The sequence below is a fragment of the Modestobacter excelsi genome (assembly GCF_005930495.1).
In the GTDB taxonomy this organism is placed as follows: domain Bacteria; phylum Actinomycetota; class Actinomycetes; order Mycobacteriales; family Geodermatophilaceae; genus Modestobacter; species Modestobacter excelsi.
Map to the genome: position 1 here is coordinate 1 of NZ_SJEX01000041.1, position 42,969 is coordinate 42,969.

At 74.6% G+C, this 42,969-nt stretch carries 44 protein-coding genes, 2 pseudogenes and 1 riboswitch; of the genes and pseudogenes, 28 read left to right on the forward strand and 18 right to left on the reverse strand.

Going from position 1 to position 42,969, the window contains the following annotated elements:
- Positions 1 to 49: 49 nt before the first annotated feature.
- Positions 50 to 580 (forward strand): GNAT family N-acetyltransferase, encoded by a 531-nt coding sequence (locus FHL80_RS14160; protein ID WP_138734043.1) that lies wholly within the window; start codon positions 50 to 52, stop codon positions 578 to 580.
- A 787-nt stretch (positions 581 to 1,367) separates the two neighbouring features.
- Positions 1,368 to 1,898: pseudogene (locus tag FHL80_RS27090) on the forward strand (DUF222 domain-containing protein); the annotation flags it as partial.
- Between the two features lie 771 nt (positions 1,899 to 2,669).
- On the opposite strand, the gene FHL80_RS14170 reads toward FHL80_RS27090, so the two are convergent.
- Positions 2,670 to 3,470, reverse strand: a complete 801-nt coding sequence (locus FHL80_RS14170) for a DUF1684 domain-containing protein (RefSeq protein ID WP_138734044.1) — start codon at positions 3,468 to 3,470, stop codon at positions 2,670 to 2,672.
- 153 nt (positions 3,471 to 3,623) lie between these two features.
- Between FHL80_RS14170 and FHL80_RS14180 the strand changes: the two genes are divergently transcribed.
- Both FHL80_RS14180 and FHL80_RS14185 read left to right on the forward strand, forming a co-directional pair.
- A complete protein-coding gene (locus FHL80_RS14180; protein ID WP_138734078.1) occupies positions 3,624 to 4,133 on the forward strand; it encodes an NADPH-dependent FMN reductase in 510 nt (169 codons plus the stop codon).
- 4 nt (positions 4,134 to 4,137) lie between these two features.
- Positions 4,138 to 4,467, forward strand: coding sequence for a putative quinol monooxygenase (locus tag FHL80_RS14185; protein WP_138734045.1), 330 nt, complete (start codon positions 4,138 to 4,140; stop codon positions 4,465 to 4,467).
- Positions 4,468 to 4,476: 9 nt separating this feature from the next.
- On the opposite strand, the gene FHL80_RS14190 is transcribed toward FHL80_RS14185, so the two are convergent.
- A complete protein-coding gene (locus FHL80_RS14190; RefSeq protein WP_138734046.1) occupies positions 4,477 to 6,273 on the reverse strand; it encodes an FAD-dependent oxidoreductase in 1,797 nt (598 codons plus the stop codon).
- Between the two features lie 135 nt (positions 6,274 to 6,408).
- Between FHL80_RS14190 and pdxY the strand changes: the two genes are divergently transcribed.
- The 5 genes from pdxY to mgrA are packed head-to-tail and all read left to right on the forward strand — an operon-like array spanning position 6,409 to position 11,154.
- Positions 6,409 to 7,266 (forward strand): pyridoxal kinase PdxY, encoded by an 858-nt coding sequence (pdxY, locus tag FHL80_RS14195; RefSeq protein ID WP_216870725.1) that lies wholly within the window; start codon positions 6,409 to 6,411, stop codon positions 7,264 to 7,266.
- A complete protein-coding gene (locus FHL80_RS14200; protein WP_138734047.1) occupies positions 7,263 to 7,745 on the forward strand; it encodes a heme-degrading domain-containing protein in 483 nt (160 codons plus the stop codon). The genes pdxY and FHL80_RS14200 overlap by 4 nt, the downstream gene beginning before the upstream one ends.
- Complete coding sequence (locus tag FHL80_RS14205; RefSeq protein ID WP_138734048.1) at positions 7,742 to 8,584, forward strand: pentapeptide repeat-containing protein; 843 nt, start codon at positions 7,742 to 7,744, stop codon at positions 8,582 to 8,584. Before FHL80_RS14200 ends, FHL80_RS14205 begins: the two co-directional genes overlap by 4 nt.
- A 20-nt stretch (positions 8,585 to 8,604) precedes the next feature.
- A complete protein-coding gene (locus FHL80_RS14210) occupies positions 8,605 to 10,095 on the forward strand; it encodes an APC family permease (protein ID WP_138734049.1) in 1,491 nt (496 codons plus the stop codon).
- Between the two features lie 21 nt (positions 10,096 to 10,116).
- Entirely contained in the window at positions 10,117 to 11,154 is a 1,038-nt protein-coding gene (gene mgrA / locus FHL80_RS14215) for an L-glyceraldehyde 3-phosphate reductase (RefSeq protein WP_138734050.1), read from the forward strand.
- Between the two features lie 45 nt (positions 11,155 to 11,199).
- Here mgrA and FHL80_RS14220 read toward each other — a convergent pair whose 3' ends face one another.
- A complete protein-coding gene (locus tag FHL80_RS14220; RefSeq protein ID WP_138734051.1) occupies positions 11,200 to 12,624 on the reverse strand; it encodes an NADP-dependent succinic semialdehyde dehydrogenase in 1,425 nt (474 codons plus the stop codon).
- 199 nt (positions 12,625 to 12,823) lie between these two features.
- Here FHL80_RS14220 and FHL80_RS25570 point away from each other — a divergent pair, with 199 nt between their 5' ends.
- From FHL80_RS25570 to FHL80_RS14235, 3 genes are read left to right on the forward strand one after another with little or no spacing between them, the layout of a single operon-like run.
- A complete protein-coding gene (locus tag FHL80_RS25570) occupies positions 12,824 to 12,970 on the forward strand; it encodes a twin-arginine translocation signal domain-containing protein (RefSeq protein WP_216870726.1) in 147 nt (48 codons plus the stop codon).
- Between the two features lie 57 nt (positions 12,971 to 13,027).
- Positions 13,028 to 14,548 (forward strand): succinyl-CoA:acetate CoA-transferase ScpC, encoded by a 1,521-nt coding sequence (gene scpC / locus FHL80_RS14230; RefSeq protein ID WP_138734053.1) that lies wholly within the window; start codon positions 13,028 to 13,030, stop codon positions 14,546 to 14,548.
- A gap of 52 nt (positions 14,549 to 14,600) precedes the next feature.
- On the forward strand, positions 14,601 to 15,683 hold the full coding sequence (locus tag FHL80_RS14235) for a CapA family protein (RefSeq protein WP_138734054.1): 1,083 nt from the start codon (positions 14,601 to 14,603) through the stop codon (positions 15,681 to 15,683).
- Between the two features lie 56 nt (positions 15,684 to 15,739).
- Here the strand turns inward: FHL80_RS14235 and FHL80_RS14240 are convergent, their stop codons facing one another.
- Positions 15,740 to 16,702: an NADPH:quinone oxidoreductase family protein gene (locus FHL80_RS14240; RefSeq protein ID WP_138734055.1), complete on the reverse strand. Its 963-nt coding sequence runs from the start codon at positions 16,700 to 16,702 to the stop codon at positions 15,740 to 15,742.
- A gap of 156 nt (positions 16,703 to 16,858) precedes the next feature.
- Between FHL80_RS14240 and FHL80_RS14245 the strand changes: the two genes are divergently transcribed.
- Positions 16,859 to 17,698, forward strand: coding sequence for a hypothetical protein (locus FHL80_RS14245; protein ID WP_138734056.1), 840 nt, complete (start codon positions 16,859 to 16,861; stop codon positions 17,696 to 17,698).
- Positions 17,699 to 17,713: 15 nt separating this feature from the next.
- Here the strand turns inward: FHL80_RS14245 and FHL80_RS14250 are convergent, their stop codons facing one another.
- From FHL80_RS14250 to FHL80_RS14260, 3 genes are all read right to left on the reverse strand, one after another.
- Positions 17,714 to 18,805: an SDR family oxidoreductase gene (locus FHL80_RS14250; protein ID WP_216870727.1), complete on the reverse strand. Its 1,092-nt coding sequence runs from the start codon at positions 18,803 to 18,805 to the stop codon at positions 17,714 to 17,716.
- 468 nt (positions 18,806 to 19,273) lie between these two features.
- Positions 19,274 to 19,624 carry a TFIIB-type zinc ribbon-containing protein gene (locus FHL80_RS14255; protein ID WP_138734057.1) on the reverse strand — a complete coding sequence of 117 codons (351 nt, stop codon included), beginning with the start codon at positions 19,622 to 19,624 and terminating at the stop codon, positions 19,274 to 19,276.
- A gap of 45 nt (positions 19,625 to 19,669) precedes the next feature.
- Positions 19,670 to 20,005 (reverse strand): hypothetical protein, encoded by a 336-nt coding sequence (locus FHL80_RS14260; RefSeq protein ID WP_138734058.1) that lies wholly within the window; start codon positions 20,003 to 20,005, stop codon positions 19,670 to 19,672.
- 103 nt (positions 20,006 to 20,108) lie between these two features.
- On the opposite strand from FHL80_RS14260, the gene FHL80_RS14265 reads away from it, so the two are divergent.
- Positions 20,109 to 21,200 (forward strand): DUF3616 domain-containing protein, encoded by a 1,092-nt coding sequence (locus FHL80_RS14265; RefSeq protein WP_138734059.1) that lies wholly within the window; start codon positions 20,109 to 20,111, stop codon positions 21,198 to 21,200.
- 1 nt (position 21,201) lies between these two features.
- On the opposite strand, the gene FHL80_RS14270 is transcribed toward FHL80_RS14265, so the two are convergent.
- Both FHL80_RS14270 and FHL80_RS14275 read right to left on the reverse strand, forming a co-directional pair.
- Positions 21,202 to 22,116, reverse strand: coding sequence for a hypothetical protein (locus FHL80_RS14270; protein ID WP_246078679.1), 915 nt, complete (start codon positions 22,114 to 22,116; stop codon positions 21,202 to 21,204).
- 153 nt (positions 22,117 to 22,269) lie between these two features.
- The gene (locus FHL80_RS14275; RefSeq protein WP_216870728.1) at positions 22,270 to 22,455 is read right to left on the reverse strand and encodes a hypothetical protein; all 186 of its coding nucleotides are present in this window, start codon (positions 22,453 to 22,455) and stop codon (positions 22,270 to 22,272) included.
- A gap of 214 nt (positions 22,456 to 22,669) precedes the next feature.
- On the opposite strand from FHL80_RS14275, the gene FHL80_RS14280 reads away from it, so the two are divergent.
- Complete coding sequence (locus FHL80_RS14280; protein WP_138734060.1) at positions 22,670 to 23,845, forward strand: acyl-CoA dehydrogenase family protein; 1,176 nt, start codon at positions 22,670 to 22,672, stop codon at positions 23,843 to 23,845.
- Positions 23,846 to 23,852: 7 nt separating this feature from the next.
- Positions 23,853 to 25,004, forward strand: a complete 1,152-nt coding sequence (locus tag FHL80_RS14285) for an acyl-CoA dehydrogenase family protein (protein WP_138734061.1) — start codon at positions 23,853 to 23,855, stop codon at positions 25,002 to 25,004.
- Between the two features lie 76 nt (positions 25,005 to 25,080).
- On the opposite strand, the gene FHL80_RS14290 is transcribed toward FHL80_RS14285, so the two are convergent.
- Positions 25,081 to 25,770, reverse strand: a complete 690-nt coding sequence (locus FHL80_RS14290) for a TIGR04222 domain-containing membrane protein (RefSeq protein WP_216870729.1) — start codon at positions 25,768 to 25,770, stop codon at positions 25,081 to 25,083.
- Between the two features lie 118 nt (positions 25,771 to 25,888).
- On the opposite strand from FHL80_RS14290, the gene FHL80_RS14295 reads away from it, so the two are divergent.
- The 8 genes from FHL80_RS14295 to FHL80_RS14330 all read left to right on the forward strand — a co-directional run bounded on the left by FHL80_RS14295 (position 25,889) and on the right by FHL80_RS14330 (position 32,628).
- The gene (locus tag FHL80_RS14295) at positions 25,889 to 26,812 is read left to right on the forward strand and encodes a helix-turn-helix domain-containing protein (protein WP_246078680.1); all 924 of its coding nucleotides are present in this window, start codon (positions 25,889 to 25,891) and stop codon (positions 26,810 to 26,812) included.
- A 43-nt stretch (positions 26,813 to 26,855) separates the two neighbouring features.
- Positions 26,856 to 27,998: an LLM class flavin-dependent oxidoreductase gene (locus FHL80_RS14300; RefSeq protein ID WP_138734063.1), complete on the forward strand. Its 1,143-nt coding sequence runs from the start codon at positions 26,856 to 26,858 to the stop codon at positions 27,996 to 27,998.
- Entirely contained in the window at positions 27,995 to 28,612 is a 618-nt protein-coding gene (locus FHL80_RS14305; protein WP_138734064.1) for an FMN reductase, read from the forward strand. The genes FHL80_RS14300 and FHL80_RS14305 overlap by 4 nt, the downstream gene beginning before the upstream one ends.
- Before the next feature lie 23 nt (positions 28,613 to 28,635).
- Entirely contained in the window at positions 28,636 to 29,499 is an 864-nt protein-coding gene (locus FHL80_RS14310; protein WP_138734065.1) for an alpha/beta fold hydrolase, read from the forward strand.
- 75 nt (positions 29,500 to 29,574) lie between these two features.
- Positions 29,575 to 30,051, forward strand: coding sequence for a cupredoxin domain-containing protein (locus FHL80_RS14315; protein ID WP_216870730.1), 477 nt, complete (start codon positions 29,575 to 29,577; stop codon positions 30,049 to 30,051).
- A gap of 465 nt (positions 30,052 to 30,516) precedes the next feature.
- Complete coding sequence (locus FHL80_RS14320) at positions 30,517 to 31,026, forward strand: sigma-70 family RNA polymerase sigma factor (protein WP_138734067.1); 510 nt, start codon at positions 30,517 to 30,519, stop codon at positions 31,024 to 31,026.
- Complete coding sequence (locus FHL80_RS14325; RefSeq protein WP_138734068.1) at positions 31,023 to 31,694, forward strand: anti-sigma factor family protein; 672 nt, start codon at positions 31,023 to 31,025, stop codon at positions 31,692 to 31,694. The genes FHL80_RS14320 and FHL80_RS14325 overlap by 4 nt, the downstream gene beginning before the upstream one ends.
- 40 nt (positions 31,695 to 31,734) lie before the next feature.
- Positions 31,735 to 32,628 (forward strand): maleylpyruvate isomerase family mycothiol-dependent enzyme, encoded by an 894-nt coding sequence (locus FHL80_RS14330; protein WP_246078681.1) that lies wholly within the window; start codon positions 31,735 to 31,737, stop codon positions 32,626 to 32,628.
- A 39-nt stretch (positions 32,629 to 32,667) separates the two neighbouring features.
- Here FHL80_RS14330 and FHL80_RS14335 read toward each other — a convergent pair whose 3' ends face one another.
- From FHL80_RS14335 to FHL80_RS26920, 6 genes and pseudogenes are all read right to left on the reverse strand, one after another.
- Positions 32,668 to 33,807: a serine hydrolase domain-containing protein gene (locus FHL80_RS14335; protein WP_138734069.1), complete on the reverse strand. Its 1,140-nt coding sequence runs from the start codon at positions 33,805 to 33,807 to the stop codon at positions 32,668 to 32,670.
- Positions 33,808 to 33,876: 69 nt separating this feature from the next.
- Positions 33,877 to 34,476: a YceI family protein gene (locus tag FHL80_RS14340; RefSeq protein ID WP_138734070.1), complete on the reverse strand. Its 600-nt coding sequence runs from the start codon at positions 34,474 to 34,476 to the stop codon at positions 33,877 to 33,879.
- A 183-nt stretch (positions 34,477 to 34,659) separates the two neighbouring features.
- Positions 34,660 to 35,616, reverse strand: a complete 957-nt coding sequence (locus tag FHL80_RS14345; protein ID WP_246078682.1) for an aggregation-promoting factor C-terminal-like domain-containing protein — start codon at positions 35,614 to 35,616, stop codon at positions 34,660 to 34,662.
- 16 nt (positions 35,617 to 35,632) lie between these two features.
- A riboswitch (cyclic di-AMP (ydaO/yuaA leader) is annotated at positions 35,633 to 35,783 on the reverse strand.
- Between the two features lie 175 nt (positions 35,784 to 35,958).
- Complete coding sequence (locus FHL80_RS14350; protein WP_138734071.1) at positions 35,959 to 36,597, reverse strand: class I SAM-dependent methyltransferase; 639 nt, start codon at positions 36,595 to 36,597, stop codon at positions 35,959 to 35,961.
- A 2-nt stretch (positions 36,598 to 36,599) separates the two neighbouring features.
- Entirely contained in the window at positions 36,600 to 37,139 is a 540-nt protein-coding gene (locus FHL80_RS14355) for a universal stress protein (RefSeq protein WP_138734072.1), read from the reverse strand.
- A 220-nt stretch (positions 37,140 to 37,359) separates the two neighbouring features.
- Positions 37,360 to 37,857: pseudogene (locus tag FHL80_RS26920) on the reverse strand (hypothetical protein); the annotation flags it as partial.
- Between FHL80_RS26920 and FHL80_RS14360 the strand changes: the two are divergent.
- From FHL80_RS14360 to FHL80_RS14370, 4 genes are read left to right on the forward strand one after another with little or no spacing between them, the layout of a single operon-like run.
- A complete protein-coding gene (locus FHL80_RS14360; RefSeq protein WP_138734073.1) occupies positions 37,766 to 38,155 on the forward strand; it encodes a cupin domain-containing protein in 390 nt (129 codons plus the stop codon). The pseudogene FHL80_RS26920 and the gene FHL80_RS14360 sit on opposite strands and share 92 nt — an antisense overlap.
- 33 nt (positions 38,156 to 38,188) lie before the next feature.
- Positions 38,189 to 39,100: a Dyp-type peroxidase gene (locus tag FHL80_RS14365; RefSeq protein ID WP_138734074.1), complete on the forward strand. Its 912-nt coding sequence runs from the start codon at positions 38,189 to 38,191 to the stop codon at positions 39,098 to 39,100.
- A 3-nt stretch (positions 39,101 to 39,103) separates the two neighbouring features.
- On the forward strand, positions 39,104 to 39,253 hold the full coding sequence (locus FHL80_RS25575; RefSeq protein WP_216870731.1) for a transposase: 150 nt from the start codon (positions 39,104 to 39,106) through the stop codon (positions 39,251 to 39,253).
- A 31-nt stretch (positions 39,254 to 39,284) separates the two neighbouring features.
- Positions 39,285 to 41,021 (forward strand): pyruvate dehydrogenase, encoded by a 1,737-nt coding sequence (locus tag FHL80_RS14370; protein WP_138734075.1) that lies wholly within the window; start codon positions 39,285 to 39,287, stop codon positions 41,019 to 41,021.
- Positions 41,022 to 41,042: 21 nt separating this feature from the next.
- Here the strand turns inward: FHL80_RS14370 and FHL80_RS14375 are convergent, their stop codons facing one another.
- Complete coding sequence (locus FHL80_RS14375) at positions 41,043 to 41,336, reverse strand: hypothetical protein (RefSeq protein WP_138734076.1); 294 nt, start codon at positions 41,334 to 41,336, stop codon at positions 41,043 to 41,045.
- Between the two features lie 68 nt (positions 41,337 to 41,404).
- A partial coding sequence (locus FHL80_RS14380) for an HNH endonuclease signature motif containing protein (RefSeq protein ID WP_216870732.1) occupies positions 41,405 to 42,969 on the reverse strand: 1,565 nt, incomplete at its 5' end.

Consider the following 42,969-nt stretch of genomic DNA (forward strand, 5'->3'; position numbering starts at 1 on the left):
CCCGCGCCCTGCCCGTACGCGCACCCCTCCGCGCAGGAGTCCTTCTCGCATGTCCGCGTCCCTGTCCTCGCACGCCTTCGACGTGGTGCGCGTGCACCCCGACGACCCGCTGGCCGCACCGCTGTTCGCCGACCTCGCCGTCGAGTACGACACCCGCTACGGCGACCTGTTCGGCGGTGCGTCGGAGGAGCTGACCCGCTACCCGGCCGAGGCGTTCCTGCCCCCGGACGGCGAGTTCCTGCTGCTGGTCGAGGACGACGTCGCGGTCGCCGGCGGCGCCTTCATGCGGCACTCCTCCGGCTCCGCCGAGGTCAAGCGGATGTGGACCGCCTCCTCGCACCGCCGCCGCGGGCTGGCCCGCCGGGTGCTCGCCCTGCTGGAGGAGCGGGCCGCCGCGGCCGGCTACCGCCGGATGCACCTGACCACCGGCCCGCGGCAGCCCGAGGCGCGCGACCTCTACCTCGCCGCCGGCTGGAAGCCGCTGTTCGACCCGGCGGTGCCTCGCCCCACCGACACCGAGACGCTGCGCGCCCTGCCGGTCGACCAGCGCCTCTACGCCTTCGAGAGAGAACTGCCGTGACCGCGCTCGCGACCCAGCCCTCCCCCACCCCGACGACCCGTACGAGCAGCTGACGGTCGACGCGGTCCAGGCGGGACTGCCGCACGCCTTCGACCACGGCAGCTACGCCGCCACCCTCTTCCGGTAGGGCCTCTCCGACGAGGCCGCCGACGAGCCGGTGGTCAACCCGCAGGTGGCGTCCTGACACCGCTCGACCCCGGCTCCCACCTGACCGTGGTGGACTGTCCACAGGTGGCATCTGCGCTGGTCAGCGCGCCACTGTTCCGGTGTTCTCGAACACGTGTTCGACGTCGATGCGGTCGCCGGGTGGCCTCGCGATCCGGCCTTCACGGCGGCCGTGGCCCGGATGCTCACCCATCCCTCGGCGGCTCGGTTGCTGGCGGCCGGCGCCCGCGTCCAGGACATGTGCGGCGAACCCGGCTGGTCGCTGATCGGGGACCACGAGGCCACCCCGACCGACGAGGCGCCGAGTGGCACATCGTCCGTCCCCGGGCCGGACGAGCTCTTCGCGCCGTGGGGTGCTTCGCTCGAGGCCGGCGGGCTGCTCCTGGACATGCTCCGCGACGAGCAGCGGGCCATCGGGGCCGCTGAGGCCCGGCGGGCTCGCTGGATCGTCGACTTCTGCCGGTCCCGCCCGTCGTCGAACGACCGGCCCGACACCGAGATCGGTGCCGCCGCCGCAGCCACCCGCGCGGCCCGACCCCCGGTCCTGGCCACCGTCAGCGAGTGGGCCGTCGACGAGGTGGCCACCGCCCTGTCCGTCACCTCCGCGAGGGCGCAGGCGTGGATGGTCCAGTCGCTGCAGCTGGTCGACCTGCTGCCCGCCACGCTCGACGCCCTGGCCGCCGGTGAGCTGACCTGGGAGCACGCCACCGCCCTCTGCCAGGTGGTCGCTCCCCTCGACGACGAGCACCGGGCCGAGGCGGAGGCGCGGGTGCTGGCCCGGCTCGGGCACAAGACCCCCACCCAGCTGCGCACCGCCGCGCACCGGGTGGTGCAGCGACTCGACGGTCAGGCCATCGGCCGCCGGGTCCAGACCGCCCTGCGCGAGCGCGGTGTCCAGCTCCACCCCACCGGTGACGGACTGGGCACGCTGTGCCTGACCGACCTGCCGCTGCCCGTCCTCCGCGCGGTGCAGGACGCCCTGCGGCAGTACGCCGACGCCGCACAGGCACCCGGGGACCAACGCACCCGGCAGCAGCGCATGGCCGACTGCCTCGTCGACCTGGTGCTGCGGCCCGGCGCCCACGGGCTCGCCCCGGTCCAGGCTCAGCTGACCATCATCGCCACCGTGCGCACCCTGCTCGGCGGCGACGACCCCGGCGAGATCGCGGGTGAGGTCGTCCCCGCCGGGACCGTCCGCGCCCTCGCCCGCGCGCTCGGCCTGCTGCCCGCTCACGCAGTGGACGCGGTCACGGCGGTCGACGACCCGTCCGGCACCGCACGTCCCGCCGACGCCGAGCGCACCGGGGACCCGCACGATGCCCAGCCGACCGCCGAGCCGACCGCCGAGCCGACCGAGGCAGCCCACGCCGCGAGGGCCGTGGCCGCCGGACTCACCGGCCTGCTCGACGCCCGCACGCTCAGCGGCACCGCACTCGCCCACCGGCCGCACATCGCCGTGGTCGACGAGCTCACCGGCCAGCTGCTCGCGTTGACCGATGCCGCCGGACTCCGCGCCGGCCAGGCACTCGGGCTGCCCTCACCGACCCACCGCTACGCACCCACCGACGCCCTGCGCCGCCACGTCCAGCTCCGCGACCGCCGCTGCCGGTTCCCCGGCTGCCGTCGCCCCGGGCGGGGCTGCGACCAGCACCACCTCACCCGCTGGCCGCTCGGCGACACCTCGGCCGAGAACCTCTGCTGCCTGTGCCGCCACCATCACCGGCTCGTCCACCAGGCACCCGGCTGGCAGCTGCACGCCCTGGCCGACGGCGCCCTGCGCTTCACCACCCCGACCGGCCAGGTGCTCGTCACCCACCCCGGAGGTCTCGCCGACGACGACCCAATGCCCGGACGCAGCGACGGGCCGCCACCCCGGGGTGGATCCCCCGGCCGACGACCCGCCACCGTTCTGATGACGGCTCGCTCAGCCGACCGGCTTCTTCTCCCCCGCCTCGACGGCGATCGGCAGGTGGTTCCCCTCCGGCGGCAGCGGGCAGGTCGCGAACTCCGTGTAGGCGCAGGGCAGGTTGGTGGCCCGGTTGAAGTCCAGGACCACGGTGCCTTCGGCGTCCGGCGGGTCGACCTTCAGCGACCGGTTGGCCGCGTAGGTGGTGACGCCCGAGGTCTCGTCGGTGAACAGCACGAACAGGCTGCCCGCGGTCGCACCGTTGAAGGCGGTCAGCGACAGCGACTGCCCGTCGAGCTCGAACTCGATCCGTCCCGGGGCGTCGTACACGTGCTGCAGCCCCTCGACGACCGCGCCGACGGTGGTCGGCCGCGGCTCGTCGAACGGCAGGTAGCGCCCGGTCACCGTCCAGCGCGGGTCCGCCGGGTAGGCCGGCGTCCCCAGGTGGCCCTGCAGCACCGGGTTGTCCGGGTGCCGCGGCCGGACGACGTCCGAGCCCCCGCGCCGCGCGACCTCGATCACCGCCTCGCCGGAGCCCACGGTCACCCCGCCGCGCTCCGGGATGACGCCGAAGGCGTGCTCACCGCGCACCGGCGCCCCGTCGACGACGAGCTCCTCACCGTCGGCGAGCCGGACCACCGGGCCGCCGTCGCCGGTCCACCACTCCCCCGGCGCGTCCGGGAACCGCTGGGGCTCCCCGGTCAGCCAGTGCAGCCCGGTGATCGCCAGGAACCCGTGCGGGTCGGCGCGCACCCGCTCGTGCTCGGCGTGCCACCGCTCCCACTGCTGCGCGAACGTGTCGGTCTCGACGACGGTCATGGTCAGGCCACCTCTCTGAGCCGGCCGGTGGCGACGTCGACGACGAAGCCCCGGACGCTGTCCTCGTTCGGGATGTACGGGCTCCCCAGGATGCGCCTGCGGGCAGACGACGCGTCTGCCGTCGAACTGCATCGACATGGTGGGATCCGCGGCGTGAGCACCATCGCCGTCGTCGGCAACCCCAAGCCCCGCTCGCGCACCCGGTCGGCCGCCGAGCTCGTCGTGGAGCGGCTGACCGGCGCCCCGCCGGACCGGGTCGTCGACGTCATCGACCTCGGCGCCGGTCTGCTGGGCTGGGGCGACCCGGACGTCGCCGACGCGGTGACCGCGCTGCGGGAGGCCGAGGTCGCCGTCGTCGCCAGCCCGACCTACAAGGCGACCTACACCGGGCTGCTCAAGTTGTTCCTCGACCAGGTCGGCACCGGTGACCTCGCCGGGGTGGTCGCCGTCCCGTTGATGCTCGGTGGCGGCCCGGGGCACGCGCTGGCGCCGGACCTGCTGCTCAAGCCGGTGCTGGTCGAGCTCGGCGCCACCACCCCGACGAAGGGCCTGTACCTCATCGACAAGGCGTGGGACTCCCCCGGCCCGCTGGACGAGTGGCTCAGAGCGGCCGGGCCGCAGGTCGCCGCCGCCCGCACCGCCGGGCGCCCGACCCTAGGCTGAGCCGGTGATCCTCATCGTCGTGAAGTGGCCCGTCCGTCCCGAGTTCGACGACCGGTGGCCGGAGCTGGTCCGCGAGTTCACCGAGGCCGTCCGGACCGAGCCGGGCAACGTCTTCTTCGAGTGGTCCCGCAGCGTCGAGGAGCCGCACACCTGGGTCCTCGTCGAGGGCTTCCGGGACGCCGAGGCCGGCTCCGTGCACACCGCCTCCGACCACTTCACCAAGGCGATCGGCGAGATGCCGGACTGGGTCTCGGCGACCCCGTCGATCATGTACGTCGACTCCCCCGACCTCTCCGGCTGGGGCCCGATGGGCGAGGTCCAGCCCCGCGGCTGACCGCTCGGCTCAGCGGCGGTCCAGGACGGCGCCGAGGACGTCGGCCAACCAGGTCCGGGCCTCCGCCGCCGAGGCCGGGGCGCCGGCGTGCCGGCCTGCGACGTAGAGGTCCGGGCGCACCAGGAGCACCCCGGCGTCACCGATCTCCCGCAGCTCGGCCCAGCTGCCGTAGGGGTCCTCGATCGGTTCGCCTGGCCCGATCGAGACCGGCGTGATCGTCAGTCCCCACGTCGACGCGAGCTCGGCGGCCGCCGCCAGCCAGGCCGCACCACCGATCCCGGTGACCACGGTGAAGGAGCCGCGGCCGGCCAGGTCCAGGGTGGACACCCGGTGCCCGGCCCGGGTCACCCAGGTGTGCGGCAGCTTGGCACCGGGCCAGGTCGTCGGCTGGGCGTACAGCGTCGGGTCGCGGCGGTACTCCGGCATCGGGGTGCCGTCGGGCACCACCGCCGAGGACGCGTACCGCTGGTTGTGCTCGACGCCGTGCGCGGCGAACTCGTGCGCCTTGTAGGCGATGGCCTCGCGCAGTGCGGCGCGCACCGCCTCCCCCTCGGGCCCCGGGGCCTTGCGCAGCGCCAGCGCCGCCTCGAGCTTGTCGACGTCGGTCGTGTCGGAGAGGTCCAGTGCGGTGAGGATCCGGCCGGTGTCGGCGATGCTCTGGTTGGCCCGCTCCACGATCTGCCGGGCGATCGGCGCCCGCTCGGCGTCGTAGCTGTCCAGCAGCGCCGGACCGGCAGTGCCGGCGACGACGTGCGCCAGCTTCCACGCCAGGTTGTAGGCGTCCTGGATCGACGTGTTCGAGCCCAGCCCGTTGGTCGGCGGGTGCCGGTGCACCGCATCGCCGGCGCAGAACACCCGACCGCGGGCGATCGTGGTGGCGAAGTGGTGGTTCACCGTCCACGGCGAGGCCGACCGCACCCGCATCTCGAAGTCCTCGGTGCCGACCAGGGCCACGGCCAGCTCGCGGACCACCTCGTCGGTGAACGTCGGCGGGCCGGCAGCCACCTCGTAGCCCCACATGAGCATCCACTCGGTCCAGGGCTTGATCATCCGCAGCACGCCCAGGCCGACGCCCTCCCGCTCGGCACCCGGCTGGAGCATCCAGTAGAGGACCGACGGGCGGTGGGCCACCAGGTGGGTCAGATCGGCCTCGAAGACGATGCTCATCGCCCCGGCCACCGCGCCGGGGCCCTCGAACGGCAGGTCCAGGTCGGCGGCGACCGCGCTCCGCGCACCGTCGGCGCCGATCAGGTACCGGGAGCGGATCGTGTGCTCCGCACCGGTCAGCCGGTCGCGGACGCTGGTGGTGACCCCTTCGTCGTCCTGCACGTGGCTCAGGTACTCGGTGTCGAACCGGATCCGGGCACCGCGCTCCTGGGCGGCCTGCACCATGACCGGCTCGGTGATGGTCTGCGGGGCGTCGAGCATCGTGCACGGGCTCTGCAGCTCGTAGTCGGCGTGCCGCACGGTGTCGGTGCCCCAGGAGGGGATCCGGCCCAGCTCCTCACCGGCAAGGCTGGTGCAGAACGTGGTGTTGCCCATCGACTCCCAGGGCGTGGCCAGCGCCATCAGCGTCTCCTCCACGCCCATGTCGCGCAGCGCCTCCATCGTGCGCTGGTTGGTGATGTGCGCCCGAGGGGTGTCGGAGAGCCGTCCGTACTTCGTGATCAGCAGGGTGCGGGTGCCGTACGTGGCGAGGAACAGCGCTGCGGACGCACCGGCCGGACCGGAGCCGACCACCAGGACGTCGGTGTCCAAGGTCGCGGAGGAGGCAGGAGGGGAGGCGGGGAGCTCGGCTGCGCTCATGGGGTCCTCGTCGTGGGCCGTGCGCAGGTCCGCACCGCGGGCGCCCAGGAGTACCCGCGCGGGCACAGCTGTGTCAACCGTCACACCCGGGGACTCGTCGGACGGCGCCGTCGGACGGTGTGGAACGGTTCCGCCATGGTGAACGTCCTCTCCATCCAGTCGCACGTGGCCTACGGGCACGCCGGCAACGCCTCGGCGGTCTTCCCGCTGCAGCGGCTGGGGGTCGAGGTCTGGCCGGTGCACACCGTGCAGTTCTCCAACCACACCGGCTACGGCGCGTGGACCGGCCGGGTCTTCGACGGGCAGGCCGTCGAGGAGGTCGTGCAGGGCATCGAGGACCGCGGCGTGCTGGGCAGCTGTGACGCCGTCCTGTCCGGGTACCTGGGCTCGGCCGACATCGGGCACGCCGTCCTCGGCTCGGTGGGCAAGGTGCGCGCGGCCAACCCGGCCGCGGTGTGGTGCTGCGACCCGGTGATCGGCGACGTCGGGCGGGGGGTGTTCGTCCGACCCGGCATCCCGGAGTTCCTCCGCGAGGTCGCCGTCCCCGCCGCGGACATCGTGACGCCGAACCACTTCGAGCTCGACCTGCTGTCCCAGCACGAGACCCGCTCGCTCGCCGCGGTGGAGGACGCCGTCGCCGCGGTCCAGGCGCTGGGCCCGCGGGTGGTGCTCACCACCTCGCTGGTCACCGAGGACACCCCCGACGACGCCGTCGACCTGCTCGCGTCCGAGGGCGGCCGGCACTTCCGGGTGCGCACCCCGCGGCTGGACGTGTCGGTCAACGGCGCCGGCGACGCGATCGCCGCGCTGTTCCTGGCGCACTGGCTGGCCACCCGCTCCGCCGGCGAGGCGCTCGGCCGGGCCGCCGCGTCGGTCTTCGGGCTGCTGCGGCTGACCGCGGAGGCGTCGTCCCGCGAGATCCTGCTGGTCGCCGCGCAGGACGAGTACGTCACCCCCACCCGCACCTTCGACGTCACCGAGGTCCGACCATGACCGACTTCCCGGCTCTCGCCGAGCTCGCCGCCGAGGAGGCGGAGCTGCAGCTGACCAGGTTCACCAACGACGACGCCTGGGCCCTCGGCTCCGCCCTGGTCGCCCGCGGGCAGGCCGAGCAGCTGCCCATCGCGATCGAGGTGTCCCGGCACTCCCACCAGCTCTTCCACGCCGCGCTGACCGGGGCGACGCCGGACAACGACCAGTGGATCGCCCGCAAGGCCCGCACGGTGCACCGGTTCGGGCACAGCTCGCTGGCCGTGGGCCAGCGCTTCCGCGAGATGGGGACGACGTTCGAGGACGGGTCCGGGCTCGACCCGGAGCTGTACGCGGCGCACGGTGGCGGCTTCCCGCTGCTGGTCCGCGACGTCGGCCCGGTCGGTGTCGTCGTGGTGTCCGGGCTGCCGCAGGTGGAGGACCACCGGATGGTCGTCGCCGCCCTCCGCGAGCTCATCGCCGCTCCCCCCGGCCGGCGATGACGGGTCTGGCCGACACCCGCGGCGACCTGGCGGCCGACTGCGGCCGCTGCGTCGGGCTCTGCTGCGTCGTGCCGGCCTTCAGCGCCTCCGCCGACTTCGCCGTCGACAAGCCGGCCGGGACGCCGTGCCTGCACCTGCTGGCGGACTCCCGCTGCGGCGTGCACGACCAGCTCCGCGAGCGCGGCTTCCCCGGCTGCGTCGTCTTCGACTGCCTCGGTGCCGGCCAGCGGGTCACCCAGGACGTCTTCGGCGGCGCCGACTGGCGCGACGACCCGGCGAGGGCGTCGGCGATGGCCGTCGTCTTCCCGGTGATGCGGCAGCTGACCGAGCTGCTCTGGCACCTGCGCGAGGCGCGCACCCTCGTGGGACCGGGCCCGCTGCGCGCCGAGGTCGAGCAGCGGCTGGCCGGCGTCGAGGCGCTCGCCGCCGGCAGCGCTGACGAGCTGGCCGCGCTGGACGCCGGGGCCCACCGCCGCGTGGTGGGCGACCTGCTGGGCCGGGTGAGCGAGGCCGCCCGCCGGGACGTCCCCGGCCGGGCCCGCGACCGCCGCGACGCCGACCTGATGGGGGCGCCGCTGCGGGGCGCCGACCTGCACGGCGCGAGCCTGCGCGGGGCGTACCTGATCGGCGCCGACCTGCGGGGGGCGGACCTGCGGCGGACCGATCTGCTCGGCGCCGACCTGCGGGCCGCCGACCTGCGCGGCGCGGACCTGGCCGGGGCCTTCTTCCTCACCCAGCCGCAGCTGACCGCCGCCGTCGGCGACGACACCACGGGGGTGCCGGCGGCGCTGTCCCGGCCGGCTCGGTGGGCTCCGCCCCCCGCCGGGCGGCGGCGGTGATCGGGACCTAACGGGTTCCGGTGCAGCTGTTCCGGACGAAGTCGCTCGAGGCCATCCAGTCCGACGTCGGCGGGGAGGACGACCGCGGCGGCGGGGACGTCGGCCACCTGCGCAAGCGGCTGACCGCCCGGCACCTGATCGGGTTCGGCATCGGCGTGGTGATCGGCACCGGCATCTTCACCCTGACCGGCATCCAGGCCCGCAACACCGCCGGCCCGGCCGTCGTCATCTCCTTCGCGATCGCCGGCGTCGTCGCGCTGCTGGCGGCGCTCTGCTACTCCGAGCTCGCCTCCAGCGTGCCGACCGCGGGCAGCGCCTACTCCTACGCCTACGCCACCACCGGCGAGCTGCTGGCCTGGATCATCGGCTGGGACCTGTTCCTGGAGTTCGCCTTCGGCGCGGCCGTGGTCGCCCGCGGCTGGTCGGCCTACATCGGCAACCTGCTCGACCTGCCGCCCTCGCTGTTCGGGGAGGGGGCGACGGTCAACGTCGGCGCGGCGTTCATCGTCGTCGTGCTGACCGTGGTCGCCGTCCTGGGCATCCGGGAGTCGGCCCGGGTCACCACCGTGCTCGTGGTCGTCAAGGTGGCGATCTGCGTGTTCGTCGTCGTCGCCGGCATCTGGTTCGTCAAGGGCGCCAACCTCACCCCGTTCATCCCGGCGGGCGCGCCCTCGGAGGGGGCCGACGGCCTCACCCGGCCGCTCATCTCGGTCATCGCCGGGCTGGAGCCCGCCACGTTCGGCATCGGCGGGGTGCTCACCGCCGCCGCCGTCGTCTTCTTCGCCTACACCGGCTTCGAGGCGGTCGCCAACATGTCGGAGGAGACCCGCAAGCCCTCCCGCGACATCCCGCTCGGCCTGCTCGGCACGCTCGGCGTGGCCACCGCGCTCTACATCGGCGTGGCCTTCGTCGTGGTCGGGATGGTGGAGTACACCGACATCGACGAGGGCGCCCCGATCGCGGACGCGTTCGACCAGGTGGGGCTGGGCTGGGCGTCGTCGCTGATCTCCATCGCCGCCGTCGCCGGGCTGACCTCGGTCATCCTGGTCGACCTGATCACCGTCAGCCGGATCGGCTTCGCGATGGGCCGGGACGGTCTGCTGCCACCGGGCATCGCCAAGGTCAGCCCGCGCACCGGCACCCCGGTGCGGATGACCCTGGCCTACGCCGCCCTCGTGCTGCTCATGGCGACGTTCGTCCCGCTGGAGAGCCTGGCGAACCTGGTCAGCATCGGCACCCTGTTCGCCTTCGTGCTGGTGTTCGCCGCCGTCCCGGTGCTGCGCCGCACCCGCCCGGACCTGCCCCGGCCGTTCAGGGTCCCCTTCTCCCCCGTCGTCCCGGTGGTCTCCGCGCTCGCCTGCCTCTACCTCATGCTCAACCTCGAGGTGGAGACCTGGCTGCGGTTCCTCGCCTGGATGGTGCTCGGCCTGCTCGTCTACGCCTTCTACGGCTACCGGCACTCCCGGATCGGCTCCGCCGACCGGGTCGAGGCCGCGGGCCGGAGCGACTGAGCCACCCGGCAGGATCAGCACATGTCCTACAGCGCAGACAGCACCCGCTACGACTCGATGCCGTACCGGCGCACCGGCCGGAGCGGCCTCGACCTGCCCGCCGTGAGCCTGGGCCTCTGGCACAACTTCGGGGACGACGTCCCCGTCGACCGTCAGCGGGACATCCTCCGCCGGGCCTTCGACCTGGGCGTGACGCACTTCGACCTGGCCAACAACTACGGCCCGCCGTACGGCTCCGCGGAGACCAACTTCGGCCGGCACCTGGCCGCCGACCTCCGGCCCTACCGCGACGAGCTGGTCATCTCCTCCAAGGCCGGCTGGGACATGTGGCCCGGCCCCTACGGCCAGGGCGGCGGTGGCCGCAAGTACGTGCTGGCCAGCCTCGACCAGTCGCTGCAGCGGATGGGGCTGGAGTACGTCGACGTCTTCTACAGCCACCGACCGGACCCGACCACGCCGCTCGAGGAGACGATGGGCGCGCTGCACACGGCGGTGCAGTCGGGTAGGGCGCTGTACGTCGGCATCTCCTCCTACTCCCCGGAGATGACGGCGGAGGCGGCCCGCATCCTCGCCGACCTGGGGACGCCGCTGCTCATCCACCAGCCGTCCTACTCGATGCTCAACCGCTGGATCGAGACCGAGGGCCTGCTGGACACCCTCGTCGAGGTGGGCGCGGGCTGCATCGCCTTCTCCCCGCTGGCCCAGGGCATGCTCACCGACAAGTACCTGGACGGCGTCCCCGAGGGCTCCCGCGCGAGCCAGGACAAGTCCCTGGACCGCGGGATGATCACCGAGCAGTACCTCACCCACGTGCGGGCGCTGGACGAGATCGCCCGGTCCCGCGGGCAGAGCCTGGCCCAGCTCGCGCTGTCCTGGGCGCTGCGCGACCCGCGGGTCACCTCGGTGCTGATCGGTGCCAGCAGCGTGCGGCAGCTGGAGCAGAACGTCGCCGCGACCGAGCACCTCGAGTTCACCGCGGAGGAGCTGGCCGCGATCGACCAGCACGCCGTCGACGGCGGCATCGACCTCTGGAAGGGCGCCCGCGAGGGCACCCTCTGAGCCGACCGGAGGGGCCATGTCGGCCGACATGGCCCCTCCGGGTGGTCACTCGGCGGCCGACCCCGCCGTCGCGCCTGCCGTCTGCTCGCTGCTGGGGGCACCGACCCACACGGTCTTGGCGTTCATGAACGCCCGCATGCCGACCTCGGTGAGCTCGCGGCCGTAGCCGCTCTGCTTGACCCCGCCGAACGGGAGCTCCGGGTAGCTGGTGGTCATGCCGTTGACGAACGCCATGCCGGACTCGATGTCCCGGACGAACTGGGCGCGCTCCCCCTCGTCCTCGCTCCACAGGTTGGAGCCCAGACCGTAGGGGTGGCTGTTGGCGATCTCGATGGCCTCGCCGAGGCTGTCGACGGTCCACAGGGCGGCGACCGGGCCGAACACCTCCTCCGCGTACAGCTTCATCTCCGGCGTGATCCCGGTGAGCAGGGTCGGCTCGTAGAACCAGCCGGGCCGGTCGACCCGCTTGCCGCCGACCACGACGGTCGCGCCCTTGGCGACGGCGTCCTCGACGTAGTCCGCGACGTCCTGGACGCCGGACTCGGTGGCCAGCGGCCCGACCTGGGTGTCGGGGTCCATCGGGTCGCCCACGGTCAACGCGCCGATCTTCTCGGCGAAGACGCGGGTGAACTCCTCGGCGACGTCGCGGTGCACGAAGAACCGCTTGGCGGCGATGCAGCTCTGCCCGTTGTTCTGGTTGCGCGAGGTCACCGCGACCCCGGCGGCGGCCTCCAGGTCGGCGGAGGGCATCACGATGAACGGGTCGCTGCCGCCCAGCTCGAGCACGGTGGGCTTGAGCGCGTCCCCCGCGATCGAGGCCACCGACTGACCGGCCGGCGCGCTGCCGGTGAGGGTCGCGGCCGTCACCCGGTCGTCGCGGAGCACCCGCTCGATGGTGCCCGAGCCGATGAGCAGGGTCTGGAAGACGTCGGCGGGGAAGCCCGCCTTGCGGAACAGCTCCTCCATGTACAGCGCGGTCTGGGGCACGTTGCTGGCGTGCTTGAGCAGCCCGACGTTGCCGGCCATCAGCGCCGGCGCGGCGAACCGCATCGCCTGCCAGAGCGGGAAGTTCCACGGCATGATCGCCAGCACGACGCCGAGCGGCTGGTAGGTCACGTAGGCGTCGACCGCGTTCACCGCACCGGCGTCCTTGCGCTCGGGCTCCAGGTAGGCCGGCCCGTGCTCGGCGTAGAAGCGCAGCGCCGTGACGCACTTGGTGGCCTCGGCCTTCGCCGCGGCCAGCGTCTTGCCCATCTCGGTGGTCATCAGCTCGGCGACGGCGTCGACGTCGGCCTCCAGCGCGTCGGCAGCCGCCCGGAGCCAGCCGACCCGGTCCTCGACCGAGGTCAGCCGGTAGCTCGCGTAGGCGGTCGCGGCGCGGGCGAGCGCGTCCTCGAGCGCCTCGTCGGACAGCGGCTCGTAGGTCTTCAGCGTCTCGCCGGTCGTGGGGTTGATGGTGGCGATGGCCATGGGGGACTCCCGTCGTCGGACCGGTCGCGGGTCGGGGCCGGACGGCGGCGCTCCCGGGGGGCGCTCGGGCGGTCCGGCTCGGCTCGCCTGCCCTCCTCCCCTGCCCGCTGACCCGCTGGTGAAACGACCGGCCCGCGACGTCGGTCGTTCATCCGCCCGCCCCTGGTGGCGGGCGCGCGACGCGGCCACAGTGCTCGGCATGGTGACGGAGACGCCGCTGTCCCGCCGGACGGTGCTGAAGGGCGGGGCCGCGGCCGCCGCCGCCCTCGCGCTGAGCACGCTCCCGCCGTCGGACGTCCGGGCCGTCGGCGTCCCCCGGTCGGCCGGGCGCGGCTCCCGGTCCTAACGTGGTGCAGGACGCGGTCGTGTGCGTGGACCGCACAGCCGACGAGGAGGTCCGCTGATGACCGGGACCGGACGCATCCAGCACGCCGGGATGGCCGCCAAGGTGATGTCCGCCGACGCGGCCGTCGAGCACATCCGGCACGGCGACACCGTGGGGATGAGCGGCTTCACCGGCGCCGGCTACCCCAAGGTGGTGCCGCAGGCGCTGGCCCGCGAGATCACCGCCGCACACGAGGCCGGCGACCCGTTCCGGGTGAGCGTCTGGACCGGCGCCTCCACCGCACCAGAGCTCGACGGCGCCCTCGCCGCCGCGGACGGGATCGAGCTGCGGCTGCCCTACCAGTCCGACCCGGTCAGCCGGCAGAAGATCAACGACGGCCTGATGGAGTACATCGACGTCCACCTCTCGCACGTGGCGCAGCTGGCCTGGGAGGGGTTCCTCGGACCGCTGGACGTCGCGGTCGTGGAGGTCAGCGGGATCACGAGCGAGGGGTTCCTGGTCCCGTCGTCCTCGATCGGCAACAACAAGACCTGGCTGGACCGCGCCGACCGGGTGGTCCTCGAGGTCAACTCCTGGCAGAGCGCCGACCTCGACGGCATGCACGACGTCTACTACGGCACCGCCCTGCCCCCGGACCGCCGGCCGATCCAGCTGGTGCACCCGGGTGACCGGATCGGGGAGCCGTACCTGCGGGTGGACCCGGCGAAGGTGGTGGCGGTCGTGGAGACCGACTCCCCCGACCGGAACACCGCCTTCGCCGCACCGGACGACACGGCGCGGCGGATCGCCGGGCACCTCATCGAGTTCCTCGACCACGAGGTCTCGGTCGGCCGGGTGCCCCCCCAGCTGCTCCCGCTGCAGTCAGGGGTGGGGAACGTGGCCAACGCCGTGCTCGCCGGGCTGCAGGACAGCCGCTACGAGCAGCTGACCGCGTACACCGAGGTGATCCAGGACGGCATGCTCGACCTGCTGCGGTCCGGGAAGCTGGCGCTGGCCTCGGCGACCGCCTTCTCGCTCAGCCCGACCGCCGTCGAGGACTTCAACGCCAACGCCCGCGAGTTCCGCGACCGGATCCTGCTGCGGCCGCAGGAGATCAGCAACCACCCGGAGGTCATCCGGCGGCTGGGGGTGCTGGCGATGAACGGGATGATCGAGGCGGACCTGTACGGCAACGTGAACTCCACGCACCTGATGGGCAGCCGCATCCAGAACGGCATCGGCGGGTCCGGCGACTTCGCCCGGAACGCCTTCATCTCCTTCTTCGTCACCCCGTCGACGGCCAAGGGCGGTGCGATCTCCTCGATCGTCCCGATGGTGTCCCACGTCGACCACACCGAGCACGACGTGCACGTGATCGTCACCGAGCACGGGCTGGCCGACCTGCGCGGGCTGGCGCCGCGGCGGCGGGCCCAGGTGGTCATCGACCACTGCGCCGCACCCGAGTACCGGCCGATGCTGGCCGACTACGTGGAGCGGGCGCAGAGCGGCGCCTACGGCCGGCACACCCCGCACCTGCTGGCCGAGGCGCTGGGCTGGCACACCCGGTACCTGGAGACCGGCTCGATGCTGCCGAGCTGACCGGCGCCGGCAGACGGGCCCGCACGCCGCCCGGTCGGCTACGTTCCTGGAGATGGCGCGTCGCCTCGTCTGCCTCCTCGCCGTCCTGGTCGTCACGGGGTGCTCCGCGACGCCGGAGCCCGGGTCGGCTGCGGGTGGGTCCACGACGAGTGGGCCCCCGCCGCGCACGTCCGCTCCGGCGCCCGTCAGCACCTCGCCGGCGCAGGGCCCGGTCACGTTGAGCTTCGCCGGGGACGTGCACACCGCCGGACGGCTCACCGAGCGCTTCCAGCAGCCGGAGACCGCCCTGCTCCCGGTGGCTCCCCTGCTGGCGGGCGCCGATCTCACCGTCGTCAACCTCGAGACCGCCGTGACCGACCGCGGCACCGCCGAGGACAAGTCCTTCACCTTCCGGGCGCCGCCGTCGGTGTTCGACGCCCTGCGGGTGGCCGGCGTCGACGTCGTGAGCATGGCCAACAACCACGGTGTCGACTTCGGACCGGTCGGGCTCGACGACAGCCTGGACGCCGCCCGGCAGCGGGGCTTCCCCGTGGTCGGGCTGGGCGCCGACGACACCGCCGCCTTCGCGCCGTACCTGGTGACGCTGCGGGGCGAGCGCATCGCGGTGCTGGCGGCGGACCAGGTCGCCGACTCCACCGTGCGGCGGTACTCGGCCGGGCCCGGCCAGGGCGGCGTGGCCTCGGCGTTCGACACCGACCGGCTGCTGCAGGCCGTCGCATCGGCACGGCAGCAGGCCGACACGGTGGTGGTCTACCTGCACTGGGGGCAGGAGGAGCAGAGCTGCCCCACGGCGCTGCAGCGCGACCTCGCCCGGCAGTTGTCCCAGGCCGGTGCGGACATCGTCGTGGGAACGCACGCGCACCAGCTGCAGGGAGCCGGTTGGCTCGGCCGGACCTACGTCGCCTACGGACTCGGCAACTTCGTCTGGTGGCGCTCGCTGTCGGAGGTCTCGGTCGAGACCGGCGTCCTCGACCTCACCGTCGACGACGGGCAGGTCCTCTCGGTCGACTTCCTACCGGCACGGATCGACGGCACGGGCATCCCGCAGCCCCGCGTGGGTCCCGACGGCGCGCGGGCCGAGGCCGACTTCGCCGCGCTGCGCGCCTGCGCGGGACTCAGCGACTCACCCGGCTGACCCGGCAGCCGGTCGCGCCGGTCCGGACAGCTGCCCGTCCGAGCCCGGGCCGCCGGTCAGCGCGTCCGGATGAGCACCCTGCCGAGAGCCCGGCGTTCCTGCAGCTCGCGGAGGGCCGCGGCGGCGTCCGCGAGAGCGAAGACCGAGCCGATCGGCGGGTCGATCGCGCCGGACTCGACCAGCGGCAGCAGGTCGCGCCACTGCCGGGCGGGATGATCGGGTTCGTCGGCCCAGAACTCGGCCGAGGCCACGCCCAGCACCGACGTGTTGGTCAGCAGCAGCCGGTTGACCGTGACGGTGGGGATCTCACCGCCGGTGAAGCCGAGCACGAGCAACCGTCCCTCCCGGGCCAGCGAGCGCAGGGAGTCGGTGAACCGGTCCCCGCCGACCGGGTCCACGACCACGTCCACGCCCCGGCCCCGGGTGAGCCGGCGCACCTCGTCGCGGAAGCCGTCGACCGGCACGACGTCGTGGGCTCCGGCGGCCCTGGCGACCTCGCCCTTCTCCGGTGTGGACACGACCGCGACGACCCGCGCGCCGTAGGCCGCGGCCAGCTGGCAGGCGGCGGTGCCCAGGCCCCCGGCGGCGCCGTGCACCAGGACGACCTGGTCCTCCGTCAGCTGCGCGCGGCGGGTCAGCGCGAAGTGCGCCGTCAGGTAGTTCAGCGGCAGTGCGGCAGCCTTGTCCAACGGCAGGCCGTCGGGCAGCGGGAACACCATGTGCGCGTCGACCGCGACGCTCCCGGCGAAGCCGCCGGTGATCGGCATGGCCGCCACCCGATCACCGGCGCGGAAGCCCCCAGCATCCGCCCGCACCACCCCGGACACCTCCCAGCCGGGGATGAACGGCACGTCGGGACGCCGCTGGTACAGGCCGCGGGTCTGCAGCACGTCCGGGAAGGTGACACCGGCGTACTCGACGTCGATGAGCACCTGGTGGGACCCGGGCACGGGCTCCGGCCCCTCCTGGAGCTCCACGGCATCCGGCCCGGTGAGCGCGGTGATCACTGCAGCACGCATGACCCACGCTAGAGCGACCAGCAGGGTGCCCACCAGCTCGAGGCCCCGGCCGGGGACGGGCTGCGCCTCCGTCAGCTCGCTGGGCGTCCAGGCGCTGCAGCAGGTCGTCTGCGCCGACGGGTCACACGTCGTGCAGGGTCCGCCGATGCTCAGCTGGTGAGCGATCCCGACCCCGACGCCGGCCCCACGGCGGCGGCGACGCCCCCGCCGTCCCGCCGCGGCGTCCTGCTGCCCTCGCTCGACCGTGCCGTCGCCGTGCCGCTGGTCCAGGCCCTCGGGCACCACGGCTGGCTGGTGCCCTGGTCCGCCGGTGGCGTGGTGTTCGTCGCCGACGTCCCGGCCGCCGTGGCGCTGGCCAGCGCCGCCAGCCACGAGGTCGCCGGCCAGGTGGCCGTCGTGCTGTGGGCGGACCCCGGTGCGCCGGTCGATCCGGCACTCGAGGGCGTAGGACCGGAGGACCCGGTGGCGGGGCTCGTCGTCGTCCGCCGCGGTCACGTGCTCACGTCGCACAGCTGGGATCCCGACGGGGCCGTGGAGGTCGGGAACGCGGCCGTCCTCGCCGCCGCCGTCGACCAGCCGGACCTCGAGGTGGGCGCGCGTGCCCTCCTCCGGCGTCCTTCCCCCGTCCCGCAGGCGGCGCTCGCCGAGCTCGCGGACCTGCTCGGCCTGCCACCGGCCGCCCTCGCGCTGCTGCGAGCTCCGGCGCTGCCGCCGGCCACCGAGCACGTCCCCGCGCTGACCGGGCGCCGCCGCCTCCGCGCGTTCGGGTCAGCGGTGGCCACCCGACCGGAGCCGACATGGGCGGCCTCCCTGCGGCGATGGCAGTTCCTGCTCCCGGCAGGTGTCGCGACCTGGTTCACGGTCCGCGCCACGGCTGCCGCCCTCGCGGGGAACGCACCGGACGACGCCCGGGGCTACGGCGCGCTGGCGCTCGTCGGCACGGGAGCTGCCCTCTGGCGCGCGCGCCGGGACCGGCGGGACCGGGACGCCGCCTGATCGAGCGGCCCGCGCTCACCTCAGCGGCGGGACCACCTTCCGCGCGGCGAGCCGGTCGAACAGCTCCAGGAACCGGTCCTCGGTGTCCAGGCAGTCGGCGAACCCGGCCTGCCGCAGCTTGATCGTCGAGCTCACGTTGTCGAAGCCCGAGGTGAAGATGAACTCGCCGAACCCCCAGCCGACGAGGTCCTCGTAGGGCGTGGGCACCAGGTCGTGCCGGGCGACCAGCCGTTCCCAGACGTCGCGGCGGTCGGCCATCGCCTCGGCCAGCGGCACCGGCTGCGGCTCCGCGCTCGCCATGCCCAGGTGCCGGGCGAAGGCGGGGAACAGGTGCCGCCAGCGCAGCTGGTCGCCGTTGGTCACGTTGTAGACCTCACCGTCGGCCACCAGCGCCTGACCGGCCCACACCGTCGCTCGCGCCAGCAGCTCGGCGTCGGTGACCTGGTACAGCGCGTCGTAGGCGGCGAGGCTGCCGGGGAAGCGCAGCGGCTGGCCCAGCTCCTTGCTGATGGCGGCGTAGACGGCGATGACCATGAGCAGGTTCATCGGGTTGCCGACGGCGTGACCGATGACGCCCTCCGGGCGCAGCACGGTGAGCCGGAAGCCCCGCTCGGCGGCGACCTCGCGGAGCAGGTCCTCCTGGTCGTAGTAGAAGTTCGGCTGGACGATCCGCGGGTCGGACTCCTTGGCCGGGGTGTTGAAGAACCCCATGTGCGCGCCGTAGGCCTTGCCGCCCTGGTACAGGGTGACGTGCTCCAGCGGGGCGCCGGCCGCAGCCAGCCCGTCGAGGGTGTGCCGCAGCATCCCGACGTTGACCGCCGACAGCTCGTGGGCCGTCGGCCGCTCCGCGTACGCGCCGAACACCACGTGGGTGACGTCGCCGGCCTCGGCGAGCCCGGCCCGGGCGGCATCCGGGTCGAGCAGGTCGACGGCGAGGTGCTCCCAGCCGGCCTCCCGCGGCGCCCTGCGGCTCAGCCCGCGCACCCGCCACCCGGGGGCCTTCGCGTACTCGGCGGCTGCGTGCGCGCCGATGACGCCGCCCGCTCCGGTGACCAGCACGCTGCCCTGCTCGTCCATCCCGCGGTTCTCCTCAGTCGGCCCGGACACGGGGTCTCCATGCCCGCCGACGGGGAGGCGAACCGGTCAGCGGCCGTGGCGCTCGAGGAGTTCGGCACCGATCCGGGCCAGCTCGGCCCGCACCTCGTCCGGCGCGACCACCTCGACCGCCCGCCGAGCCCGGCCAGCTGCTCGGCGACCGACCGCACCGTGTGCGCGGCGACGTGCACCTCGCGCCGGTCGTCGTCCCGGACGGCTCCGACCGAGCAGTGCCGACCGAAGACGCCCTGCAGCACCGGGACCAGCCGGGCCGGTGCCCGCACCGTCGTCGTGACCGTGCAGCGCCGGCCCGCCAGCTCGGTCACCACCTCGTCCCAGGCGGCGGCAAGCTGCAGACCGGCCGGCCGGTCGGCGGGTGCGTCGGTGAGCTCGGCGGCCAGCACCCGGTCGACGCACCACCGCGCGCTGCGCGCCCGCCGGACGGCCGCCGCGGCCGGCTGGGCAGCCGGCCGCCGGGGCTCAGCCGAAGAGCTCGCTGATCAGCGACTTCTGCTTCTTCGGCCTCTGCTGGTGACCGTGCGAGCTGGAGCTGCTGCTGCGCACCTGCCCGAGCACCTCGCTCACCACGGAGCCCAGCGACGCAGCGGGCTGCTGGAGCCCCGGCTGCTGGTGGGAGGGCTGGAGGGTCGACTGCTGCGGAGCGGGCTGAGCGGCCGGGCCGCCGTGCCAGGCGTTCTCCGCGTCGACCAGCCGCTCGAGCTCACCGCGGTCGAGGAAGATGCCGCGGCACTCGGTGCACTGGTCGACGTGGACGCCGTTGCGCTCGTAGGTGCGCATCGTCCCCTGACACTTCGGGCAGACCAGGTCCATGTGCAGGGAACGGGGCCGGCCGGCCGACGGTTCCCGCCGGCCCGGTCAGCCCGACGTCCTCCGGCGGCGCCGCGAGTGGCCCTCCGGCGGCGCCAGCCGGAACGCGAGCTCCTCCGTGCTCGGTGGGACCGGCCGTGGTCTCGGAGGGGCCGCACGGAGGTGCTCCGGCCGCGGCCGCGCCGCCTCGTCGCAGAGCTCCCGCGACCGGGACTGCGCCAGGTAGAGCGCGATGTCACCGGGTGTCGCGCGCGACCCGCGGGCGGCCACGTCGTGCCGCGCCTCCCACTCGCAGATGGCCTTCTCCTCCGCCGTCATCTCGGGGACGGCGCGGGCCGGGCGGCCGGCTCGGCCCGACGGGTCAGGGGTCACGGAACTCGTCATGGCACGGTCCCTCCGGGGAGCAGGTGTGCCCCTCCATGGTCACCCCGCGGGCCCTCGGACGGAAGTGCCGACGGGACGGCAGCCCCGTGCCAGGGTGGTCGGCGTGAGCATCGAACGCACCGTGCGGTTGTCCTTCTCGGCCGGGGCGCGGGCCTCGGGGACGCACACCAACCTCTCCGCCGTCCGCAGCGACGGGCCGGTGCTCTGGGTCGCCGGTGACGAGACCGCGACGATCGAGCGGCTGGTCGCCGACGACCCCGACCGGCCGGAGGTGTACGCCGACCAGGTGAGCACCCGGCTCGCCGACCTGGTGCGGCTGCCCGGGGAGGACGCGGACGAGGAGGCCGACGTCGAGGGGCTGGCGCGGCACGGGCACTTCCTCTGGGCGGTCGGCTCGCACAGCCTGCGACGCCGGCGGATCAAGGCACGGCACAGCGGCGAGAAGGCGCTGCGGCGGCTGGCCCGGGTCACCGGGCAGGCCAACCGGCAGGTGCTGGTGCGGCTCCCGGTCGCCGAGGTCGACGGCCTGCCCACCCTCGTCGGTGAGCTGACCGTGGACGGCCTCGTCCACCGGGCCGCGGTGTTCGGCGCGCAGGGCCGGGACCTGCGGGACCTGCTGGCCGACGACGACCACCTGGCGCCGTTCCTGGCGATCCCCGGGAAGGACAACGGCCTGGACGTCGAGGGCATCGGGGTGGCCGGTGACCGGGTCTTCCTGGGACTGCGCGGCCCGGTGCTGCGGGGCTGGGCCGTGGTGCTGGAGCTGCGGCCCGGCCTCGATCCCGACGACCCGACCCGGCTGGAGCTGGGCGAGTTCGAGGACGGCCGCCGGTACCGCAAGCACGTGCTGCGCCTGGCCGGCCTCGGCGTCCGGGACCTCTGCCCGCACGGCGAGGACCTGCTAGTGCTGGCCGGGCCCACCATGGACCTCGACGGCCCGGTGCACGTCTTCCGGTGGCGCGGCGCGCTGACCGCCGACACGCCGCAGGTGGTGCGCGACGACCTGCTCGTCCGTGAGGTCGACCTGCCCTTCGGTGTCGGCGTCGACCACGCCGAGGGGATCGGGCTGCTCGACCCGGACCCGGCCGGCCCCCGGCTGCTGGTCGTCTACGACAGCCCGGCGCCGGAGCGGCTGCTCGGCCACGGGGTGACCGCCGACGTCGTCCGGCTGCCGGGGACGACCGGCGGACGGTGACTCAGGCGCCGGGGCCGAGGGCGGCGATGGTGGCGCGGACCTCCGCGGCGGTCACCGGTTCGACCGGCAGGTGCGCCAGCAGCGCCGGGACCTCCTCCGGCAACAGCCCCTCGGCGAGCAGCAGGTCCAGCAGCCGGTCGGCCTGGGTCAGCGGCACCGGCAGGGTCAGCCCCGAGCCGGCCAGCGCCGCCTCGGCGAGGAACAGCGCGCCCGCCAGCTCGTCGGGCCGCCCCGGCTCCGCCGGCCGGGGCGGCGGTGGCGCCGCCGCCCGGGTCACCGCCTCCGCGGCCCGGACCAGCGACAGCGGCAGCCCCTCGGCCTCCACCTCGACCAGCGGCACCTCCCCGAGCGCGGCGAGCACCAGGTGCTCGGCGTCGATGCGCAGCGGCGCCTCCCACTCCCCGACCCGGACGACCTCGACCAGGTCGCTGCCGTCCTCCCCGAGCTCGTCGAGGAGCTCCGCCCACGCGGCGGCCCGGGTGTCCCGGGCACGTTCGGCGGCGCGGACGCAGGTGTCGAGCACGAAGGGCTCGACCACCTCCCGGTCGAAGTGCTCGGCGATCAGCGAACCGTCGGGGGTGACGGCGTTGAGCACGTCCTGGAAGGTCCCCGGGCGGGCGTCGCCGAGCTCCAGCCGCCCGTCCTCCTCACCGCCCAGGGGCTGCCCGGTCGCGGCCCGGGCGCCGATGGTGAGGCCGGTGGCCACCACCCGGCCGCGCAGCCGCAGGTGGTGCGGCTGGTCGGACAGGCCGACCGCCCAGGCGCACGTCTCGGCGATCAGCTCGCCGGCGCGCTCGCGGAGCACCTCGCGGGTGAGCAGGGCCATGGGGTCGGGGCCGAAGTCGCTGCCGAGCACGCCACCACCATCCCCTGCCGCGGCCGCGCCGTCCTCCTGTCGGGGCGAGGACTGCGTCACCTGTGCACCCGGGTCGGCGTCTGGACGCTCACCCCGAGCAGGCCGCCGCGGTGAAGCAGGTGGAGGCGGCCGGGGCCACCGCGGTGCCGGTGCAGCTGGCGTACCAGGACGAGATCGGTGCGGGGAGACCCCCGCGCTGCTGGCGAGCGGGCGTCAGGCCGCGCGGCGGGTCAACGTCCCGTCCACCGCGGCCTGCATCGTGGCCCTGGCGCCGTGCTCGTGCAGGGACGCCAGCGCGACCCGGTAGACCGAGGTGAACCGGTCGTCGTCGACCAGGTCGCCGAACAGCCGGCGGTCGGCCACGAAGGCGAGCGGGTCCTCCCGCTGCCGCCGGGTCATGGGCGGACGCTGCCCGGTACCCGTACCCCGGCAGACCCCGGGCGTCCCCGGCTCAGCCCGGCCGTGCCTCCGTCCCACCTCCGGGCGGGTGCGGGCGGCTCGGTTCCGCGGTGTGACCCCCGCCGCAGACCCGGAGTTACCCGGCGGTAGCCGATGTGGGATCTTCGGGGTCCGCACGTCGAGACGGCAGAGCTGCTGTCGGGAATGAGGTCCCATGCGCTTGCACCTGTCGCCGGAGGACGAGGCCTTCCGGGACGAGATGCGCACCTTCTTCACCACCCAGGTGCCGCAGTCCATCCGGGACGCGGTCGCCGCCCACCGGGAGCTGACCAAGGAGCAGTTCGTCGAGGCCCAGCGGGTGCTCAACGCCGCCGAGCTGGCCGTGCCGCACTGGCCGGTCGAGTGGGGTGGCCGGGACTGGACGCCGCTGCAGCGCCACATCTGGCGCGAGGAGATGCAGCTGGCCGCCGTCCCTGAGCCGCTGGCGTTCAACGCCAGCATGATCGGCCCGGTCATCGCGACCTTCGGCTCGCAGGAGCAGAAGGAGCGCTTCCTGCCGGCCACGGCCAACCTCGACATCTGGTGGTGCCAGGGCTTCTCCGAGCCCGACGCCGGCTCCGACCTGGCCTCGCTGCGCACCACCGCCGTCCGGGACGGCGACGACTGGGTGGTCAACGGCCAGAAGACCTGGACGACGCTGGGTCAGCACGCCGACTGGATCTTCTGCCTGGTGCGCACCGACCCGACCGCCGACAAGCGCCAGCGCGGCATCTCGCTGCTGCTGTTCCCGATGGACTCCCCCGGCGTGACGCTGCGGCCGATCGAGCTGCTCGACGGCGGCTTCGAGGTCAACGAGGTCTTCTTCGAAGACGTCCGGGTGCCCTCGGAGAACCTCGTCGGTGAGGAGAACCACGGCTGGGACTACGCCAAGTTCCTGCTCGGCAACGAGCGCGTCGGCATCGCCCGGATCGGGTCCACCAAGCGGATGCTCACCGACGCCAAGGAGCACGCCCGCGGGATCACCGTCAACGGCGCCCCGCTGTCGGAGGACCCCTACCTGCGGGCCCGGATCGCCGAGATCGAGAACGAGCTGCTGGCGCTGGAGCTCACCGCGCTGCGGGTGGTCGCCAACTCCGCCGGGGGCAAGCCGCACCCGGCGTCCTCGGTGCTGAAGCTGCGCGGCTCGGAGCTCCAGCAGGCCGCCACCGAGCTGCTGGTCGACATCGCCGGCCCGCTGTCGGTCGCCTCGTTCGCCGGGGAGGACTCCGACGTCCCCGAGTGGGCGCAGGCGGCCACCCCGTCCTACCTGAACTACCGGAAGGTCTCCATCTACGGGGGCTCGAACGAAGTGCAGCGCACCATCATCGCCGGCTCGATCCTGGGGTTGTGAGGTCACCGTGGAGTTCAGCTACGACGACGAGCAGAACGGTCTCCGCGAGGCCGTGAGCGGACTGCTCGCCCGCGCCTACGCGGACAGCGAGCAGCGCCGGGCGGTGGTCGCCACCGACCCCGGCTTCGACGAGAAGACCTGGAGCCGGCTGGCCGAGATGGGCGTCCTCGGGCTGCCCTTCGCCGAGTCCGACGGCGGCATGGGCGCCGGCCCGGTGGAGGTGTCCGTCGTCGCCGAGGAGATCGGCCGGGTGCTGGCACCCGAGCCGTTCGTGGAGGCCGTCGTCCTGGCCGGTGGGCTGGTGTCGGACCTCGGCACCGACGCCCAGCGCGCCGAGGTGCTCGGGGCGCTCGCCGAGGGCTCGCTGGTACCGGCGTTCGCGCACGCCGAGACCGGCACCCGGTGGGAGCCGTCGGCCCGGTCGGTCACCGCGACCGCTGACGGCGGTTCCTGGCGGCTGACGGGGGTCAAGGAGCCGGTGCCGCACGGTGCCCGGGCCGACGTCCTGGTGGTCAGCGCCCAGTTGTCCGACCACGGAGCGTCCGGGGCGACGCGGCTGTTCCTGGTGCAGGGCGACGCCGAGGGGCTGACCCGCACCGCGCACCGCAACCACGACGGCACCCGCTCGGCGAAGGTCGAGTTCGCCGGCACCCCCGCCGCACCGCTCGGTGAGGGCACCGGCGACCAGACCGCCGCCATCGAGAAGGCGCTGGCCCGGGCCCGGGTGGCCTACGGCCACGAGGCGCTCGGCGCGATGGAGACGGCGCTGACCACGACCGCGGAGTACCTGCGGACCCGCAAGCAGTTCGGGGTCACGCTGAACAAGTTCCAGGCGCTGACCTTCCGTGCCGCGGACATGTACGTCTCGCTGGAGCTGGCCCGGAGCACCGTCATGTGGGCGACGCTCGTGGTCGACGCCGACGGCGACGTCGTCGCGGCCGCCGACCGGGTCCGGCTGCAGACCAGCCGGGCGTCGCGGCACATCGGCAAGGAGGCGATCCAGCTGCACGGCGGGATCGGCGTGACCGCCGAGTACTCGGTCGGCCACTACACCAGCCGGCTGACCGCGATCGACCACCTGCTCGGCGACGGCGACTGGGCGCTGGCCCGGCTCGCGGCCACCGTCGACCAGCACGAGACGGTCGACCCGCTCGGCTGACGAAGGACCCCGCTGCCCCCCACGCCTCGCACGCCCGGCGCGGGCCCTGCAGCGGGGCCTGAGCGGCGGAGGCTGTTCAGCAGCCTCCGCCGCCACCGTCCCCACCGCCGCAGCCGCCGCCGTCACCGCCGCCGAAGCCGCCGCCGAAGCCGCCGCCACCGCCGTCCCCGCCCCAGCCGCCGAGACCGAAGCTCCCGTAGGCCCAGCTCTGGCGCCCGTTGGCCTCGATGGCGGCCTGGGAGTAGCGGTCGGGACGCCGTGCCGTCCCCGGCGCCCACGACACCGCGCCGAAGACGGACTCGTACAGCGTCCGGTCGGCCATCCGCTCGGGCCCGCCGAGGGCGACCTCGGCGGCGCCGACCGGTGAGGCCGCGCGCCACTCCTCCAGCACCCGGCGGCCCGCGGCCGTGCGCAGGTGCGCCGGCCAGCTGCTGGACAGCCCGGCCAGCGGGTTGCGGCGGAGCAGCCCAGCGGCCACCAGCCGGTCGGCCACCCCGGTCAGCCGGGGGTCCTCCTGGGCCCGCAGCCGCATCGAGGCGATCGAGCGCCGTGGCCTCCGCCCGGCGAGGTCGAGGACGGCGCTCTCCACCGGCCGACCGGGGGTGCTCCCCGTCGCGTGCAGCCGTCCCGAGTCGTCGACCCGCAGCCGACCCTGCTGGAGCAGGGAGACCACGGCGGTGTCCACCACCCGGGGCAGGCCACCGGCCAGCTGGGCGACGTCGTAGACGTCGCCGGTGGGGAGCAGGGGTGAGCGGGTTCCGGTCATCGCTTCCGTCCTTCGGTCGGAGGGCAGTGCGTCCGCGGCCGCGTGAGCACAAGGTCGCATGCCGCAACTGGTAGCGAAAGATGGCTTGCAACATTGCACGCGGCCTAGGCTGGTCGACATGGTGGACACCCCGTCGGTCCGCGAACGCCGTTTGGCCCAGGAACTGCGCCTGCTGCGTGCGGCCGCTGAACTGCACGGCAAGGACGTCGCCGCCTCGCTGGGCTGGTCGCCGTCGAAGGTCTCCCGGATCGAGAACGGCCGGACCGGCATCACCGAGGCCGATCTCGAGCGCCTGGTGGAGCTGTACCGGGTGCCCGAGGTGCAGGCGACCTTCCTCCGTCGGCTCGCTCCGGCCGCGCGGCCGCGCGGCTGGTGGGACGCCTACGCCGACGGGCTGTCCGACAAGTTCGCCAACCTGATCCGGCTGGAGGCCGGCTCGAGGGCGTTGCGCTGCTTTGCAGCGGTGGTGCCGCACGCGCTCGTGCAGGCGCCCGAATACCTCCGGGAGCTCATCCACTCGACGTGGGAGCAGCCCTCGTCCGCCGAGGTCGAGCGCCGGATGCTGGTCAGCCGCCGACGGCAGGAGCTCCTCGACCACCAGCGCCACGGCGGCGGACTGCAGCTGTCGATGGTGGTCGACGAGTCGGTGCTGATGCGCACCGTCGTCCCGGGGGACCCGGACCGGGACACCGACGTCCGGCGGGAACAGCTGGAGCGCCTCGCCGCGGTCGCGGCCCAGCCCAACGTCACCGTGCAGGTCCTGCCCCTGGCGGCCGGGCTGCCGCCGGTCACCTCCGGCTCCTTCTCGGTGCTCGAGTCGCAGGCGACCGGGGCGCCGGACGTCGTCTACCTGGAGAACAAGACCCGGGTGTTCTTCATCGACTCGGAGGCCGAGGTGCACCGCTACACCCGCGCGCTCGACCTGCTGGGTGAGATGGCACTGCCACCACAGGAGTCCCTGACCCTGCTGACCGAGCGGCTGCGCTCCCTCGGCGGGAGCCGGGAACAAGTGCGGCCCCCGACCGGTTCCACCGGCCAGTAGTTGCACTCTCAACCAGTGCGGCTCAGACCAGAGGGAGCACGAGATGCAGTTCGGGATCTTCACCGTCGGCGACGTCACGCCCGACCCGACGACCGGTCGCACCCCGACCGAGGCGGAGCGGCTGAAGTCGCTGGTCACGATCGCGCTCAAGGCCGAGGAGGTCGGGCTCGACGTCTTCGCGCAGGGCCAGCACCACAACCCGCCGTTCGTCGTCTCCTCCCCCACCACGACGCTGGGCTACATCGCCGCCAGGACCGAGAAGCTCGTGCTGTCGACGTCCACGACGCTGATCACCACCACCGACCCGGTGAAGATCGCCGAGGACTTCGCCACGCTGCAGCACGTGGCCGACGGCCGCGTGGACCTGATGATGGGCCGCGGCAACACCGGTCCGGTCTACCCGTGGTTCGGCAAGGACATCCGCGACGGCATCCCGCTGGCCGTGGAGAACTACCAGCTGCTGCGCCGGCTGTGGCGCGAGGACGTCGTGGACTGGTCCGGCCAGTTCCGGACCCCGCTGCAGGGCTTCACCTCCACGCCCCGCCCGCTCGACGGCGTCCCGCCGTTCGTCTGGCACGGCTCGATCCGCAGCCCGCAGATCGCCGAGCAGGCCGCCTACTACGGTGACGGCTTCTTCCACAACCACATCTTCTGGCCGGCGTCCCACACCCAGCAGATGGTCGAGTTCTACCGCCGCCGCTTCGAGCACTACGGCCACGGCAGCGCCGACCAGGCTATCGTCGGCCTCGGCGGCCAGGTGTTCATGCGCAAGAACAGCCAGGACGCGGTGGAGGAGTTCCGCCCCTACTTCGACGTCGCCCCGGTCTACGGCCACGGCCCGTCCCTGGAGGAGTTCACCTCCCAGACGCCGCTGACGGTCGGCAGCCCGCAGCAGGTCATCGAGCGCACGCTCGGGTTCCGCGACTACGTCGGTGACTACCAGCGCCAGCTGTTCCTCATGGACCACGCCGGCCTGCCGCTGAAGACCGTGCTCGAGCAGCTGGACATCCTCGGCGAGGAGGTCGTGCCCGTCCTGCGCCGCGAGTTCGCCGCGCTCAAGCCGGCGCACGTCCCGGACGCGCCGACGCACGCCTCCCTGGTCGCCGCCGCCGGCGGCGGGCACGACACGACCGTGCACGCGGTCGACGACGTCACCGGCCGGACCGTCGAGTCGGCGACCCGATGACGACCCGGACGATCGCCGTGGTCAGCGCCGGGTTGAGCAACCCCAGCTCGACCCGGCTGCTGGCCGACCGGCTGGCCACCGCGACGGTCGAGGCGCTGCGCGCCCGCGGGGACGACGCCACCGTCGAGGTGGTGGAGCTCCGCGAGCACGCCCGCGACCTGGCCGACCACCTGACCAGCGGGTTCGCCAACAAGTCCCTGCAGGCCGCCATCGACACGGTGGTCGGCGCCGACGCGGTGATCGCGGTGACCCCGGTGTTCTCCGCGTCCTACAGCGGCCTGTTCAAGACCTTCTTCGACGTCGTGGACAAGGACGCGCTGATCGGCACCCCGGTGCTGCTCGGCGCCACCGCCGGGACGGCGCGGCACTCGCTGGTCGTGGAGTACGCGATGCGGCCGCTGTTCGCCTACCTGCGCGCGGTGCCGGTGCCCACCGGCGTCTTCGCGGCCAGCGAGGACTGGGCCGGCGGCGGGGACACCGCGCTCGTCGGCCGGGTCGAGCGGGCCGCCGGCGAGCTCGCCGACGTCCTGCTCGGCCGGCCGGCCGGCACCCGACCGGCCGACCCGTTCGCCGACCCGACGACCTCCTTCGAGGAGCTGCTCAAGGGCTCCTGAGCCCGTCGGGCAGGATCCCGGGCATGTCCATCCCGTCGTGGTTCGCCGCCGCCCTCGCCTCCGAGCCCGAGCACCGGGACGTCGTCGTCGCCGGTGCCCGGATCGCCTCCCGGATCTGGGGGCCGGTCGGCGCCCCCGGTGTGGTGCTGGTGCACGGCGGCGCGGCCCACTCCGGGTGGTGGGACCACGTCGCGCCGCTGCTCACCGGCCACCGGGTGGCGGCGCTGGACCTCACCGGCCACGGGGGCAGCGACCGGCGGGACACCTACGACCCGCACCTGTGGGCGCGCGAGGTGGTCGCCGTCGCCGCCGCGGCCGAGCTCGACCGGCCGGTGGTCGTCGGGCACAGCATGGGCGGCTGGGTCGCCGTCACCGTCGCCGCCGAGCACGCCGCGGACGTCTCCTCGGTCGTGGTCGTCGACTCCCCGCTCAACGACCAGCCGCCGGACGAGCAGCGGCTGCGCGAGCGCCGCCGGCCGCACCGGGTGTACCCCACCGCCGAGGAGGCGGTCGCCCGGTTCCGCACCCTGCCCCCGCAGGACGTCGTCCTGCCCTACGTCCGCGACCACGTGGCCCGGGGGTCGCTGCGCGCCGTCGACGGCGGCTGGACCTGGGCCTTCGACCCGGACTTCTTCGGCACCCGGCTGCGGCTGCGCGACCTGCTGCCCCGCGTGGGCACCCCGCTGACCCTGCTGCGCTGCGAGCACGGGCTGGTGTCCGCGGCGATGGCCACGGAGATGGCCGGGCTGGTCCGCGGCGGGATGCCGGTCGTGGAGCTGCCCGACGCCGGGCACCACCCGATGCTCGACCAGCCGCTGGCCCTGGTCGCCGTGCTGCGCACGCTGCTCGCCAGCTGGCCGCCCGCCGGGGGGCCCGCCGCACGGTGATCCGCCGGACGGTGAACCACCCGGCCCGGGGATCCGTACCACCAGGAGGAAGCCGTCCACCCCCTGGAGGACACCGTGCGCCGTCCATCCCCCCGCCGGCTGGCCGCCGGGCTGAGCGTCGCCCTGGCGGCGTTCGCGCTCACCGCCTGCGGCAGCGACCCGAGCAGCGACACCAGCAGCGACGCCGGCAGCCACGCCGACCACCAGGACGCGGCCACCACGTCGCCGGCCAGCCCGTCCGGCGGCTCGCCCAGCAGCGCGGCCGACGCCGCCGGCACCACCCTCACCGCGACCGAGGCCGACTTCTCGATCACCCTGTCCAGCGGCAGCCTCCCCGCCGGCACCTACACGGTCACCGTGCAGAACGACGGCTCGGCCACCCACTCCCTCACGATCACGGGGCCCGGCGGCGTCGACCAGACGTCGGACACGGTGCAGGGCGGGAGGTCCACGACGATGACCGTGACCGTGCAGCCGGGCGAGTACGAGGTCTTCTGCCCCATCGGCGACCACCGGGCGATGGGCATGGACACCACGCTGACGGTGACCTGAGCCGTGACCGTGCTGCGCTGGACGCTGCGCGCCGCCGGGGCCGTGCTGCTGGCCGCCGTGGCGGTCGTGCACGGTCGGCTCTGGCTCGACGGGTACCGGACGATCGACGTCATCGGCCCGCTGTTCCTCCTCGACACGGCCCTCGCCGCGTTGCTCGCCGTCGCGCTGCTGCTGACGCCCCGCCGGCACCTCGGCCTGGTGGCGCTGGCCGGCGCCGCGCTGGCGGCGGGCACGCGGGTGGGCTGCTGCTCAGCACCAGGGTCGCGCTGTTCGGCTTCCGGGAGTCCCTCGCCGCCACGGACGCGCGGCTGTCCCTCGTCCTCGAGGGGGCGGCCACCGTCGTCCTGCTGGCCCTGGCCGCGGTCTCGGCCCGGGACCGGAGGGGACGGCCGGACGCCGTGCCGCGGTCGGCCCACCGGCGAGCCGGATCACCGCACACTGCGCGGTGAGCGGCGGAGGGCGGGCATGAGGGGTCACGACGAGGCGCTGGTGACGGCGCTGTACTCGGAGCACGCGGCCGCGCTGTGGTCCTTCGTCGTCCCGCTCGTGGACGGCGACCGGGTCCGGGCGCAGGACGTCGTCCAGGAGACGATGCTGCGCGCCTGGCGCCACCCCGAGGTGCTCGACGGCGCCCGTGGCCCGGTGCGGCCCTGGTTGTGCACCGCCGCCCGGCACATCGTGGTCGACGAGTGGCGGCGGCACCGCAGCGACCGGGACGTCCCGCTGGAGCTCGGCGTGCAGGCGGCGGAGGACGACCGGACCGACGCGGTGCTCGACACCTGGATCGTCGGGGACGCCCTGACCCGGCTCAGCCCGGACCACCGGGCGGTGCTCGAGCAGTGCTACGTCCAGGGCCGCACGACCGCGGAGGCGGCGCGGGTGCTCGGCGTCCCGGAGGGCACGGTCAAGTCGCGGGCGCACTACGCGCTGCGCGCCCTGCGCCTGGCACTGCAGGAGATGGGGGTGACGGCGTGACCTCGACACCGGACCCCTTCGAGCACGAGGACGCCGCGTACGTGCTGGCCGCGCTCGGCCACGAGGACCGGAGCGCCTACGAGGAGCACCTGCAAACCTGCGCCCGGTGCACGGCGTCGGTCGCCGAGCTCGCGGCGCTGCCCGGCCTGCTCGCCCGGCTGCCCGCGCTGCCGACCGCCCCGGAGCCCCCCGAGCAGCCGCCGGACCCCCTGCTGCCGGGGCTGCTGACCCAGGTGCGCCGGCACCGGGCCCGGCGCCGCGTCCTGGGTGCCGCCGGGGCCGTCGCGGCGTCCGCCGTGCTGGTCGCCGGGACGGCGGCGGTGGTCGACCGGACCAGCACCCCCGACCCGGCCGGGGTGGCGGTGGCGATGGTCGGGAACGCGCCGGTGACCGCCGAGCTGCGGCTGGAGGACGTGGCCTGGGGCACCCGGATCACGATGAGGTGCCGGTACGACACCGCCGCGCCGCCCGGACCGTACGACCCGGTGGCCTACCAGCTGGTCGTCGTGGGGACGGCGGACGCCGGCACCCAGAGCGTCGCCCGGTGGCAGGCGCTGCCCGGCCGCGAGGCGCAGGTGGCCGGCAGCACCGATCTCCCGGTCGACGAGATCGCCGAGGTCCAGCTGCTCGACGCGGACGGCACCCTGCTGTTGCAGGGGTCTCCCTGATCCGGTGCCTGGCCGCCGCCGCCCCGGGTAGGGGTGCCCGGTGACGATCGACCACGGCATGGCCGACGCCGGGCGCGAGGTGGTGGGCGAGCTGGTCCTGGGGGCCTGGGACGCCTTCCTGGACCAGGCGGCCGCCGTCGACCTGGGGCGGGCGACCCGGCTGCCCGGCTGGCGGGCGCACGAGGTCTGCGTGCACCTGGGCGCCTGGCCGGACCGCGCGGCGCTGGCCGGCCTGGTCGCCGCCGCCCGCGCGGGCGGGACCGGGGAGCCCGCCGACCCGGACGCGTCCAACGCCCGGGTCGCCGCCGCCCACCGGGACGCCGACCGGGCCGCCGTGCTCGCCGCGCTGCGGGCCGCGCGGGAGGCGACCGAGCGCTACCTGACCGACGAGCCGGTGGAGCTGGACACCGCACCGACCGTGTCCACCGTGGGGCGGTTGCCGATGCTCAGCGTGGTGCTCGGGCAGGCCTACGAGCTCGCCGTGCACGGGCTGGACCTGGTCTCCGCCGGCGCACCACCCCCGCCCGCGCCGGTGCTGCAGTCGGGGATCGCCGCGCTCGCCGACGTCACCGGGGCGCTGGCCGCAGCTCAGGGCATCACGGCCGGCGCCGCCCTCGCCACCCCGGACGGCGGCTGGGCCTTCGCCGCCGCCGACGCCTCCGGCTGGACCGTGCGCCGGCTGGCCGCCGGGGAGGTGCCGGGCACCGCCGTGGAGGCGCCGGCCGACCTGCTGCTGGACGCCGCCTCGGGCCGGGTCAACCCCGTCGTCGCACTGGCCCGCCGCCGGCTGCGGGTGCACGAGCTGACCGGGCTGATGCAGCTCGCTCCGATCGTGCAGTCGGCGCCGGGCATCCCCGGTGGGCCCATCCTGCAGCTGGCCGCCCGGACGCTGGGTACCACCGGCGGGCTGCTGGGCCGGCTGCGCCGGGGCTGAGCTGCTGGGCCGGCTGCGCCGGGGCTGAGCTGCTGGGCCTCACACGCAGCGGTACAGCGCCCGCCAGAAGTCGGGGAGGAACGCGTCCCCCGGGGCGGTGCCGCGCTGGGTGAGCAGCACGGCCACCAGGTCCCGCCCGGGGTCGACGTACGCGGTGGTGCCGGTGCCGCCGTCCCACCCCCAGCGGCCGGGCTGGTCCCACGGCGCGGCCGGCTCGACCTGGACGCCGACCTGCATGCCCCAGGACCGCCCAGGGCCGAGGAAGTCGGCGACCTCCCGGCGTTGCGCGCCGGTCAGCGTGTCGGTGGTCATGGCCGCCACCGAGGCCGCGCCGAGCACCGGTCCGCCGCCGTCGGCCAGCGCGCAGAAGAAGGCGAGCACGTCGGGTGCGGTGGACACCAGCCCGCCGGCCAGCCCCTCGAACAGCGGCGGCCGGGCGGCCGACCCGTCGGCGGGGTCCAGCAGCCCGAACCCGCCGTCGACCAGCAGGTAGGCCGCGCCCAGCCGGGCGGGGTCGCGAGCCCAGAAGCCGGTCGACCGCAGGCCGAGCGGGCCGGTGACCCGGGTCTCGAGCAGCTCGTGCAGCGGCCGGCCGGTGGCCCGGGCCAGCAGCACGGACAGCGCGTCGGCGCTGGTGTGGTAGAGCCAGCTGGTGCCGGGCTGGGCGACCAGCGGGAGCTCGCCGAGCCGGCGGGCGAACTCGTCGTGACCGAGCTGCGGCGGCAGCGGGCCCGGGCCGATCCCGGCCGCGCCGATGGCCTGCGCGATCGGCGAGTCGTCCCAGACGCCGCCGAACCCGGGTGTGCTGCTGAGCAGGTGCCGCACCGTGATCGGGCGCTCGGCGGGGACGGTGTCGTCGAGGGCGCCGCTCCTGCTGCGCAGCACCCGCGGCTCGGCCAGCTCGGGCAGCCACCGGGCCACCGGGTCGTCGAGGCCGAGCACCCCGTCCTCGACCAGCGCCAGCGTCAGCGCACCGGCGACCGGCTTGGACACCGACGCCAGCCGGAACAGCGAGTCCGGCCGGACCGGGTCGGAGCCGCCCAGGGTCAGGCAGCCGCCGGTGTGCACCTCGACCGCACCGCGGAACCGCACGGCGGCGGCGAAGCCCGGGAGCCGGCCGTCCCGCACCCGCGCCTGCAGCATCGACCAGACGGTCACGAACCGGGACAGGTGCGACATGCCAGCCTCCTGCGGCGACGGGGTCCGCAGTGCAGACCCGGTCAGCGCGGGGAACTCATCGGCGCCGGGTCAGGGCACCTTGATCGCCGAGACGTCGAACTCCACCTGGATGCGGTCGCTGACCAGCACGCCGCCGGTGTCCAGCACCGCGTTCCAGGTCAGGTCCCAGTCGCTGCGCTTGATCGCCAGCGCCCCCTCGAAGCCGACCCGGGTGTTGCCGAACGGGTCGAGCGCGGAGCCGGTCAGCGTGAAGTCGACCGCGACCGGGCGGGTCATGTCCTTGATGGTGAGGTCGCCGGTGACCCGGTAGACGTCGTCGTCGACCTGCTCGACGGCGGTGGAGGTGAACAGCATCTCCGGGTACCGTTCGACGTCCAGGAAGTCCGGCGAGCGCAGGTGGCCGTCGCGGTCCGGCGTGCCGGTGTCGATGCTGGCGGTGGCGATCCGCAGCGTCACGCTGCTGGCCGACGGCTCGGCCGTGTCCAGGTGGGCGGTGCCGCTGAACCGGGTGAACGCACCGCGGACGGTGGTCACCATCGCGTGCCGGGCGCGGATGCCGATACGGGTGTGCGCGACGTCGACGTCGTAGTCGCCGGTCACGTCGGCCAGGGCGCTGGTGGCGGCGTCGAAGTCCGTCGTGCCGCCCTCGGGTGCGCGGTGTCTGCCCACGGGTCAGCGCTCCTCGTCTGGGTTGTCCACCAGGAGATATTGCCCGACGCCTGGTGGCGCGTCAGCGGGAGGTGTCTCCAGGAGCCCCGTGTCGGCGCCGCCGGACGCACCGGGGGCCCGGGTCCCGCAGGACCCGGGCCCCCGGTGGAGGTGCGGTGGAGGTGCGGTGGAGCTCCGGTCGGCTCAGTACCAGCCGGTGGACTTCGAGTGCGACCACGCGCCGCACGGCGAGCCGTACCGCGAGTCGATGTAGATCAGCCCGGCGTCGATCTGGCGGTAGCCGTCCGAGGTCTTCGCGATCCCGGTGCTCGCCCAGGTGGAGTCGAGGAACTGCGGGATGCCGTAGGCGGTGCTGGTCTTGTTCTGCGCGTTGGGGTTCCAGCCGCTCTCCTTGCCCCACAGGCTCTCCAGGCAGGAGAACTCGCTGGAGTCCCCGCCGAGCTGGGCCAGCGCGTAGTCCTGGTAGGACCCACGCGAGCCGGAGCTCGAGCTGGAGCTGGCGGCCGGGGCCCGGGTGGCCGGCGCGGACTTGGCAGCGGCTGCCTTCGCGGCGGCGGCCTGCTCGGCGGCCGCGGCGTCGGCGGCGGCCTTGGCGTCCGCGGCGGCCTTCGCCTCGGCGGCGGCCTGGGCCTCGGCGGCGGCCTTCGCCTCGGCCGCGGCCTGGGCCTCGGCGGCGGCCTTGGCCTCGGCGGCGGCCTTGGCCTCGATCGCGGCCTGGTCGGCGGCGGCCTGGGACTGCGCGGCAGCGTTCTGCTGCGCCTCCCGCTCGCTGCGGCTGGCGGCCAGCTCACCCAGGCGCTCGCTGACGTCCCCGGTGGTGACCGCGGTGCCGGCGGCGGAGTCCTGCGAGCTCTCCTGCAGCTGGGCGGCCACGCTGATCGGCTGGTCGGCGCCGGCCACGGCTGCCGCATCGGGCTGGCCGGAGGCGAGGACGTTGACCATGACACCGCCGGCGACGGCGACGGCGAGGAGGAACGCGGGGCGGCGCAGCCCGGCCGGGGGTCGGCGGCGGCCTGCGCCCTGGGGGGCGGACAGCTCCGCGGTGACCGGCTGGTCGACGCCGTCGGCGCCGACCTCGGTGAGCACCTCGGTGGGGAGCGACTGCTGGACAGATGTGTGCGCGGTGGAGCGACGGGACATGAAGAGGGGGACTCCGGTGGTCTTCCGTGGCCGCCTACCGAGTTAGCTGACGGGTTCGGGCGGGAAGAAGCCCTACCCGACCCGGGCAGATGCCCAGGTCAGGATTCACCCCAGTGCTGCGGTGGGTCCCCGGCTCGCTGCGATGAGCGACTCGGCGGCATCCGGCTCGGGCTCCCCGGGTGGGGACCTGACGTCCGACCGGACTTCCCCAACGTAGATGCCGTTACCCGGTCGTGACAATCGTCGAGGCCGTATTTCATCGTGATCTGACACGCCTTGCCTTTTCTTGCGAGGTGTGGGATGCCTCCTGGGGCTGATGTGACGGGTGGTGCCCCACTCCCGTCAAGGCAGCCGCCACACCGTCGTCCGCCGGACCGGCCCGCCGTCGGCATCGACGACGTCGTAGGCGGCCTGCTCGACCAGGCCCTCGTTCGGCACGTAGGCGCGCCCCGGGTCGCCGAGGAACACGTCGGCCCCGCCCAGCCAGGCCGCGCCCAGGAACGGCAGCACCCGGGCGGTCATCTCGCGGTCGTAGCAGACGTCACCGGCCAGCACGACGTCGACGTCGGGGAGCTCGTCGGCCAGCACGTCCCCCACCACCTCGATCCCCGACACCCCGTTGAGCTCGGCGTTCAGCACCACGGCGGTGTGCGAGTACGGGTCCACGTCGCTGGCGAGCACCCCGCGCGCACCGGCCAGCAGCGCCGCGACGGCGACCAGCCCGCTGCCCGCCCCCAGGTCCAGGACCCGGCGGCCGGCGACGGTCCCGGGGTGGTCGAGCACGTAGCGGGCCAGGGCCTGCCCGCCGGGCCAGGCCGCAGCCCAGAAGGGCGGGTCCTGACCGGCGCCGCCGCCCTCGGTCTCCATCGCCTCCCACAGCCCGACGACGTCGTCGGCGACGTGCAGCTGCACCTCGGGGACGAGGGTCGGCCGGGCGAGCCGGGTGTGCGTCCTCAGGAACTCCGGGGCGACGTGCTGCACGCTCAGTCCCTGCGGTCGCTGCGGACCACGGTGACCGGGCACGGGGCGTGGTGGGTGACCTGGTCGCTGACCGAGCCGAGCAGCAGGCCGGCGAAGCCACCCCGCCCGCGGGCGCCGACGACCAGGACGTCGGCGCCCTCCGCCGCCTCGATCAGCGCGCGCACCGGCTGGGCGTGCACCACGTGGCAGGTGGCCCGGGCGGCCCGCTCGACGCCGAGCACCGCGGCGACGTCGGACTCCAGGTCGGCCAGCACGGCCTTCTCGTAGTCGGTGATCGGCGGCACGTAGCCCGGCTCCCAGGTCGGCGGCTGCGGTGCGGTGGCGATCCGCCACGCCCGCACCACGTGCAGCGGCCAGTGCGCGCGCTCGGCGAGCGCGGCGGCCCACTCGAGGGCCTCCTGCGCGCAGCCGGAGCCGTCGTGCCCGACGACCACACCGCCCTCGACCGACGCGCGCGTCGAGATGTCCGCGTCGTCGACCGGCTCGACCGCTGCCTCGTCGAGCTCCGCGGCGACCACCGCGTCCCGGGCCTGCTCCGTCATCGCCGTCCTCCTGCGTCTGCCGCGCTCGCGCGCGGCCCGTGTGCCGGCCCGGGGTGCCCGGTCCGGCCACAGCCTCCCCTACTGCCCCGACGAACGGCCGGGCGCGTCGCCGCGTTCCGCGCCCGCACCCCGACGGGCAGGCCGACGCGGTCCAGCCCCGGACGACGTGGACCGCGGCCTCCTCGGCCGAGGCGCCGGCGCCGTCGATGCCCTCGTCCTCGGCGTAGAGCTCCCCGTCGGTGTCGGGGAGCCCGCCGCCCTCGGAGTCCGACAGCCGCCCGGCGCGCTCGTCGCCGACCTCGTCGTCCAGCAGCTCGCCGTCGGTGTCGGAGGCGTCGCCGAGCCCGTCACCGTCGGCGGTCGCGCCCGCGGGCAGCTCGCGGGCGAGTACCCCGCCGTGTCGTCGTCCACGTCGCCGGACAGGGTTTCCGACACCGTCTCGAGGGTCTGCGTTCTCCCTGCGCACGGGGTGCTCCTCTGTCGTCCTCTGCTCGGCGGTCCGCTCCCGCGTGCCGCCCGGCTGCCGACCAGGGGTCTCGGATCGCGCACGGGGCCGCTCTGCTCTTGACTGATCATGAGCCGGCACGCGCCGGCAGCAGGACGAGCGATCGAGAGGAACGGCCGACATGGAGCACTTCACCATCGCCACCGTCGCCGAGGAGAGCGCCGACTTCCGTCGGGTGCTCTGGACCGGTGAGCACACCCAGCTGGTGATCATGACGATCCCGGTGGGCGGCGAGATCGGCGAGGAGGTGCACGAGGTCGACCAGATCCTGACCTTCGTCAGCGGCACCGGGAAGGCCAAGGTCGGCGGGCAGGAGAAGAACGTCGCGCAGGGCGACCTGGTCGTCGTCCCGGCAGGCAAGAAGCACAACTTCCTCAACACCGGTGTGAACCCGCTGGTGCTCTACACCGTCTACGGGCCCCCGGAGCACGCCGACAAGGCGGTGCACACGACGAAGGAGGAGGCCGACGCACTCGAGGAGGCCGGCAAGGACGAGCCGCCGACCGACTGACGCACATCGGGGCCGGTCAGGCAGGGTGTCCCCGTGACGACGCAGCCGGGCATCCTCGCCCTCGGCACCCCTGAGCACTGCTACCTCGAGCTCGACCTGGAGCCCGGCCGCACCGCGGAGGAACTGGTCCGCGGGGTGGCCGGGCTCACCGGTCCGCTGTCCTCCACCGGCGGGGTGAACCTCGTCGTCGGCTTCCGGCCCGAGCTGTGGGCCTCCGTGGCCCCGGCGGACGCGCCGGCGGACGCGGCGGGCTGGACCGAGGACCTGCGGGGCGCCGGCGGGTACCGGATGCCCGCCACCCAGCACGACGCCTGGGTGTGGGTCGCCGGGGGCGACCGGACGGCGGTGTTCGACAACGCCCGCGAGGTGCTGGCCGCGCTGCAGGACGTGGCCACGGTGGGCCGGGAGGTCACCGGCTGGCTGTACCGGCACGACCGGGACCTGACCGGCTTCATCGACGGCACCGAGAACCCCTCGCTGCTCACCGCGGCCGAGGTGGCGTCGGTCCCCGCCGGCGAGCCCGGTGCCGGGGCGAGCATCGTGCTGTACCAGGTGTGGCGGCACGACAGCGCCGCCTGGGAGTCGCTGGGCATGGTCGGCCAGGAGATGTCCATGGGGCGCACCAAGCCCGACAGCGTGGAGCTGCCCGAGGACGTGATGCTCCCCAGCGCGCACGTCGCCCGCACCACCGTCGAGGTCGACGGCGAGGAGAAGCAGATCTTCCGGCGCAACGTCGCCTACGGCGGGGTGACCGACCACGGGACGGCGTTCGTCGGCTTCGCCCGCGACCAGTGGCGGCTGTCGGAGATGCTGCGCCGGATGGCCGGCGCCACCGACGGCATCCGCGACGGGCTCACCGGCTTCCTCACCCCGCTGACCGGCGCCTACTACACCTGCCCGTCGGTCGACGCGCTCGCCCGGTTCGCCCCGCCCGAGGAGGGCTGAGCGGTGGACCCGGACGAGCCCGCGCCGTCGGAGCCGGAGGGCGGTGACCCGGCCTGCTGGCTCGACCAGGTCTGCCCCGCCTGCGGGCGGCTGACCGAGCGGCTGCCCTCGGGTCGCTGCGCGGCGTGCGGCGAGGTCTGGGACGACGACTGACCGCTGGTCCACCACTTCCTGAGGAGCACCCATGGCGAACCCCACCGTTGCCGCCCAGCTCGTCCAGATGCTGCGCGACGCCGGCGTCGAGCGGATCTACGGCGTCGTCGGCGACAGCCTGAACCCCGTCGTGGACGCCGTCCGGCACACCGACGGCATCGAGTGGGTGCACGTCAGCAACGAGGAGGGCGGTGCCTTCGCCGCGGCGGCCGAGGCGCAGGTGACCGGCCGCCTGGCGGTCTGCGCCGGCTCCTGCGGGCCGGGCAACACCCACCTGCTCCAGGGGCTGTACGACGCACACCGCAGTGGCGCGCCGGTGCTGGCGATCGCCTCGCACATCCAGTCCCAGGAGATCGGGATGGCCTTCTTCCAGGAGACCCACCCCGAGCGCACCTTCCAGGACTGCTCGTACTGGTGCGAGGTGGTCACGCCGAAGCAGATGCCGCACAACGTGCGGGTCGCCATCCAGACGGCGGTCGGCAAGCGCGGCGTCTCGGTCGTCGTGCTGCCCGGTGACCTCGCCGCGGAGGAGTCCGGTGGGCCGACCGTGCCCACCGCGACGGTCTCCGCACCCTCGCCGGTGCGGCCCGCCGCCGAGCAGGTCCGGGCCCTCGCCGACGCGGTCAACGCCGCGCGCACCGTGACGCTGTTCTGCGGCGCGGGGTGCGCAGGCGCGCACGACGAGGTGATGGAGCTCGCCGGCACGGTGCTGTCCCCGGTCGGGCACGCCCTCGGCGGCAAGGAGGTCATCCAGCACGACAACCCCTACGACGTCGGGATGAACGGCCTGCTCGGGTACGGCGCGGCGCACAAGGCGACGCACGAGGCCGACCTGCTGCTCCTGCTGGGCACCGACTTCCCGTACACGAACTTCCTGCCGCAGCAGCGGACCGCGCAGGTGGACGCGGACGCCTCGCACCTCGGGCGGCGGACCCCGCTCGAGGTCGCCGTGCACGGCGACGTCGGCGAGACGATCCGGGCGCTGCTGCCGCTGCTGGAGCGCAAGACCGACCGCACCTTCCTGGACGCGATGCTGCGGGACCACGCGCACGCGCTGGAGAAGGTCGTCGACGCCTACACCCGGCGGGTGGAGAAGATGCGGCCGATCCACCCCGAGTACGTCGCCGCGCAGCTCGACGAGCTCGCCGCCGACGACGCCGTGTTCACCGTGGACACCGGGATGTGCAACGTGTGGGCGGCGCGCTACCTGACCCCCAACGGCCGCCGGCGGGTGATCGGCTCCTTCCGGCACGGCTCGATGGCCAATGCGCTGCCGCACGCGGTCGGCGCGCAGTTCGCCGACCGGGGCCGCCAGGTCGTCTCGATGAGCGGCGACGGCGGGCTGGCGATGCTGCTCGGTGAGCTGATCACGGTCCGGCTGCACCGGTTGCCGGTGAAGATCGTGCTGTTCAACAACGCGTCGCTCGGGATGGTCAAGCTGGAGATGATGGTCGACGGCATCCCGGACTTCGAGACCGACCACGAGCCCACGGACTTCGCGGCCATCGCCGCCGGCGTCGGGATCCCGTCGATGCGGGTCGAGGACCCGGCCGACGTCCGGTCGACGCTGGCGGAGGGGCTGGCGCGGCCGGGGCCGGTGCTGATGGAGTTCGTGACCGACGCCAACGCGCTGTCCATCCCGCCGGCGATCACCGGGCAGCAGATCCGCGGGTTCGCGACCACGGCGACGAAGATGGTGCTCGGTGGCGGGGTCGGGAAGATGATCGACCTGGCCCGCGCCAACCTGCGGAACGTCCCCCGGCCCTGACCCGCGGCGGCGCCCGGCGGCTCAGGCCGCGGCGCTCCGGCGCCACTCGCTGCCGTACCAGCCGGTCAGCAGGTCGCTGCGGACCTGCGCCGGCAGCGCACCCCAGCGCAGCAGCGCGGCCCGGGCCGGCATCGCGCTGGCCGCGGCCAGCAGACCGAGCTCGCGCACCCGTTCCGGCCGGGGGCCCGCGTGGGTGCGGTCGTGCCGCCCGGCGGCCACGAGCGTGTCGTAGGCGGCGAGGATGTCGGCCTGATGGGCCGCGTCGAACCACTGGGGGCTCCGCGGCGAGCTCGCACCGAGGTGATGACGGATCACGACCCGCTCATCGGCAGCTCCCCGGCCTGCCGTGACCGCCCCGGGTGGACGGCGTCCATTGCCGGACGTCAGAACGGCGGTGGATCAAGGACCCCCGTGCCCCCCACCGCTCGCGAGCTCGCGGCGGGCCCCTGCACGGAGGCCGAACCCGGGGGTCGGGTGGTGCGGGTGACCCCGGAGGGGGTGGTCACGGACAGGACCCCGTCGTCGGTCATGGTGAACCGCCAGCCCGGAGCGTGGGTCTTCAGCCGGTGATGCCGGCGGCACAGCGAGCACAGGTTCCCGCACGCGGTGGCCCCACCCTCGGCGTAGGCGTGCACGTGGTCGGCGTCGGTCCACCGCGCCGGCCGCCGGCAGCCCGGATGCCGGCAGCCGCGGTCCCGGGCCTGCACGTACCGACGCTGGCCAGGGGTGGGCCGGTAGCGGCCGACCGGCGGCGGCCGGTCCAGCACCCCACACCCGCACTCGGCCGACTGCCCGTGCCGGGGGCAGCCGCGCCGGACCAGCCGCTCCAACTCACCACGGGTCACCGTCGCCCGCAACGCCCCCGTCTCGGGGTCGGTCAGCGAGATGCCCAAGGTCCCGCCGGCCGGTGCCTGCAGCCCGCCCGGGCACAGCGCGTCCAGCTGCTCCAGCAGCTCCCGCAGCTGCCCGGCGGTGATCGGCGCCCCGTCCACCGTCGCGGTGTCGCGGTCGGTCGGTGCATCAGTGGACACCTCGGTGCGGCCGGTGGCGTGCGGGCGCAGGGTCGGCAGTGGGGCGAAGAGCTGCAGGTGCGCGGTCACCGGCTCCCGGGACGTGTCCCACGGCCGCAGGATCAGATCGGCCATCACCAGCGCCCGCAGCTGCCCGATCGGGCGTTCATCGCCGTCGGCCTTGGCCATCCGCGCGTAGGAGTCCACGGCCTCCCGGCAGGCCGCCGCGACCGGCATCGGCAGGTCCGCGATCAGCTGACCCATGCCGTCGCCGGTCGCCCGCGTGGTCACATCCGCGTGCTGCTCGGCCCTCCTGCGCCGCCGGTCCGCCGCCGCATCATCGACCGCGATCAGCGCCGCGGCCGTGCGCTCGGCCAGCCGCACCGGGGTCTCCCCCGCCAGCGCCCACCCCAGCGCCTGCGCCTCCACCTCCGCGACCACCGCCGCAGGCACCTGGCCGCCGGCGTCCTGTGACTGACCGCCCAACGCCTTGACGATGGCGTGCGCCCGCGGCGCATCGATCAGCCCGTCGGCCAGCGCCGCCCAGGTGTCGGGCAGCTCCCGGCGCAACACCAGCGACCGCTCGGTCAACACCGTGGCCGCGGAACGGGAGATGCCGGCCACCACCGCCAGCTCGTCGGCGAAGAACTCACTCACCCCCGCCGGCGCCCGATCAGGCAGGTAGCCCTCCACCCCGTGCCCCGGCTCGTCGTCGGTCAGGTCGAACCGCTGCGGGCGCCGCGCGGCGAACTCGGCCACCACCGCCGCCTCATACGCCGCCAACTGCGCCCGCAGGTCCCGCACCGCGACCAGCTCCCGAACGAAGTCCGCGTCGTCGAACCCCGCCACATCGAGCACGTCGGTCAACCGCGACCGGCGCCGGAACACCCCCGCAGCAGGCGGACCCCAGGCATCCGGGTCGAAGGGCTGGCCAGGTG

Coding starts and splice junctions, on each gene's coding strand:
- FHL80_RS14240 (WP_138734055.1), bottom strand. CDS start 16,702: ATGCGTGCTGCAGTGATCACCGCGCTCACCGGGCCGGATGCCGTGGAG.
- FHL80_RS14160 (WP_138734043.1), top strand. CDS start 50: ATGTCCGCGTCCCTGTCCTCGCACGCCTTCGACGTGGTGCGCGTGCAC.
- FHL80_RS14280 (WP_138734060.1), top strand. CDS start 22,670: ATGCGCTTGCACCTGTCGCCGGAGGACGAGGCCTTCCGGGACGAGATG.
- FHL80_RS14220 (WP_138734051.1), bottom strand. CDS start 12,624: ATGGCCATCGCCACCATCAACCCCACGACCGGCGAGACGCTGAAGACC.
- pdxY (WP_216870725.1), top strand. CDS start 6,409: ATGGTGAACGTCCTCTCCATCCAGTCGCACGTGGCCTACGGGCACGCC.
- FHL80_RS14295 (WP_246078680.1), top strand. CDS start 25,889: ATGGTGGACACCCCGTCGGTCCGCGAACGCCGTTTGGCCCAGGAACTG.
- FHL80_RS14170 (WP_138734044.1), bottom strand. CDS start 3,470: ATGACCGTCGTCGAGACCGACACGTTCGCGCAGCAGTGGGAGCGGTGG.
- FHL80_RS14320 (WP_138734067.1), top strand. CDS start 30,517: ATGAGGGGTCACGACGAGGCGCTGGTGACGGCGCTGTACTCGGAGCAC.
- FHL80_RS14255 (WP_138734057.1), bottom strand. CDS start 19,624: ATGGACCTGGTCTGCCCGAAGTGTCAGGGGACGATGCGCACCTACGAG.
- FHL80_RS14310 (WP_138734065.1), top strand. CDS start 28,636: ATGTCCATCCCGTCGTGGTTCGCCGCCGCCCTCGCCTCCGAGCCCGAG.
- FHL80_RS14200 (WP_138734047.1), top strand. CDS start 7,263: ATGACCGACTTCCCGGCTCTCGCCGAGCTCGCCGCCGAGGAGGCGGAG.
- FHL80_RS14290 (WP_216870729.1), bottom strand. CDS start 25,770: ATGACCGGAACCCGCTCACCCCTGCTCCCCACCGGCGACGTCTACGAC.
- FHL80_RS14275 (WP_216870728.1), bottom strand. CDS start 22,455: ATGACCCGGCGGCAGCGGGAGGACCCGCTCGCCTTCGTGGCCGACCGC.
- FHL80_RS14190 (WP_138734046.1), bottom strand. CDS start 6,273: ATGAGCGCAGCCGAGCTCCCCGCCTCCCCTCCTGCCTCCTCCGCGACC.
- FHL80_RS14205 (WP_138734048.1), top strand. CDS start 7,742: ATGACGGGTCTGGCCGACACCCGCGGCGACCTGGCGGCCGACTGCGGC.
- FHL80_RS14345 (WP_246078682.1), bottom strand. CDS start 35,616: ATGTCCCGTCGCTCCACCGCGCACACATCTGTCCAGCAGTCGCTCCCC.
- FHL80_RS14305 (WP_138734064.1), top strand. CDS start 27,995: ATGACGACCCGGACGATCGCCGTGGTCAGCGCCGGGTTGAGCAACCCC.
- FHL80_RS14355 (WP_138734072.1), bottom strand. CDS start 37,139: ATGACGGAGCAGGCCCGGGACGCGGTGGTCGCCGCGGAGCTCGACGAG.
- FHL80_RS14370 (WP_138734075.1), top strand. CDS start 39,285: ATGGCGAACCCCACCGTTGCCGCCCAGCTCGTCCAGATGCTGCGCGAC.
- FHL80_RS14235 (WP_138734054.1), top strand. CDS start 14,601: ATGGCGCGTCGCCTCGTCTGCCTCCTCGCCGTCCTGGTCGTCACGGGG.
- FHL80_RS14360 (WP_138734073.1), top strand. CDS start 37,766: ATGGAGCACTTCACCATCGCCACCGTCGCCGAGGAGAGCGCCGACTTC.
- mgrA (WP_138734050.1), top strand. CDS start 10,117: ATGTCCTACAGCGCAGACAGCACCCGCTACGACTCGATGCCGTACCGG.
- scpC (WP_138734053.1), top strand. CDS start 13,028: ATGACCGGGACCGGACGCATCCAGCACGCCGGGATGGCCGCCAAGGTG.
- FHL80_RS25570 (WP_216870726.1), top strand. CDS start 12,824: ATGGTGACGGAGACGCCGCTGTCCCGCCGGACGGTGCTGAAGGGCGGG.
- FHL80_RS14300 (WP_138734063.1), top strand. CDS start 26,856: ATGCAGTTCGGGATCTTCACCGTCGGCGACGTCACGCCCGACCCGACG.
- FHL80_RS14335 (WP_138734069.1), bottom strand. CDS start 33,807: ATGTCGCACCTGTCCCGGTTCGTGACCGTCTGGTCGATGCTGCAGGCG.
- FHL80_RS14260 (WP_138734058.1), bottom strand. CDS start 20,005: ATGACGAGTTCCGTGACCCCTGACCCGTCGGGCCGAGCCGGCCGCCCG.